The following is a 56,773-nucleotide window of genomic DNA, read 5'->3' as shown; positions in this document are numbered from 1 at the left end:
TGGCGAAGACGTCGCCCGCGCCGTAGTGCGCGGGGAGTTCGGACCAGGGCACGGCGCCCGTGAACCGTACGGAGTCCGCGACCCCCGTCTCCGCCGCGAGCCTGCGGAGGTCCTTCTCGTACGGGCCGCCCCCGACGATCAGGAGCACCGCGTCCGGCTCCGCGGAGAGAATCCTCGGCATGGCGAGGATCAGCGTGTCCTGGCCCTTGCGCGGCACCAGGCGTGAGACGCAGACGACGACGGGGCGGTCGGTCAGGCCGAGCCTGGCCCGTACCGCGTCGCCGCCGGAGCCCGGGTGGAAGGTCTTCTCGTCGACGCCGGGCGGGAGTTGGACCATCCGGGCGGCCGCGTCGGGGGTCAGCGCCGCGGCGATGCGTGAGCGCGTGTACTCGCCGAGATAGGTGATCGTGTCCGTCGACTCGCCGATCCGCCGCAGGAGTTGCCGCGAGGCGGGCAACTGGGCCCAGCCCGCTTCGTGTCCGTGGGTCGTGGCGACCAGCCGCGTGGCACCCGCCCTGCGCAGCGCGGGCGCCATGAGCCCGAGCGGCGCCGCCGCCCCGAACCACACCGACGTACAGCCGTGTTCGCGCAGGAGCGAGGCCGCGCGGCGGGTGACGCGGGGTGTCGGCAGGAGCATCGTCGTGGAGTCGCGTACGACCTGGAAGGGCTGCTCGGCGTCGAAGGCGGCGGTCGCCTCCGCGCCCTCGCGGCCGCGCTTCCAGGTGGAGGCGTAGACGACCAGGCGCTCGGGGTCCAGGCGCAGCGCCATGTTGTGCAGGAACGCCTGGATGCCACCGGGCCTGGGCGGGAAGTCGTTCGTGACGATCAGGGTCTTGTGCATCGCGCACGACAGTACCGAACGGCCCAGCCTCTTCGCCCTCGCCGGGGCCCGCCCGGCATCATGACTCCTCGAATCGCAATGAAAAGCAATGAATCGCAATGAAAAGCAACGAAACGGGGCGAGGCGCTCATGGTGCGCATCCTGACCGTCTGGGGTCTGACCAGGGCCCTCCTGCTGCTCTGCGTACTGCATGTGGTCACGGCCCCGGGCCCCGACGTGACCAGCGACGTCTCCGTCATCTACCAGGGCTGGTACGAGGTCCTGCGCACCGGCACCTTCCCGCTCGACGACGTCACGTGGCAGTACCCGCCCGCCGCCGCCCTCGCGGTCCTCTCCCCCGCCCTGCTGCCCTTCCTCGGCTATGCGACGGCCTTCTTCGTCCTGTGCCTGCTGTGCGACGCGGCGGTGTGCGGGCTGCTCCTGTACGCGGGGCGGCGCCCGGGGAAGTCGCTGCGGGGCGCCTGGGTGTGGGTGGCGGGCGTGGCCCTGCTCGGCCCCACCGCGTATGCGCGGTACGACGTGATGGTGGCCGCCGTCGCGGTCGCCGCGCTGCTCGCCGGGGCGCGGCACCCGCGCACCATGGGGGTGCTCGCGGGGTTCGGGGCGCTGCTGAAGGTGTGGCCGGTGCTGCTGCTGGTCGGCACCCCGCGCGGGCGGGCGACGCGCCGGTCGTGGGCCGCGGCCGCCGGTACGGCCCTGGCCCTCGCGCTGGCGTTCCTGGTGACGATGCCGGGCGCCCTGGCGTTCCTCACCTTCCAGCGCGACCGCGGCACCGAGGTGGAGTCGCTCGGCGCCCTCACCTTCCACATCGCACGGCACTTCGGCTGGCAGGGCGAAGTGCGGCTCAACTACGGCTCGGTGGAATTCCTCGGTCCGTACGTCCCGCTGGTGAGCGCGGTCGCCCAGGCCCTTTCGGTGGCCGCCTTCTGCTGGCTCCTGGTGTGGCGGCTGCGCGCCAGGACCCGCGCGGCGAGCACCCCCGCGGACGCGGCCTTCGTGGCCGTGCTGCTCTTCACCACCACGAGCCGGGTGATCAGCCCGCAGTACATGCTGTGGCTGGTCGGGACCGCCGCCGTGTGTCTGGCGTTCCGTGCGAGCCCCATGGTGGTGCCCGCACGGCTGGTCCTTGCGGCCACGCTCGTGACGTTCCTGGAGTTCCCCGTGTGGTTCTCGCACGTGGTGACCGGCGACCCGCTCGGCCTTGCCCTGCTGCTCGTACGGAACGGCCTGCTGGTCGCGGCGACCGTGCTGGCCTGCCGGAACCTGTGGCGCGGAACGGTGTCCGTGCCGCGCGGGACCGCGCCGCGGCCGGTGCCGGAGCAGCTCAGCCAAGCTCCGCACGCAGATACGTACGCCAGCGCGCCGTGAAGTCCTCGGGCGTCGTGTCCAGGACGTCCCGCAGCGCGCCCTCGACCGCGCCCGCCCGCCCCTTGTGGGCGCCCACCGCCGCGTAGAAGTCCGTGAGCTTCCGCTCGCCCCACTGCTCGGCGATCATCCGGCAGGCGAGCCAGGCGCCTTCGTACGCCCCCGCGAGCTTCGTGGCGTCCCCGCCGAAGCCGAAGTCCTCGTCCTCGGGGAGCGCGGCGGGCAGCTGCGAGCGCTGCACCGCGCGCCTCAGCTCGGGTGCGGCCTGCGCCGCGGTGCGGCCCGTGCCGCGGTAGCCCACCCAGTCGGCGAAGCCTTCGGAGAGCCACAGCGGGGTGGCCGCGGAGGTCTCCTCGCGGGTCGCGACGTGGGTCGCCTCGTGGGTCAGGACGACCTGCTTGCCGAAGTCGCCGAGGACGTCGTATGCCTCGGGGTTGAGGATGATCCGGTCGGCCGGGGCCCGCCCCGAACCGCCCGTCTCGCCGGTGGTGACCGCGGCGATCCCCCGGTAGCCGGAGGCGGGCGCCCCGAGGAGCCCCGCCATGCCGTCCAGGGACCGGGGCACGAGGACGACGATCCGCCCGGGCCACTTCCCGGGCCAGGCGTCCCGCACCGCGGGCACCGCCCGGTCGGCGAGCTCGCGGTGGGCGCGCAGCTCGTCGGCGCTCTGCCCGACGCCGAGGACGAGGCTGCGCTCGCCGCGCTCGGTCGTCACGCGCCCCTGGTCCCAGAGCTGTTCGCCGGACTTCTTCGCGGGCCGCTCCGCGGTGACGTACCACTTCCCGTCGTCGCGCCGCAGCGAGAGCGTGCGCTCGGCGGTGATCGGCGCGCGGTCGTAGCCCTTGATGCGGTAGTGGAGTTCGGCGCGTGCCGTGGCCCGCGCGCCGTCGCGGTCGAGGCCGGTCAGCCGGTAGTCCCAGGAGTCCAGCGGGACGGCGCGGAGGCGTCCGAAGAGGTCGTCGGCGCCCCGCGCGGGCCGCTCGGTCCTGTCGAACGCCTTCCCGTTCCCGTCGAGGACGGCCTGCGCCCGCCGGTCCAGGAGGCCGCGCACCTCGCCCGCGGCCGCGTCCGGGACGGGGCCGCGGCCGCCGCATCCGGCCAGCACGGCGAGACAGAGCGCGCAGCACAGCGCCACCACCCACGACCCACGTCTGTGACCTGCCACCTTCCCGATCGTACGGGGCGCGACCGGCGGACGGCCGGTCAGATCCGCGTCACGGACGACACCGGCATCATGCCGACGGGGTCGTAGCGGACCGGCGCACCGGGGTAGGGGGCGTGCACCACCTGGCCGTTGCCCATGTACATCCCGATGTGGCTGGCGTCGTCGCGGTAGGCGACCAGATCACCGGGCTGCGCCTCGGACAGGGACACCTGGCGCCCCGCGTACCGCTGGGCCTGCGAGGTGCGCGGCAGGCCGACACCGGCCTGGCCGTACGACCACTGCATGAGGCCCGAACAGTCGAATCCGGAGGGTCCGTTGGCGCCCCACACATAGGGCTTGCCGACCGCGGACCTGGCGGCGGCGATCGCGGCGGCGGCCCGCGAGGAGGCCGGGGCGCCCCCGAGCTCCGGCAGGTCGGCGCGCCCGTCGGACCGCGAGGACCTGTCGTACGCCGCGCGCTCCTCGCTGGGCAGCGAGTTGAGCAGCCGCCTGGCCTTGGCGAGCTTGTGCTCGACGGTGCGCTTGTGGCGGGCGACGGCGGTGCGGCTCTTCTCCAGCTCGGCGAGTTTGCGGCCCGCCTCGGTGCGCTGCTGCGCGAGGCCGCGCTGCGCCCGCTGCAGATCGGCCAGTTCGCCCGCCTGGCGGGCGCTGACGCGGTCGAGGACCGAGGCCCGCTCCAGATAGCCGTCCGGGTCGCTGGAGAGCATCAGGGCCAGCGAGGGGTCGATGCCACCGGAGCGGTACTGCGCCCCGGCGAGCGCGCCGAGGGCGCCGCGCATCCGGTTGATGCGCTCCTGGCCGCGCGCGACGCTGTCCTTGGCGCGGTCGACCTGTGCGCGCAGCTTGTCCGCGCGCTCGTCGGCCTTGTTGTACGACTCGGTCGCCTGCTCGGCCTGCTCGTAGAGCCGGTCCACCTTGGCGCGCGTGTCGGACGGCTTGTCCTGCGGCGCGGCACCTGCGGGCGCGGCAGCCAGGGCCGCCGCCGCGGTGGCCGCTGCCGCTGAAAGGACGGTCACGCGCGTGCTCCGGTCGAGGCCGGACTGTGCGGGACGGCGATGGAACCCCACGGGAAGCCGCTCTCCCTTCCGCTGACGAACCCCCGGCTGTCCGGGGGAATGCGCGCCGACAGTAGCCGTGCGGCAACCGACGGCCAAAGACCCGTCCGGGTGCGAAAGGGCGCGGACAGCCCGACGCCCCGCTTCTGACGCAGGTCATCAACGGGGCGCGGGGTCAGCGGGAGTTGCCGGAATTCGCCCGTTTGGGCGGTCCCGGCAATGCGTTGACGGTGGCCGGCAGCCGTCGGCCGCCGGTTCTCTTCGTCAGACGCGGACGCCGAACTGGAAGGTGCCGAGGTACGAGATCGACTCGTAGCGCACCGAGGCGCCGGGGTGCGGGGCGTGCAGCACCTGGCCGTTGCCTGCGTAGAAGCCGACGTGCGCGAGGTTGTTGAAGAACACCAGGTCACCGGGCTTGAGGTCGCCGCGGCCGATCCTCGTGCCGTCGTTCTGCTGGGTGTACGTGGTCCGGGTGATGTGGACACCGGCCTGCGCGAATCCCCACTGGGTGAGGCCGGAGCAGTCGTAGGAGTTGGGGCCGGTGCCGCCGGAGACGTACGGCTTGCCTATCTGGGTGGCGGCGGCGGCCATGGCGGCGGCGCCGCGGCCCGAGGCGGGGGCCTCGTCGCCGAGGTCCACACGCTCGTCGGCGGCGCGGCTCGCGCGCTTCTGCTCCTTGGCGTCCAGCGCCGCCTTCTCCTTGGCGGTCAGCGTGTTGAGGAGCCGCTGCGCCTCGCCGAGCTTGGCCTGGACTTCCTTCTTCTTCTTGCCGAGCTCCGTGCGCGTGTCGGCGAGGTCGTCCAGCTTGCCCGCGGCCTCCTTGCGCTGCTGCGCGAGGTCCCGCTGCTTCTTCTGGACCTTCTTGAGCCCGTCGACCTGCTGGCTGCTCAGCTGGTCCAGGGTGGACGCCTTGTCGAGGTAGTTGTCCGGGTCGGAGGAGAGGAAGAGCTGCAGGGAGGGGTCGATGCCGCCGGAGCGGTACTGGGCGCTGGCCATCGAACCGAGGCCGTCGCGCAGGTCGTTGAGCTCCTCCTGGCCGCGGGCGACCTTGTCCTGGAGATCGCCGATCTGCTTCTCGAGCTTCTCCTGCTTCTCCTTGGCCCCGTTGTACTTGTCGGTGGCCCGCTCCGCGTCTTCGTAGAGCTTGTCGACCTTGGACTTGACCTCGTCCTTGCTCGGCTTCGGAGCGGCCTGGGCGGCACCCTGCGAAGTGAGGGCCACGGCAGCGGCGGCAGTCGCGGTGAGCACGGTCACGCGGGTGCGGCTCGGCTGCTTGGGTCGACGGTGGGACGCCACGAAGGCGGCTCCTTCTTCCTCCAGCCGCCTACCGAGACCCGGTGGGCGGGTACCGCCGCCGTCACCCCGGATGGGTGATCAACCGTGCGGAGGTTCGAGGCGAGACCTTAGTGACCTTCTTGTGATCAGTTCAAATCACACCGGCAAAAAAACGCCCGCGAGCGGCATTCTTTACCGATAACGCACAGTCGGTAATGATCTTTTGACACTACGTCGCGTGAGGGAGGCCCCAATTCGGGCATAGTGCGCAGGAGTTACCGAGTGCCCCTTAGTCGAGCGAAAGCCGCTTCCTCAGCCGCGCGAAAGGCGCTTCAGGAGCACCGCCGAAGCCACCGGCCGCGCCCCCGCCTTCGCGATCCCGTCGGCCACCTCGCGGTCGGTCGAGACGACCACCACGGGCCGCCCCGGCGGCTCCGCGCGCACCAGCTGACGGATCAGCTCGTCGGCGGTGACGCCGGGCTTGGAGAACAGCACCCGCACCCCGCGCGGCGGCGCGAGCAGCACCGGCGCCGCCAGCTCCGCGCCGTCGAAGACGCAGGTGACTTCGGCGCCCGACTGCAGGGCGAGCTGCGAGAGCGAACCGAGCAGCCGCAGCCGCTGCTTCTCCAGCGGCATGGTCGGATAGCCGGTCTTGGTGACGTTGTAGCCGTCCACCACCAGGTGTGCCTGGGGCAGCGCGAGGAGCTGGTCCAGGATCGCCGGGTCGTTCTCGGAGAGCGCGCGGGCGGCGATGTCCTTGGGCGACATCCGCCCCGGCTCGACGGCGTCCACGGTCTCCGCGGGCCGCACGGAGACCGGCGGCAGGGCCAGCTCGCGCCGCAGCCCCTGCGCCGCGTCGAGGACGGTGTCGAGCAGCAGGCGCACCCGCATGTCCTCGACGCTGCGCCCCTCGCGCGCGGCCCTGCGGCTGGCCTCCAGGGCGGCCTCGGTCTCGCCGAGCCGCGCCTTGATGCGCCGCGTCTCGCTCTCGGCGGCGGACACCTGCGCCTGTCCTTCGGCGCGCACGGCCTCGATCTCGGCGGCGGCCTTGCGCAGCGCGGCCTCGCCGCGCTTGACGTCACTGAGTGCGCCGCGCAGTTTGCGGTGCATCGATTCGGCTTCCCTGCGCGCCGCTTCGAGCTCGGTGCGCAGCCGCTCGGTCTCCGCCTTGGTCTGGCCGCGGGCCGCGACGAGCTCCTCGCGCAGCCGGTCGAGCTCCGCCCTGGTCTCGTCGTCGACGCGCTCGGCGTCGGCGCGCTGCGCCTCCTCGCCCGCCGCGGTGACCAGCTTCACCCATCCGGTGGGCCGCAGCACGTAGGCCGCGGCCGCCACGTCCAGGGGGTCGGCCGCGGGGGGCGGCGAGCCCGCGTCCAGGGCGCCCGCGAGCTCGGGCTGGACCTCTCTGAGGCGTTCGCCGATGCGCTGGCGGAAGAGGGTGTCGCTCTCCACCGCGGCCGCCATGGCGTTGGCCGCGAACTTGGCGCGCCTGGTCGGCGTGAACCGTGCGTACTGCCGCAGCTGGGCGGGCAATTCGGCCAGGGTGAGGCCGCCGAAACCGTCCGAGACGAGCTGGACGACCCGCCGCCGCACCCCGTCGGGCAGCGGACGGTCGAGCACCTCAGCGGCGCCGTCGTCCGGCTCCCCGCCTGAGCTCTCCACCATCCGTCACCCCACTAGCTGTGCGGGCCCCGCTCCCTCAGGAGTCGGCGCCCGGCCTGTCCACGAGTTCCACCTGATCCACGGCGTTGCACCAGCGGCAGCGCACCGACTCGATGGTCTCACTGACCACCTCGCGTTCTTCGACGTTCGACTCTCCGGCCAGGTCGAGATGGACATACTCGACCACCTTCGAGCTGCGGGTCACATCGAATCGCGTGAGATTGCCGCACAGCGTGCAGCGCCACCGGGTGGTGGCCGTCGGCAGGGGAACCGTCATCGTGGCTGTTCGCTTTCTTCGGTGACTTGTCGGCGACGTCTTCGGCGACCGGGATGCCTACGCGGGTTTCCGTGGTGCGTATTGCCCGTAACCCTAAGGCCTGTAAGGGGCGCCATGCGGCGGCCTCCGGAGCGGCATGGCGGTCTGTGCGGGTAGCGCCCGTTACGTCATGCTCTGTTCATGATCGCCACATGGGGTACGAAGGCGGGCCGACTGCTCAGGGGGCAGTCCGCCCCGGTGACGTACGGACTGATCGCCGTCTGTTGCGTGATTTTCGTGATCTCTCCGGTGTCCGGGTTCAATCCCGCCTACGGCAAGGGCCATGAACTGCTCGCCGCACAGCAGGCCTACTTCGAGCGGTGGGGCGTCGTCCCCGTCGAGCTCTTCAAGGGCGTCCCGCGTGCCGCTCTCGGACCGTTCACCGCTCTGTTCGTGCACGGAAGCTGGCTTCATCTGCTCGGGAACATGCTGTTTTTGTACGTGTTCGGGGCCATGGTCGAGGAACGCATGGGGCACCTCCTGTACGCGCTCTTCTACATCTGCTGCGGATACTTCGCCCTGCTCGCCTACGCGGCCGCGCACGCGGGCTCCGACCAGACGCTCGTGGGGGCGTCCGGAGCGATCTCCGCCGTCCTCGGTGCTTTCCTCTATCTCTTCCCTGGGGCGCGCGTCACCAGCCTCTTCCCTTTCCTCTTCTTCCTTCCGCTGCGCTTTCCGGCCTGGGTGGTGCTGCCGTTCTGGGTGGCGCTGCAGTGGCTGGCGGCGGGGCAGGGCGGCAAGGGCACGGGAGTGGCCTATCTGGCGCACCTCGTGGGCTTCTCGCTCGGGTTCCTCTTCGCGTGGGGGTGGCGGATGCGGAGGACTAGAGTGCATGTGAAAGGCAGCGCACCGGCCACCGAGGGAGACAGCCAGCCGTGATCACCGCGATCGTGCTCATCAAGACCAGCGTGGACCGGATTCCGGAGATCGCCGAGTCGATCGCCGCGCTCGAATCGGTCAGCGAGGTCTTCTCCGTGACGGGTACGTACGACCTGATCGCGATGGTGCGCGTGCCGCGCCACGACGACCTGGCGGACGTCATCCCCGGCCGGATCAGCAAGATCCCCGGTGTCGAGGGGACCGACACGCACGTCGCGTTCCGCACGTACTCGCAGCACGACCTCGAAGCCGCCTTCGCGATCGGCCTCGACTCCTAGGACTCTGCTCGATCCCGGGAGCCCCGGGGGCCTCGCGCATGAGGGTTTCTTCATCCGCGCCTCATCCTGACGGTGCGGTGCGTCGCGCACCCTCGCAGTCATGGTCTTCTCCCACCGCATGGCCGTCCTGGCCGCCGTCGTCGCGATCCCGCTCGGCATCGCCGCGACCAGTTACGTCCTGACGGACAACCCCGAGCAGCCCAAGGCGCCGCCCAAGGTGGAGCTGGAGAGCGGCTCGCCGTCCGCGGAGCCCGCCTCTCCCCGGCCCGCCCCCAGCGACGAGAGAGTGTCACCGCCGCCGGTGAGCGAGAATCCCTCGAACGATGACAGCGCAAACGACGACGACGCTGCCGACGACGCCGACAACAACGACGGCAGCGGCCGGGGCGACAGCGACGATGACGGCCACGGCGACGACGGCTGAGCCCCCGCGTCGGTGGATATCGGCCCGTGTCCGCATCCTGCTCTGGCTGCTCGTCGTGATGACCGCCGCGCTCACCGCGGTCTCGGCCACCACCCGCTCGGTCCTGCTCCGCGACGTCGACCACCGCATCGACCGGCTCCTCGCCCAGGAGACCGCGGAGTTCGCCACCCTCGCCCGCGAGGGCGTCGACCCGCACACGGGCGAGAAGTTCACCGAACCCGACGCGCTCCTGCGGCTCTTCCTCTCCCGGCAGTACGCCGATCCCGACGAGGAACTCCTCGGCCTGCTCGGCCGCTCCGGCGAGGTGCCCGCCAAGAAGGAGCAGTCCCGGGAGGCCCGGATCGACCATCCGCTGGCCGAGGACCCCGCCGCGCTGCGGGCCGTCTTCGATTCGCCCGAGGCGACCGGCACGCTGCACCGCGACCGGGGCGAGATCCGCTGGGCGAAGGTGGAGGTCAAGGCGGGCGGCGGGCATCCGGCCGCGGCATTCGTCGTGGCCTTCCACCCCGCGGGCGAACAAGCTAGAGCCGCCGACGTGTTCACCATGCTGCTCGCCATCTCCGGCGTCGCGCTCCTGATGACGACGGGCATCGGCTGGGCGGTCGCGGGGCGCATCCTCAGACCGGTGCGGCTGGTGCGCACGACCGCCGCGCAGCTGACCGAGCAGGACCTGACCCGGCGCATCCCGGTCCAGGGCAGGGACGACGTCGCGGCCCTCGCCGAGACGTTCAACGGCATGCTCGACCGCCTGGAGCGGGCCTTCGCCGCACAGCGGGAGTTCGTCGACGACGCGGGCCACGAGCTGCGCACCCCCATCACCATCGTCCGCGGCCATCTGGAGCTGATGGGCGACGGTCCCGGCGAGCGCGAGGAGACCGTCCGCATCGTGACGGAGGAGCTGGACCGGATGAGCCGCATCGTCGAGGACCTGCTGCTGCTCGCCAAGGCCGAGCGCCCCGACTTCGTCACCCCGGAGCCCGTGCAGCTCGCCGAGCTGACCGCGGACGTCTTCGTCAAGGCACGGGCGCTCGGCGGGCGCGACTGGCGGCTCGTCGAGGTCGCCGACGCCGAGGCCGCGCTCGACCCCCAGCGCATCACCCAGGCGATGGTGCAGCTGGCCCAGAACGCCGTCCAGCACACCGCTCCCGGGCAGCGGGTCGGCATCGGCTCCCGGCTGTGCGCGGGGCGCATCGAGCTGTACGTCGCCGACAGCGGGCCCGGCGTGCAGCCGCAGGACGCCGGGGTCATCTTCGAGCGGTTCCGCCGCGGCACCGCACGGCGCGGCTCCCGCGCCACCGGGGCGGGCCTCGGCCTCGCCATCGTCAAGGCCATCGCCGAGAGCCACGGGGGCGGCGTCGAGCTGCGCCCCACGGACGGCGGCGGCGCGACCTTCGTACTCGTACTACCACCGGGACAGCAGGAAGGGACGGCGCAGCAGTGAACCGGATACTGATCGTCGAGGACGAGGAGCGCATCGCGTCCTTCGTCGAGAAGGGCCTGCGCGCCAACGGCTTCACGACCACCGTGGTCGCCGACGGCGAGAGCGCCCACGAGTACGCCCTGACCGGCAACTTCGACCTGATCGTCCTGGACATCGGGCTGCCGGGCAAGGACGGCTTCACGGTCCTGCGCCAGTTGCGCGAGGCCCGCGTGAGCACGCCCGTCATCGTGCTGACCGCGCGGGACTCGGTGCGGGACACGGTGGCGGGTCTGGAGGGCGGCGCCGACGACTGGATGACCAAGCCGTTCCGCTTCGAGGAGCTGCTGGCCCGGGTGCGGCTGCGGCTGCGCACGGCGGCCAGGGCGCCCGAGGTGACGGTGTTGCGCAGCGGCGAGGTCACGCTGGACCTGCGGACCCGCAGGGCGCGTTCGGCGGGGCGCACAGTAGATCTGACGGCACGTGAGTTCGTACTCCTCGAACTGTTCATGCGCCATCCCGGGCAGGTGCTCTCGCGGGAGCAGATCCTTTCGCACGTGTGGGGGTACGACTTCGACCCCGGGTCGAACATCGTGGACGTCTACGTCCGCGCGCTGCGCAAGAAGCTGGGTTCGGAGCAGGTCGAGACGGTGCGCGGGATGGGGTACCGGCTGCCGGAGTGACCACCGGCCGGTGCCGGTGAAGTTTCCTTCATCTGCGCCTCATTGAGGGCTCACGGCCCGGCGGCACGCTGAACCGCGTGACCCTGAACCTGCGGCAAGCCGCGACCCTCTGCGTGGCGCTCAGCAGCTGCGCCCTGCTCGCGGTTCCCGGGAACTTCCCCGGCCTGAGCGGCGACGCCCGGCTGACCCTCGCCGTCTTCGCGCTGGCGACCTGCGCCTGGATCGGCACACCGGTCGACGACACGTACATCGCGCTCGGCGCGGGCCTCGCCCTCACCACGACTGGTGTGATCAGCAGCGACACCCTGTTCGGCACCCTCGGCGACGAGACGGTGTGGCTGCTGATCTGCGCCTTCGTCCTTGCGGCGGCCGTGGCGCGCAGCGGGCTCTCGGGGCGGGCGGCGGCGTTCCTGGTCAGCGGGGCGGGCACCGTACGGCAGTTGACGCATCTGACGACCGCGGCGCTGGTGGTGACCGCCTTCGCGGTCCCCGCGACCTCGGGGCGCGCCGCGCTCGCGCTGCCCGTCTTCCTCGCGCTCGCCAAGGCCCTCGCCGACCGGAAGCGACTGGTCGTGATGCTCGCGCTGCTCTTTCCGACCGTGATCCTTCTGTCCGCGGTCGCGACCCTGATCGGTGCGGGAGCACATCTGATCACGGTGTCGGTCCTGTGGGAGGCGGCCGGCGAGCGGATCGGGTTCACCCAGTGGCTGCTGCTCGGCCTGCCGCTCGCCATAACGTCCTCCCATCTGGCGGCGGAGGCCGTCCTGTTGACGACCACGCGGCGCGCGGACCGCAAGGGCCCGGTCCGCATCACCCTCGCCCAGCTCCAGGAGCACAGCGAACAGCCCGTCACCGGCCCCTGGGAACCGGCCGAGACGCGCTGCGCCCTGCTGCTCGCCACCGTCGTCGCCCTGTGGTGCAGCGAGCCGCTCCACCAGGTGCCGCCCGCCGTCGTCGCACTGATCGGAGCGGTGGTGGCCGCCTCCCCCGCCCTCGGCACCGTCGGCCTCAAGGACGCCCTCAGGACGGTCCCCTGGGCGCTGCTCCTCTTCATGGCGGCGACGATGGCGATGGGCGTCGCGCTCGCCGACTCGGGGGCGGCGAAGTGGCTGGTGTCCGGGCTGCCCCTGGACCTGCCCCCGTGGCTGTTCCTCGCGGTGGTCGTCGCGGTCAGCACGGCCGCGCACCTGGTCCTGCAGTCCCGCTCGGCCCGCTCCTCGGTCCTCGTCCCGCTGGTCGTGGCGGCCGCCGCAGGCTCGGGCGTCAACCCGGTCGCCGCGGCGCTCGCCTCGACGGCCGCGGCCGGGTTCTGCCACACCCTGCCCGCCTCCGCGAAGCCCGTCACCCTCTTCGCCGACATCCCGGACACGCCCACCTACACCCCGCGGGACCTGCTGCGGCTCTCCGCGGTCCTGGCGCCGCTGACCGCCGCGCTCGTCCTGCTCTTCGCCGTCACGCTCTGGCCGCTGCTCGGCGTCCCCGTCCGCTGAACCCCCTTGCGCCCCCTGGAGACCACCGTGCTGACCCGTTTCGCCATCGCCCCCAGCGGCTTCAAGGAGTCGCTGTCCGCGAGCTCCGCGGCCGAGGCCATCGCCGCGGGGGTACGCCGTGTCGTCCCGCGCGCCGAGACCGATCTGATCCCGCTGGTGGACGGCGGCGAGGGCACGGCCCGCGCGCTGGCCGCGGCGGGCGGCGGGCGCCTCGTCGCGCTGCCCGCGACCGGTCCCGTCGGCCAGCCGATCGGCACCCACTTCGCCCTGCTGCCCGACGGCACCGCGGTCGTCGAGATGGCCGCCGTGGCCGGTCTCTCGCTGGTCCCCCGCGATCTGCGCGACCCGGGCGCCACCACCACGTACGGCGTCGGGGAGCTGATCCGCGCGGCGCTCGACACGGGCGCCCGCCGGATCCTGGTCGGCTGCGGCGACTCGGGCACCTCGGACGGCGGCGCGGGCGCCCTGCAGGCCCTCGGGGCCCGGCTCCTTGACCTGGACGGCTGGGAACTGCCGCGCGGCGGACGGGAGCTGACGCGCCTCAGCCGCATCGACCCGAGCGGCATCGACCCGCGCCTGGCGGACACCGAGATCCGCGTCGCCTGCAACCCCTTCAACGTCCTGTGCGGCGAGCGCGGCGTCGCCCGCGTCTTCGGACCCCAGAAGGGCGCGACGCCCACCCAGGTCGAGCAGCTCGCCGCCGCCCTGGAGCACTGGGCGCACCTCCTCACCCGGGACCTCCGGGTGCGCGCCGACCTCTTCGAGGGCCCGGGCACGGGCGCGTCGGGCGGCCTCGGCGCCGGGCTCGCCGCCCTCGGCGCCGCCCTGCTCCCCCGCTTCGACGTCCTGCTCGAACGGCTCGACCTGGACCACCGGCTCGCCCGCGCCGACCTCGTCATCACCGCGGAGGGCGCCCTCGACCACCAGACGCCGCGCGGCAAGGTCCCCGCCGAGGTGGCCCGCCGCGCCAAGCTCTCCGGCCGCCCCGTCCTGGTGCTCGCGGGCACCATCGGGGACGGCGCGCACGCCGTCCGCTCCATCGGGGTCGACGCCTACAGCTCGATCCTGCCCGCCCCGGTCTCGATGACCGAGGCGCTCGGCAGGGGCGGCGAGTTCCTCACCGACGCGACGGAGCGGGCCCTGCGGATGATCCAGCTCGGCTCACGGCTGCCCGCTCAGACGGCGGCGGTGTCGGTGTCCGGCACGCAACGCCCGTCCTCGGTGCGGTAGCTCCAGCGCGCACCGTCGGCCACCAGTTCCTTGACGGCACGCACGAAGCGCTCGACGTGCTCGTCGGGGGTGCCCGCGCCGAAGCTCACGCGGATCGCGTTCAGCGACTTCTCGCCGGGCGCGGCCTCGGGGGCGCCGCACTCGCCGGGCTCGTCGGGCTCGCTGCCGAGCAGAGTGCGCACCAGCGGGTGGGCGCAGAACAGGCCGTCACGTACGCCGATGCCGTACTCGGCGGAGAGCGCGGCGGCGAAGTGCGAGCTGTTCCAGCCGTCCACGACGAAGGAGATGACGCCCACGCGCGGCGCGTCGTCGCCGAAGAGCGAGAGGATCCGCACCTGCGGCACCTCGGCGAGGCCCGCACGGACCGTCCCGATCAGCTGCTGCTCGCGGGCGACGAGGTCGTCGAAGCCCGCCTCGGTGAGCGCCTTGCAGGCGGAGGCGATGGAGTAGACGCCGATGACGTTGGGCGAACCGGCCTCGTGCCGCGCGGCGGTGTCGTGCCACTCCACGTCCACGCCACCGTCGGTGCGCCGCGCCACCTTCCGCGAGGCACCGCCGCCCGCGAGGTAGGGCTCGGCGGCGCGCAGCCAGTCCGAGCGCCCCGCGAGGACGCCGGAGCCGAAGGGCGCGTACAGCTTGTGCCCGGAGAACGCGACCCAGTCGACGTCCAACTCGTCGATGGAGACGGGGTGGTGGGGCGCGAGCTGGGCGGCGTCCAGGACGATCCGGGCGCCGTGCGCGTGCGCGGCCGCGGCCAGCTCGCGGACCGGCCAGAGCTCACCGGTGACGTTCGAGGCGCCGGTCACGCAGACCAGGGCGGGCCCGTAGGGGTCGCGGTCGGCGAGGGCGCGCTCCAGGGTGTGCACGGCCTCGTCGGGGGTGCGCGGCGCGTTCAGGTAGGTCACCCGCGCGTCCCGCCACGGCAGCAGCGAGGCGTGGTGCTCGGTCTCGAAGACGAAGACCTGGCAGTCGGCGGGCAGCGCGGCGGCGAGCAGGTTCAGCGAGTCGGTGGTGGACCGGGTGAAGACGACCTGGTCGCCCTCGCGGCAGCCGAGGAACTCGGCGACGGTCTCGCGGGAGTTCTCGAAGAGGTCGGTCGACAGCTGCGACAGGTACCCGGCGCCGCGGTGCACGCTGCCGTAGTACGGGGCGTACGCGGCCACGTCGTCCCACACCCGCTGCAGGGCCGGGGCACTCGCCGCGTAGTCGAGCGCCGCGTAGGTCACCTCGCCGCCGGTGACGAGCGGGACGGTGACGTCCCTGCCGAGGACGGCGAGCGGGGCACAGACGGACGAGTCGGCGGCAACAGCGGAAACGGACATGGCGAACTCCCGTAAGAGGCAAGTGAGTTCACTGCGACGACGGCCGCGCCCGAGGCATGCGGCGGTGCAGTGATGAAGAGAAAAAAGGTGCGCGGAAAGGGGCCGGAGGCCCTAGCACATTCGCTTGCTCACGAGACTGCTCCCTTGAGGACCAGGACCCCAGGGCTGTGACATTCACCGATGTCCAGGGGTCCGCGCTTGCCATACGCCTCGCTGCGTACGGCCTGGTCTTCACCCGGGGCACCCCGCCACGGACGGAGGGTTGCCGGACAGCGGGCCGGGGCCGTAGTCGCTGTCACTCATGACCTGTGCAGCATCCTGCCACACGATCTTCGGCGCGCAAGGCGCAGTCCAGAATCCGGACTGCGCCGTGCGTCACATCGCCACGCCGGAGAGTGCCCTCTCAGCGGTTGCTTGCGGACACCCAGCGCTCCAGGGCCCGCTTCGCGGCCCCCGAGTCGATCGCCTGCGCCGCCTTCGCCATACCGGCGGCGATCTGGTCCACGAGCGGCTCGTCGGTGGGCGCGAGGGCGGCCAGCGCCGCCGCCGAGTTCAGCACCACCGCGTCCCGCACCGGACCGGTCTCCCCGTCGAGCAGCCGCAGCGCCACCTCCGCGTTGTACGAGGCATCGGCGCCCCGCAGCGCCTCGACGGGCACCAGGTCGATCCCGACGTCCCGCGGGTCGAAGGCCTCCTCGCGCACGGCGCCGTCCCGCACCGCCCAGATCCGCGAGGTGGACGTCGTCGTCAGCTCGTCAAGACCGTCGTCCCCGCGGAAGACCAGGGACGAGTGGCCCCGCTCGGCGAAGACTCCCGCCACGATCGGCGCCATCCGCGGGTCGGCGACCCCGACCGCCTGGGCGCGCACCTTGGCCGGGTTGGTGAGCGGGCCCAGGAGGTTGAAGACGGTGCGGATGCCCAGCTGGCTGCGGGCCGCGCCCGCGTGGCGCAGCGCGGGGTGGAACTTCACGGCGAAGCAGAAGGTGATGCCCGCCTCCTCCGCCACCTCGACCACCCGCTGCGGGGTGAGGTCCAGGTTGACGCCGAGCTTCTCCAGGACGTCGGAGGCGCCGGACGCGCTGGAGGCCGCGCGGTTGCCGTGCTTGACGACCTTCGCGCCCGCTCCCGCGACGACGATCGCGGACATCGTCGAGATGTTGACGGTCTTGGCGCCGTCGCCGCCCGTGCCCACGATGTCGACGCTCGGGCCCGGCACGTCGATGACGTTGGCGTGCGCGTACATGGCGCGCACCAGGCCGGAGATCTCCTCGACCGTCTCGCCCTTGGCCCGCAGGGCGACCACGAAGGCCGCGATCTGCGCGTCGGTGGCCTCGCCGCGCATGATGCGGTCCATGGCCCAGGCCGTGTCGTCGGCGCTCTGGTCGCGCCCGTCGAGCAGGCCGTTCAGTACGTCGGGCCAGGAACGGGCCGCCGCGGTGTCGCCTCCTGCGGGGATCACAGCGTTCATGGCCGCTCCTGGTGTTTTTTCGTCTGCGTATGTAGGAAACACCCCGACACGTCGGGGTGGGACCACCCTATCCAGCCTCCGGGACGGCAAAGAGCCCCGTCCATTGCATGGACGGGGCTCTTGCCGTGGCGACCTTGGGTCAGAGCTTCAAGTGATCAGTGATGGCCGTGGCCGCTGGTGATCTCCTTGTACTCGTCAGCCGTGGGCTTGGGGATCTGTCCTTCTTCCCCGAAGTAGCCCTTGGAGAGCTTCGCCCGGAGCTTCTGCGAACCGGACAGCTTGCGCTCGACACCGTTCTCGTCGACCGAAGGACCGAGCTCGAGCGGCTTGTACTGCTCGTGCGCGGTGAGCGTGTGCAGCTGCTCCTTGCTGAGCGGCTCGTGGACCTCGATGAACTCACCGTGCGGAAGCCGCTTGATGAGACCCGACTCGCGGCCGTGCAGCACCTTGTCCTTGTCGCGCCGCTGCAGACCCAGGCAGATCCGCTTGGTGACGATGAAGGCGACGACCGGTCCGACGAAGAAGCCGATCCTGACGAACCAGGTGATCGCGTTCAGCGACAGGTGGAAGTGGGTGGCCCACAGGTCGTTGCCACCACCGACCAGCATGATCATGTACGCCGTGAGCCACGCGACACCGAAGCCCGTACGGGTCGGGGCGTTGCGCGGGCGGTCCAGGATGTGGTGCTCGCGCTTGTCGCCGGTGACCCAGGACTCGATGAACGGGTAGACCGCGATGGCCACGAGGACCAGCGGGAAGACCACGACCAGCGGGATGAACACGCCCAGGGCGAGCGTGTGGCCCCAGAGGTTGATCTCCCAGCCCGGCATCACACGGATCAGACCCTCGGCGAAGCCCATGTACCAGTCGGGCTGGGCGCCCGTGGACACCTGGTCCGGCCGGTAGGGGCCGATGGCCCAGATCGGGTTGATCGAGGCGATCGCCGCAATGACCGCGATGACACCGAAGACCAGGAAGAAGAAGCCTCCGGCCTTGGCCATGTAGACCGGAAGGAGCGGCATGCCGACGACGTTCTTGTTGCTCTTGCCGGCACCCGCGAACTGCGTGTGCTTGTGGTAGAAGACCAGGATCAGGTGCGCCACCACGAGGCCGAGCATGATGCCCGGCAACAGCAGGATGTGGACCGAGTAGAACCGGGCCACGAAGTCGCCGCCGGGGAACTCCCCGCCGAACAGGAACATCGACAGGTAGGTGCCGACGATCGGCATCGACAGGATGGCGCCCTGCATGAAGCGGACACCGGTACCTGAGAGCAGGTCGTCCGGGAGCGAGTAACCGGTGAAGCCGGTGAACATGCCGAGGACGAACAGCAGGAAGCCGAAGAGCCAGTTGACCTCGCGGGGCTTGCGGAACGCACCCGTGAAGAACACGCGCATCATGTGCACGAACATGCCGGCGAGGAAGATCAGCGCCGCCCAGTGGTGGATCTGCCGGATCAGCAGACCACCGCGCACATCGAAGGAGATGTGCATGGTCGAGTTGAACGCCTCCGACATCAACTGACCCTGCATCGGGATGTAGCTGCCGCTGTACTCCACCTCGTTCATCGAGGGGTGGAAGAACAGCGTCAGGTACACACCCGTGAGGATGATGATGATGAAGCTGTACAGGCAGATCTCGCCGAGCATGAAGGACCAGTGGTCCGGGAAGATCTTGCGCATGTTGGCCTTGGCCAGGGAGTAGATCCCCAGTCGACCGTCGGCCCAGTCCGCGACCCGCTCACCGGCGGGTGCCTGCTTGCGCTTGTCGTTCGAAGTAGTGGTGGTGGTGCTCATCCACGCTCCCAGAAAGCAGGACCGACGGGCTCTTCGAAGTCGCCGTGCGCCTCGAGGTAGCCCTTTTCGTTCACGCCGATCCGCAGCTGCGGCAGGGCATGGCCGGCCGGGCCGAAGATCACGCGGGCACCGTCGGCGAGATCGAAGGTGGACTGGTGGCACGGGCAGAGGACGTGGTGCGTCTGCTGCTCGTACAGGGAGATCGGGCAGCCCACGTGGGTGCAGATCTTGGAGTACGCCACGATGCCCTCGTGCGACCACTCGAGCTCGCGCTTGTCCTTGATGTTCTCCGGCTGGATGCGGACGATCATCAGGGCGGCCTTGGCGATCTGCGTCTGGAAGTCGTGGTCGTGCTCCGACATGCCCTCGGGCATCGCGAAGGTCAGCGAACCGACCTGCACGTCCGCGGGACGCAGCGGCTCGTGGGTGTTCATGTTCACGAGCATCTTGCCCTTGGCCCACTTGGTGTGCCGGAGCTTGTCCTCGGGCAGCGGCCCGAGGTCACGCAGCAGGACGACACCGGAGAGCGGGACCAGGGCCAGCGCGCCGAACATCGTGTTCCGGATCAGCTTGCGCCGACCGAAGCCCGACTCCTCGGCACCCTGCTTGAAGTCCGCCATGACCTTGGCACGGACCTCGGGCTCAGCCGCGATCTCGTGCCGCTCGTCGGTCATCTCCACGTCGGACATCAGGGTGCGGGCCCAGTGGACCGCGCCCGCGCCGATGCAGAACAGCGCCACGCCGAGGGTGGTGCCCAGGGCGAAGTTGAGGCCGCTGATGTGACCGATCGGCCAGATGAAGACGCTCTTGTCGGCCGGGATCGCCACGTACGAGGCGATGAAGCCGACCGTCGCGATCATCGACAGCGTGAACATGAAGGCCACGGCACGCTCGGACCGCCTGGCGGCCCGCTCGTCGATGTCCTGGACGCGGTGCTCGTGGGGCGGCAGCCCCGGGTCGGCGAACGGGTTCTCTTCCGTCACCGCCACCGAGCCGTGCTCGGTCTCCTGCTTGCTGGGCAGGTTCTCTTCTGGAATCTCTTGGCTACTCATGACTTCTTGGCCTTTGCGGTCCGAGCGGCGACCCACACGGCGACACCGATCAGCGAGCCGAGACCGAAGATCCAGCCGAAGAGGCCTTCACTGACCGGACCCAGACCACCCAGCTTGAGACCGCCAGGGCTCTCGGTCTTCTCACCGTTGACCGCGTCGAGGTACGCGATGATGTCCTTCTTGTTCTTCTCCGGCATCGTCGTGTCGGGGAAGGACGGCATGTTCTGCGGGCCGGTCTGCATGGCCTCGTAGATGTGCTTCGGGGAGACACCCTCCAGCGAAGGCGCGAACTTGCCGTGCGTCAACGCGCCACCTTCACCGGTGAAGTTGTGGCACTGGGCACAGTTGGTGCGGAACAGCTCGCCACCCTTGGCGATGTCCGCTCCGTCCGGGCTGTACTGCTTCTCGGTCGGCACCGAGGGACCGGCACCCAGCGACGAGATGTACGCCGCCAGCTGGTCGATCTGGGCCTGGTTGTAGATGACCTTCTTCTTGGGCGCCTGGGCACCCGGCTGCTGGAGCGGCATACGGCCACTGCCGACCTGGAAGTCGACTGCGGCAGCGCCCACGCCCACCAGGCTCGGACCGTCGGAGGAGCCCTGACCGCCGGTTCCGTGGCAGCTGGAGCAGCCCACGGCGTAGAGCTTCTTGCCCTCGTCGATGGCGAGGGACTGGGCGGTGTCGTCGGCCTGCGCCTTGTCCGCCGGCGCGAACGCGGCGTACAGCCCCCCGGTGGCCGCCAGCGCGAGGAGTAGGACGACGACCGCCGCCAGCGGATGGCGTCGTCGTGCGGAGAGCTTTTTCACGGATTACCCCGGTGTCAGGATCTTCTGCGTCGATGCTTCTGGAATGTTTCGGATGTGTCGCGTGAGCGACCTGCCGCTTACTTGATCATGTAGATCGTGGCGAAGAGGCCGATCCAGACCACATCGACGAAGTGCCAGTAGTAGGACACGACGATGGCTGCGGTCGCCTGCTCGTGGGTGAACCTCCTGGCCGCATAGGTACGACCAAGGACCAGCAGGAAGGCGATCAGGCCGCCCGTCACATGCAGTCCGTGGAAGCCGGTGGTCAGGTAGAAGACCGAGCCGTACGGGTCGGACGAGAGCGAGAGGCCCTCGTGCTTGACCAGCTCGGTGTATTCGTACACCTGACCGCCGATGAAGATCGAACCCATGATGAAGGTGACGATGAACCACATCCGGAGCTTCTTCACATCACCGCGTTCAGCTGCGAAAACGCCCAGCTGACACGTGAGTGAGGAGAGCACCAGGATCGTGGTGTTCGTCGCTGAGAACGGGAAGTTAAGGGCCGAGGCCATTTCCTTCCAGTGATCAGGACCCGTCACCGATCGCAGGGTGAAGTACATCGCGAAGAGGGCCGCGAAGAACATCAGCTCGGAACTCAACCAGATGATGGTTCCGACGCTGGTGAGGTTCGGTCGATTGACCGGCGGGTGCGCGTGCCCGGTATCTACTGTCGTTGCTGTCGCCACGACCGACATTATGTCGGTCGCTTATCCCGCCCTCACCCCGGGGGGTGCCGTTCGGAGTGTCTACGGGGTGTGTCCTGCCCGGATGGCCCATCGGAGGCCTGTCCGAACCGGTGTTGACGGGGTGTCGGGAGGAGTAGCATCCGCGCATCGGTTCCCGCATCCCAAGACGGCACAGCTCGACGCAACAGCTCGACGTATCGGAGGAACAATGCAGCCGACCGCCACGGTGCTGGTCTACAGCGACAACGCGAGCACCCGCGAGCAAGTCCGGTTGGCCACGGGCCGCAGGCCGGCCACGGACGTTCCCCAGGTCCAGTTCATCGAGTGCGCCACACCGCACGCGGTCATCAAGGAGCTGGACCGGGGCGGCATCGACGTCTGCGTCCTCGACGGCGAGTCGGCGCCCGGCGGCATGGGCGTCTGCCGGCAGATCAAGGACGAGGTCTTCCAGTCGCCGCCCGTGCTCCTGCTCATGGGGCGCCCGCAGGACGCCTGGCTGGCCACCTGGAGCCGGGCGGAGGCCGCGGTGACCCTGCCGGTCGAGCCGGTGGAGTTCGCGAGCGCCCTGGCCGGTCTGCTGCGCAGCAAGACGGCCGTCGAGGCCTGAGCGGCCCTCCAGTCACACACGAGCAGCACGCCGATCTTCCACGAGAGGGGCCCACGCCATGGCGTGGGCCCCTCTCGTGCGCCTCTGACGGCCTCTCTGCCGGGCCGTCAGACCTGCGGCCGCAGCCTGGCCGCGTCGACCGCCGCGGGGCCCTCCTTGGTGCCGGAGAGCAGCGCGCTGCCCTTGCGCCACTTCTTCCAGCTCATGTTCCAGTCGCCGAGCCCGTTGCCGAACGTCGGCATGTCCTCGCCGTAGCTGTTGACGACCGTCACCAGGTCGCCCTGCCGGACGGTCTCGTAGAACCAGGCGGCGTCCCCGGTGCTCATGCCGGTGCAGCCGTGGCTGGTGTTCGCGGCGCCCTGCGAGCCCACCGACCAGGGCGCGGCGTGCACGTATTCGCCGGAGTCGGTCACCCGCGTCGCGTAATAGACCATCTTGTCGTAGAAGTCCGAAGCGCCGATGCTGGCGCTGGTCATGCGTACGGAGTACTCCTTGCCCAGCACCACCTTGACGCCGTTGCGCGTCGAGTAGCCGGGCTTGCCGGTGGTCACCGGCAAGGAGTTGATCTCCTCGCCGTTGCGGTAGACCGTCATGTAGTGCGACCCGGCGTCCGTGACGGCCTCGACGCGGTCGCCGATGGTCAGCTTCAGCGGCTTGGACTCGCCGCCCCACAGCTTCTTCTTGACCTTGAGGCCTTCGAGGTTGCTGGAGACGTTCACGGTCGCGCCCGCGGGCCAGTACTCCTTCGGGCGGTAGTGCAGCGTCTTGCTGTCCACCCAGTACCAGGCTCCCTCGGTGGCGGGCACCGAGCGGACCTTCAGGGCGCGCTCGACGACCGATCTGGCCTCCTTGCCCTTCACCTTGGCGCTGAGGGAGGCCGTGACGGGCTGTCCGACGCCGTACTTGCCCCCGTCGGGGCCGAAGGTGACCTTCAGCTGCTTCTTCTTGGCGGGCATGTCGGTGTCGAAGGTCATGACCTTGCGGCCCGGCGCCCCTTCTTCGTCCTCCGTGCTCACCCGCACGGTGTAGTGGGCCCCTGCCGCCAGCGGCGTGGTGCTGTGCCACCGGGCGCCGTCGGCCGAGAGTTCGCCCGCCACGTACCGCCCCACCGCGTCGGTGGCCAGCACGTCGGTGATGCGCCCGTCGTCGCCCTGGGCCGTGACTTCGAGCGGCTTGTCAGGATCCGCCTTCTGGCTGCCCACAGGGCCGTTGAAGGCGATCTGGCCCGCCGCGTCGTACGGCTTCGCCGAGAGCGGATGACCGTCGGAGCTGCCGCAGGCAGTGGCCCCCGCACCGAGTGCGGCCACCAGCATCGTGCAGCTCAGTACCGTGCGAATTCTCGGTGAGTGGCTCATAAACACACGGTATGAAGGTCTACCGGGTCCGGCGCGGCGAGTGACCCGTCCGTGGGGGTGTCGCTTACGCCGAAGGGCCCCGGCGCTCCTCTCGGAGTGCCGGGGCCCTTCGCGTGCGGGTCGGGAACTACAGACTCACTGGGTCTGGTTCTCGCCGCGGTAGTACTCGAACACCCAGCCCCACAGGCCGATCAGGAGGATCGGGGCCGAGAAGTACAGCAGCCACCAGCCGAAGACGACGCCCATGAAGGCGAGCGCGCCACCGATGGCCAGGGAGAGCGGCTGCCAGCTGTGCGGGCTGAAGAAGCCCACTTCGCCGGCCTCGTCCGCGACGTCGGCCTCCTTGTTGTCCTGTGCGGAGGCGTCGACCCGCCGGGCCGTGAAGGCCAGGTAGTAGCCGATCATGATGCACAGGCCGAAGGCCAGGAAGAGCGCCGTGGTACCGGCGGGCTCCTTCGACCACACGCCATAGACGATCGCCATGGCGAGGACGAAGACGCTCAGCCAGATGAACATCTTGCCCTGGATCTTCACTTCGCGGCCTCCTTGTTGCCGCCGAGCAGCGCGGTGTCCTTCTGCCCGTCGTTCTCGATGTGACCGAGCGCCGCGATCTCAGGGTGGTGCAGGTCGAACGCCGGCGATTCCGAGCGGATGCGCGGCAGGGTGAGGAAGTTGTGCCGCGGGGGCGGGCAGGACGTCGCCCACTCCAGGGAGCGGCCGTAACCCCACGGGTCGTCGACCTCGACCTTCTTGCCGTACTTGGCGGTCTTCCACACGTTGTAGAAGAACGGCAGGATCGACAGGCCGAGCAGGAACGACGAGATCGTCGAGATCGTGTTCAGCGCCGTGAAGCCGTCGGCGTGCAGGTAGTCCGCGTACCGGCGCGGCATGCCCTCGGCACCCAGCCAGTGCTGGACGAGGAACGTGCCGTGGAAGCCGATGAACAGCGTCCAGAAGGTGATCTTGCCCAGACGCTCGTCGAGCATCTTGCCGGTGAACTTCGGCCACCAGAAGTGGAAGCCGGAGAACATCGCGAACACCACGGTGCCGAACACCACGTAGTGGAAGTGCGCCACCACGAAGTACGAGTCCGAGACGTGGAAGTCCATCGGCGGCGAGGCCAGGATGACGCCCGTCAGACCACCGAAGGTGAAGGTGATCAGGAAGCCGACCGCCCAGAGCATCGGGGTCTCGAAACTCAGTGACCCCTTCCACATCGTGCCGATCCAGTTGAAGAACTTCACGCCTGTTGGCACGGCGATGAGGAACGTCATGAAGGAGAAGAACGGCAGTAGCACGCCGCCGGTGACGTACATGTGGTGCGCCCACACCGTCACGGACAGACCGGCGATGGCGATCGTCGCGCCGATGAGGCCCATGTAGCCGAACATCGGCTTGCGCGAGAACACTGGGATGACTTCGGAAATGATTCCGAAGAATGGTAGGGCGATGATGTACACCTCTGGATGGCCGAAGAACCAGAAGAGGTGTTGCCATAGCAACGCGCCGCCGTTTGAGGCGTCGAAGATATGGGCGCCGAATTTTCGGTCCGCCTCCAGGGCGAACAGTGCGGCGGCCAGAACCGGGAAGGCCAGCAGGACGAGCACCGCGGTCAGCAGCACGTTCCACACGAAGATCGGCATGCGGAACATCGTCATGCCCGGAGCGCGCATGCAGATGATGGTGGTGATGAAGTTGACCGAGCCGAGGATCGTACCGAAGCCGGAGAACGCCAGACCCATGATCCACATGTCCGCGCCGATGCCCGGCGAGCGGACCGCGTCCGACAGCGGGCTGTAGGCGAACCAGCCGAAGTCGGCCGCACCCTGCGGGGTGAGGAAGCCGCCGACCGCGATCAGCGAGCCGAACAGGTACAGCCAGTAGGCGAACATGTTCAGCCGCGGGAACGCCACATCGGGAGCACCGATCTGCAGCGGCATGATCCAGTTCGCGAAACCGGCGAACAGCGGCGTCGCGAACATCAGCAGCATGATCGTGCCGTGCATCGTGAACGCCTGGTTGAACTGCTCGTTCGACATGATCTGCGTGCCGGGACGGGCCAGTTCGGCGCGCATGAGGAGCGCCATGGCGCCACCGATGCAGAAGAACGCGAACGACGTGACCAGATAGAGCGTGCCGATCGTCTTGTGGTCAGTGGTGGTCAGCCACTTGATCACGACGTTTCCCGGCTGCTTGCGCCTGACCGGCAGCTCGTCCTCGTACGAGTCGTCTGCTGCCGCGGCACCCTGAGGTTCGTTGAGGATGCTCACAGGTTGTTCGTCTCCCGGTTCTTCTCATGGCCCGTCTGCTCGATGCCGGCCGGGATGTATCCGGTCTGGTTCTTCTTCGCGAGGTCCTCGAGGTGCTGCTTGTAGCGCTCGGGAGAGACGACCTTGACGTTGAAGAGCATCCGGGAGTGGTCGACGCCGCAGAGCTCGGCGCACTTGCCCATGAAGGTGCCCTCCCTGTTGGGAGTCACCTCGAAGGCGTTGGTGTGGCCCGGGATGACGTCCTGCTTCATGAGGAACGGCACCACCCAGAAGGAGTGGATGACGTCACGCGAAGTCAGAACGAAACGGACCTTCTCGCCCTTGGGGAGCCAGAGGGTCGGTCCGGGGTTGCCGTTCTGGGGGTTCCGCTCGCCGGGCGTGCCGACCTCGTAGACGCCGCCGGCGTTGGCCGGGAAGTCCTTGCGGAAGCGGTCCGGAATGGCGTCCAGGTCCTTGGACGTCTTGGCGTCGCCCTTGTCGGAACCCGGTACGTCCTCGATGTAGTTGAAGCCCCAGCTCCACTGATAGCCGACCACGTTGACCGTGTGGGCCGGCTTTGCGTCGAGCTTGAGGAGCTTCGACTCGTCACGTGCCGTGAAGTAGAAGAGCACCGACACGATGATGAGCGGAACCACCGTGTACAGGGCCTCGATGGGCATGTTGTAACGCGTCTGCGCCGGTACTTCCACCTTGGTGCGGCTGCGCCGGTGGAAGATGACGCTCCACAGGATCAGGCCCCAGACCAGCACGCCCGTGGCGAGCGCTGCCGCCCACGAGCCCTGCCAGAGGGAGAGAATCCGCGGAGCCTCTTCCGTTACCGGGGTGGGCATTCCAAGGCGGGGGAAATCCTTGTATGTGCAACCGGTGGCGGTCGCCAGGATCAGGCCCGCAGTCAGCACCTGCGGCAGCTTCCGCCGCATCGGGCGCCGCGACGAGCGGTCGGAGCCGTTGGGACTCACGTAGCGCCTTCCCGAGAGTCTCGCCCGCGCGGTCGGCTGCGGCCTCCACGCTGGTCGGTCGCCGCCCTGCGGCGGGCAGGGGTTTGGATGTTTATGCGGACCAAACCCTACTGGACGCTATTTGGGGTCGCGCGGGGAGGGTGCCTAACGCGCCGCGGGTCACTCCGAAGGGTGGGACGCCCGCCCCTCGACCGGTTTCTGACGGAGCCTTGGAACGCCCACGAGCTCGGTGGAATCCGCTGGTCCGCGGGTGCTGGTGTGGTGTGGTTGCTCGCGCAGTTCCCCGCGCCCCTGGGGAGCGGCCCCTGCGGGGCGCTCCCCCCTGGCCGGACGTCTTAGCGTTGACGCGTGCCCTACTTCGACGTCGCCTCCTCCGCTCCCCTCCATCCCGTCGCCCGGCAGGCCCTCCAAGCCTCCCTGGACGAAGGGTGGGCCGACCCCGCCCGGCTCTACCGCGAGGGGCGGCGGGCCAGGCTGCTCCTTGACGCCGCGCGCGAGGCGGCCGCCGACGCGGTGGGCTGCCGTCCCGACGAGCTCGTCTTCACCTCGTCCGGCACCCGTGCCGTGCACTCCGGGACCGCCGGAGCGCTCGCCGGGCGGCGGCGCGTCGGACGCCACCTGATCGTGTCGGCCGTCGAACATTCGTCGGTGCTCCATTCGGCGGAGGCCCATGAAGCCGACGGCGGGGCGGTGACCGAGGTGGCGGTGGACCGGGGCGGGGCGGTGGACCCGGCGGCGTACGCCGCCGCGCTGCGGGAGGACACCGCGCTCGCCTGTCTGCAGTCCGCCAACCACGAGGTCGGCACGGAGCAGCCGGTCGCCCGGGTCGCCGAGGTGTGCCGGGCCGCCGGGGTGCCGCTCCTGGTGGACGCCGCGCAGTCGCTGGCCTGGGGGCGCGTCGACGGGGACTGGTCGCTGCTGACAGGCAGTGCCCATAAATGGGGCGGCCCGGCAGGAGTCGGTCTTCTCGTCGTACGCAAAGGGGTGCGGTTCGCCGCGCAAGGGCCCGTCGACGAGCGGGAGTCCGGGCGGGCCGCCGGTTTCGAGAACATTCCGGCGGTCGTGGCGGCGGCCGCCTCGCTGCGGGCGGTGCGGGCCGAGGCCGCCGCGGAGGGTGCGCGGCTGCGGGAGCTGACGGAGCGGATCCGGGCGCGGGTGCCCGGGCTCGTGCCGGATGTGGAGGTGGTGGGCGATCCGGTACGGCGCCTGCCGCACCTCGTCACCTTCTCCTGTCTCTATGTCGACGGGGAGACCGTGCTGCACGAGCTCGACCGGGCCGGGTTCTCCGTGTCGTCCGGATCCTCGTGCACCAGTTCGACGCTGACGCCGAGCCATGTGCTGCGCGCCATGGGGGTGGTCAGCGAGGGGAACGTACGGGTGTCGCTGCCGTTCGGGGCCGAGGAGGCGGACGTCGAGCGGTTCCTCGATGTGCTGCCCGGGGTCGTGCGCGGGGTGCGGGAGACCTTGGGGGCGCCGGTCGCGGGCGGGGACGGGGCGGCGGAGGCCGTGACCGTCGATGCGCTCGGGATGGCCTGCCCGCTGCCGGTCATCGAGCTGGCCAAGGCGATCGGGCGGGTACGGGTGGGCGGCACCGTCACCGTCCTCGCCGACGACGAGGTCGCGGCCGTGGACATTCCCGCCTGGTGCTGGACGCAGGGGCAGGAGTACGTGGGTGAGCGGCCGGCGGACCACGGTGTCGCGTACGTGGTCCGCCGGAGCTCGTGACGACTAGGCCAGGTGCGGCTGGACCTCGGCGGTGGCCTCGTGGCCGTACGCCTTGGTGAAGCGGTCGATGAAGTTGCTGCGGCGCAGCTCGTACTCCTGCGTGCCGACGGTCTCGATGACCAGGGTGGCGAGCATGCAGCCGACCTGCGCCGCGCGCTCGTGGGAGACGCCCCAGGCGAGGCCCGAGAGGAAGCCCGCGCGGAACGCGTCGCCGACGCCGGTCGGCTCGACCTTCGCCTCCTCCTCCGGGACGCCGACCTCGATCGGGTCCTTGCCGACGGACTCGATGCGGACGCCGTTCGCGCCGAGGGTCGTCACGCGGTGGCCGACCCGCGAGAGGATCTCGGCGTCGGTCCAGCCCGTCTTGGACTCGATGAGCCCCTTCTCGTACTCGTTGGAGAAGAGGTACGTCGCCCCGTCGAGGAGCGTGCGGATCTCCTCGCCCTCCATGCGCGCGATCTGCTGCGAGAAGTCCGCGGCGAAGGGGATCTCGCGGGTGCGGCACTCCTCGGTGTGCCGGAGCATCGCCTCGGGGTCGTCGGCACCGATCGAGACGAGGTCGAGGCCGCCCACGCGGTCCGCGACGGCCTTCAGCTCGATGAGGCGGGCCTCGCTCATCGCGCCCGTGTAGAAGGAGCCGATCTGGTTGTGGTCGGCGTCCGTGGTGCAGACGAAGCGGGCGGTGTGCAGGGTCTCGGAGATGCGCACCGAGGCCGTGTCCACGCCGTGCCGGTCGAGCCAGGCGCGGTACTCGCCGAAGTCGGATCCTGCGGACCCGACGAGGATCGGGTTGGTGCCGAGCTGTCCCATGCCGAAGGTGATGTTGGCGGCGACGCCGCCCCTGCGGACATCGAGGGCGTCGACGAGGAAGGAGAGGGAGACCGTGTGCAACTGATCGGCGACCAGCTGGTCGGCGAAGCGGCCGGGGAAGGTCATCAGGTGGTCGGTGGCGATGGAGCCGGTGACTGCAATACGCACGGCTGGATGCTCCTGTGGAGGAGAGGCGGGGATTGACAGTTCACGCTACCGGGTCGAGGCACCCCTCCTGAAGTGCCAAAACTACCCGATAGTAGGTCTTTTTTCATGAGCGTCCGGATGCATACGGTGCCGTTATGACCGTTATCCCGAAGGATGTCGTCCTGCAGCGTCGCACCGCACCCGTCGGGGAGGCCGCGGAGAGCATGGAGTCGCTGCGCGGCGACTGCGCCCGCATGGCGCCGCACTGGGCGGTGCCCGCCCTGGCCGCGACCGCCCCCGTGCCGCCCTCACTGATCCACGGCATCACCGTCCCGCCCTCCTCCGCACGCCTGATCGGCGAAATGTCCGAGTACGGAGACTGAGGGAGACTGATTCCGGGACCCTGGCGCACTCGTCGAGGGAACCGTGCGCTCCCCCGCTGCGTCCCATCGCCGTCCCCCGTAAAGGGGAACTGAGATACGACGAAGCCTGCCGGTGGCAATCACCGGTGGGATCTCCGGGACAGCAGTGCAGTCGAAGGAGCGATGCGGTGAGCACCGAGCGATCCGATCATGAGGCGGCCGAGCCGCAACGGCGGCGGTCCCGCCTGGCCGTCGCCTCGGTCGCGGCCACCGTGCTGCTGGTCGGCGGCGGTGGGGCGTACTTCGCGGCGTCCGCGTCCGGCGGTGGCGGCAACGGCGGCAGTGACGGGGCACCCGCGGGGGACGGCGGCAACCCGCCGCCCCTCGCCCTGGACGGCTATCCGGCCGGCGACGGGCCGGGCGACGCCAGAAGCGGCACCGGCGGTACGGGTGGCACCGGCGACTCCAACGGCATCGCGCCCGGCGAGCCCGACCCGAACGGCGCGAAGTACCGGGCGACCACCCAGCTGCCCGACGGCCCCGAGTCCGCTGCGGTCTACCACGCCCGCGGCGAGGTCACCCGGGCCGAAGTCACCGAGCTGGCGAAGGCCCTGGGCGTGACCGGGACGCCGAAGTCGCAGGACGGCGCCTGGAAGGTGGGAGCTGGTAACGACGGGTCCGGGCCCTCGCTGCAGGTGAACAAGCAGGCGCCCGGCACCTGGACCTACGCCGGACACGGCACGGCCGGCACCGACAACTGCCCCCGGTTCAAGCCCTGTTCCAGCACCTCCACCGCGCCGAACGGCGAGACGGGCGACGCGGTGAGCGAGCAGGCGGCCAAGGACGCCGCCACGCCCGTCCTGAAGGCGCTCGGCCAGGACGACGCGAAGCTGGACGCGAGCCAGCTGATGGGCGCGGTACGGGTGGTGAACGCCGACCCGAAGGTGGACGGCCTGCCGACGTACGGCTGGTCGACCGGCATCCAGGTCGGCGCGGGCGGCGAAGTGGTCGGCGGCAGCGGCCAGTTGAAGGCGCCGGTCAAGGGCGCCACGTATCCGGTGATCGGCGCCCAGGAGACCCTGGACCGGCTGAACAAGTCGGGCGGCGACGGGCACGTCGGCATCGGCGGCTGTGCGACCCCGGTGCCGCACGCCGACGACGAGACGAAGAACGAGGGCGGCAGCGGCCCGAAGCAGGCCCCCTGCAAGCCGTCGTCCGAGGCGCCGAAGCCGCAGCCGGTCGCCGTCAACGGCGCCACGTTCGGCCTCGCGACGCACTTCGTGGACGGCAAGCAGACCCTCGTACCGTCCTGGCTGTTCGACGTGAAGCCGAAGGGCGCGCAGGACACCTTCACGGTGACGCACCCGGCGGTCGCGCCCGAGTACCTGACGTCGCCCAGCACCCCGGGCACGCCGACGCCCACCGAGAAGCCGGGCGACAAGGGCGAAGGGACCGGGAAGAGCGATGCGGACAAGACGCGCCTCACGTCCTACAGCGCCGACGGGAAGTCGCTGACCGTGCACTTCTGGGGCAGCGCCTGCGCCGAGTACTCCGCGTCCGCGCGGGAGGACGGCGACCGTGTGACGGTCGGGATCGAGCAGACCGGCAAGAAGGGCGACGTCTGCATCATGATGGCCAAGGACCTCAAGAAGAAGGTCACCCTGGACAAGCCGCTGGGCGACCGCAAGGTCGTGGACTCCGCGGGCGACACGGTCCGGCAGAAGTAGCAGCACGCAGCAGCACGTACGAAGGCGGCGGCCCCCTGGGATTCCAGGGGGCCGCCGCCTTCGTACGTGGGTGCCCGCAGCCTTAGCTGAAGGAGTCGCCGCAGGCGCAGGAGCCGGTGGCGTTCGGGTTGTCGATCGTGAAGCCCTGCTTCTCGATGGTGTCCACGAAGTCGATGGAGGCGCCGCCCAGGTAGGGAGCGCTCATCCGGTCCGTGACGACCTTCACGCCGTCGAAGTCCTTCACGACGTCGCCGTCGAGCGAGCGCTCGTCGAAGAACAGCTGGTAGCGCAGGCCCGAGCAGCCGCCGGGCTGAACGGCGACGCGCAGCGCCAGGTCGTCCCGGCCCTCCTGCTCCAGCAGGCCCTTCACCTTGGCCGCGGCGGCGTCCGACAGGAGGATGCCGTCGCTCACGGTGGTGGTCTCGTCCGATACGGACATCTGCTTCTCTCCCGGGTTGTACGGAGACTGCTTGCCGACGGTTGCAACCGGCGGGGCCGCGGATTCATTCCGGGCCGAGCGCTTACGTCTTACCCCTTCATGCTCGCACATGGCGCCGGGTGGAACAGCGGGCCGCGGGACGGGGAATGCGTCACATCGACACAATGGCCATCGTCAAACTGACACGAAGCAGTTATGATAGATAACGTCAATTAGACGAAAAGGATCGTCTGCAGATTAGAAAGGGTGCGTGTTGTGACCACCGCCCAGTCCCCCGTGGACAGCGTGAACCTCGATGTTCAGCCCACGCCCCTCGCTCTGCTGCTGCTCGGCCGCGAGGCCGACCCCAGGAGCGAGCGCGGTGTGGAGTGCCCCGGCGATCTGCCGTCCCCGTCCGACCCGGACCTGGTCGAGCGCGCCCGCGCCGCCAAGGAGAAGCTCGGCGACAAGGTCTTCGTGCTGGGCCACCACTACCAGCGCGACGAAGTCATCCAGTTCGCGGACGTCACCGGCGACTCCTTCAAGCTGGCGCGGGACGCGGCCGCGCGGCCGGACGCGGAGTACATCGTCTTCTGCGGTGTGCACTTCATGGCCGAGTCCGCGGACATCCTGACGACGGACGACCAGAAGGTCGTGCTCCCCGACCTGGCCGCGGGCTGCTCGATGGCCGACATGGCCACCGCCGAGCAGGTCGCCGAGTGCTGGGACGTGCTGACGGAGGCGGGGATCGCCGAGCAGGTCGTGCCCGTCTCGTACATGAACTCCTCGGCCGACATCAAGGCGTTCACGGGCAAGCACGGCGGCACCATCTGCACGTCGTCCAACGCCAAGCGCGCGCTGGAGTGGGCCTTCGAGCAGGGGGAGAAGATCCTCTTCCTGCCCGACCAGCACCTGGGCCGCAACACCGCCGTGCGCGACATGGGGCTCTCGCTCGACGACTGCGTGCTCTACAACCCGCACAAGCCGAACGGCGGCCTGACCGCCGAGCAGCTGCGCGACGCGAAGATGATCCTGTGGCGCGGGCACTGCTCGGTGCACGGGCGCTTCTCGCTGGAGAGCGTCGAGGACGTCCGTGCGCGCATCCCGGGCGTGAACGTCCTGGTGCACCCGGAGTGCAAGCACGAGGTCGTCGCCGCGGCCGACCACGTGGGTTCGACCGAGCACATCATCCAGATGCTGGAGGCGGCGCCCGCCGGTTCCAAGTGGGCCATCGGGACCGAGCTGAACCTCGTGCGCCGACTGGCGAACCGTTTCGCCGCCGAGGACAAGGAGATCGTCTTCCTCGACAAGACGGTCTGCTTCTGCTCGACCATGAACCGGATCGACCTGCCGCACCTGGTCTGGACCCTGGAGTCCCTCGCCGAGGGAAAGCTGGTCAACCAGATCGAGGTGGACCGGGAGACCGAGCAGTTCGCGAAGCTGGCGCTGGAGCGGATGCTGGCGCTTCCGTAGGCCCGCTCTTCCCCATGCCGTAAGGGGCACCCGCTATTGCGGGTGCCCCTTACGGCGTTCTACGCTCCTTCAACGCCGCGGCCAGCGCCTCCAGCGCGGGGACGGACGCGGCCAGCGCCGCCCGCTGCTCGTCGCCGAGCTGGGCGAGCGCGTCGGCGAAGAGCTCCGACCAGGCGTTCTCGATCAGGGCCATGCCCTGATCCGCCTTGAGGGTCGGCTTCAGGCGCACCACCCGGCCGTCGTTCGGGTCCTTCTCGCGCTCCAGCAGCCCCTGGTTCACCAGACCGCGCACCGTGGCGCTCGCATTGCTCGCGTGCAGGCCCAGTTCGCGGGCCAGGACGCTCACGGTCGTGCCGGGCTCCGCGTGGACGTAGCGCAGCAACTCCAGCTCCGAGGGCGGCAGTCGCCACAGCCCTGCCTCGTCCATGCCCTGGAAGCGCAGGACGCGCGAGAGGGCGTAGAGCGGCGGGGTCAGCTCCCTGGCCTGTCGGCTGAGCAGCCGGTCGGCCTCTTGCCCGGCGTCGGTTCGCGCGTTCCGTTTCTCGGTCACTCCCCCATGCTAGCGCTCTTTATAGTTATATAACTATCTCCATCTCCTCCTGCCCCGGAAGGGTCGCCCCGCCATGCCCTTGCTCACCGCCGCGCTCGCGCTGCTCTCGTTCATCGGTCCGCTGTCGACCGACATGTATCTGCCCGCCTTTCCGCGCATGGCCGCGGAGTTGGGCACCGATGCCTCTGGGGTGCAGCTCACGCTGACCGCGTTCCTCGTCGGGATGACGCTCGGGCACCTCGTCTTCGGGCCGCTCTCCGACCGGTACGGCAGGCGTGGGCCGCTGCTCGCGGGCGCCGCCGTGTGCACCGTGGGGACCGCACTGTGTGCCGTGGCGCCCTCGCTGGGGTGGCTGGTCGCGCTGCGGTTCGTGGCCGGGTTCAGCGGGGCCGCGGGGGTGGTGATCAGCCGGGCCGTGGTCTCCGACGTGGTCCGGGGGGCCGCCGCGGCGCGGATGCTCGGGGTCCTGATGACGCTCGCCGGGATCGCGCCGATCCTCGCGCCGCTCGCGGGCGGTGCCGTGCTCGGGGGCGCCGGGTGGCGGGGCGTGTTCTGGGTGCTCACCGCGGTGTCCGCGCTGGTGACGCTCGCCGTCGTGGTCGGCGTGCCGGAGAGCCTGCCCGCGGAGCGGCGGCACGCGGGCGGGGTGCGGCGGACCGCCGCCGCGGTGCGGGAGGTCCTCGCCGACCGGGCGTACGTCGGCTACACGCTCGCCTTCACCTTCGGGTTCGGGATGCTCTTCTGCTACATCGCCGGGTCGCCGTTCCTGCTGCAGAACGTCCTCGGGATGGGGGTGGGCGCCTCGTCCGTCGCCTTCTCCGGCGGGGCGGTCGTCGCGACGCTGTCCAGCGCGGTGGGGGCCCGGCTGGTGGGGCGGGTCGGGCCTGAGGCGTTGCTGCGGGGCGGGCTGACGGCGATGCTCGCCGGGTCGTGCGCGCTGCTGGTGCTCGCCGTGGGCGGGCTGCTCCCGGTCGCCGTCTGCCTGCCGCTGCTGGCCGTGGTGTGCGGCGGGTTCGGGCTCGTGGTCGCCAACTCGGCGGCGCTGGCGCTGGCCCGGGTGCCGGGGGCCTCCGGCGTGGGCTCGGCGCTCCTCGGCACCGCCCAGAGCGCGCTGGGGGCGGTGGTGGCGCCGCTGGTGGGCCTCGGTGGCGAGCACACGGCCGTGCCGCTGTTCTGCGGGATGGCGCTGTGCAGTGCGACGGCCCTGGCCGCGGCCGGGGTGGGGATACGGGGACGGGGCGCTCCTCTGGTCGAGGAGCGCCCCGTCGGGTGAGGCACCGGCGATCAGACCTGTGCGGGTGCCGCGTCCTTCTCGGAGGCGGTGCCCGCCTTCTTCGCCCGCTTCGTCTCGCGCTTGGCACGCCTGCGCTCCTTGCGGAGCTCCACCATCGCGTACAGCGTCGGCACGAGGAGGAGGGTGAGGAGCGTCGAGGTGATCAGGCCGCCGATCACCACCACCGCGAGCGGCTGGGCGATGAAGCCGCCCTCGCCCGTGACCCCCAGGGCCATCGGGAGCAGGGCGAAGATCGTCGCCAGGGCCGTCATGAGGATCGGGCGCAGCCGGTGGCGGCCGCCCTCGATGACCGCATCGACCGTGCCGTACCCCTGCTTGCGGTACTGGTTGATGAGGTCGATCAGGACGATCGCGTTGGTGACCACGATGCCGATGAGCATCAGCATGCCGATCATCGCGGGGACGCCCATCGGGGTGTCCGTGAGGACGAGCAGGCCGATCGCGCCCGTCGCCGCGAACGGGATGGAGACCAGCAGGATCAGCGGCTGGACCAGCGAGCGGAAGGTCGCGACCAGGAGCATGAAGACGATCGCGATGGCCGCCAGCATCGCGAGGCCCAGCTTGGCGAACGCCTCGTCCTGGTCCTCGGAGACACCGCCGATCGAGGCCGTGGCCCCGTCGGGGAGCTTCAGCGCGTCGAGCTTCTTGGTCAGGTCCGCGCTGACCGCGCCGGTGTTGTCACCGGTCGGCTTCGCGGTGATCGTCGCGGCCCGCGCGCCGTCGATGCGGGTCATCGAGACCGGGCCGTCGACCAGTTCGACGTCGGCGATGTCACCGAGCTTCACCCCGGGGCGCAGCGCCAGCTTCTTCAGCTCGTCGAGGGTCTTCGCCGGCTTCGCCGACTTGATCACGACGTCGCGCTCGGTGTCGTCGAGGATGGCCTTGCCGCTGGTGGTGCCGCGCACCGACTGGGCGACGGCCTGGCCGAGGGTGGTGTCGTCGAACCCTGCCGCGGCCGCCTTGGCGGTGGCCTTGACCGAGATGCGCGGGACGCTCTGCGCCAGGTCGCTCTGGACGTCGGTGACGTCGTCGAGCTTGGCGACCTCGTCCCGCACGTCGTCGGACGCCTCACGCAGGACCTTCCCGTCGGCGGCCTTCACCACGACGCTGAGGTCCTGGCTGCCGAAGCCGTCACCCGCGGAGACCGTGGTCCGGCCGATCCCGGAGAGCTTGCCGAGCTCCTTCTCGACGAGGTCCTGCGTCTTGTCGTACGACGACTTGTCCTTGAGCGTCAGGGTGTACGAGGCCTGGTTGGTGTCCGTGCCGCCGCCGAAGGCGGCCATGAAGCCGGAGGAGCCGACCGTGACCTGGTAGTCCTTGATCCCGTCGAGGCCCGACAGCATCTTCTCGACCTTCTTCGCCGCGGCGTCGGACGCCGAGAGGCTCGTGCCGGGCTTCAACTCCTGCTTGATGGAGAGGACTTCCTGCTCGCCCTGGTCGAAGAAGTTCGTCTTCAGGAGCGGCGCCATGCCGAACGTGCCGACCAGGATCACGAGCGCGATGCCGAGGCTGGTGAGGCGGCGGCGCGTCGCGAAGCGCAGGACGGGGACGTACATCCGCTGGAGCCTGCTGCGGCTCTCCTTCTCCTCGGCCTTGCGGCGGGCCTCCTCCGGGTCCACGCCCTGGATCGACTTCGGGGCGCGCAGGAACCAGTACGAGAGGACCGGCACGACCGTCAGCGAGACGAGCAGGGAGGCGAGGAGCGCCGCCGTGACCGTCAGCGAGAACGAGCCGAAGAGCTCGCCCACCATGCCGCCGACCAGACCGATGGGGAGGAACACCGCGACCGTGGTGAGGGTGGAGGACGTGACGGCGCCCGCCACCTCGCGGACCGCCTTCAGGATCGCCTGCTCGCGCTCCTCGCCGTAGCCGAGGTGGCGCTTGATGTTCTCCAGGACCACGATCGAGTCGTCGACGACCCGGCCGATGGCGATGGTCAGCGCGCCGAGCGTGAGCATGTTCAGGGAGAGGTCGCGCGTCCACAGGACGATCAGGGCGAGCACGACCGAGAGCGGGATGGAGACCGCGGTGACCAGCGTCGAGCGGATCGACGCCAGGAAGACCAGGATGATGACGACCGCGAAGAGCAGGCCGAGCGCGCCCTCGGTGGTGAGGCCCTTGATGGACTTGGCGACGGCCGGACCCTGGTCGCTCGCGACCGTCAGGGTGGCGCCGGAGCCGAGGTCCTTGCGCAGGTCGGGGAGCTTGTCCTGGACCGCGTCGGAGATGGCGACGGCGCTGCCGTCGTGGTCCATCGTGACCGCGACCGCGAGGCTCGGCTCGCCGTCGGTGCGCGTGATGGACGTGGCGGTGGACGGCTTCTGCTCGACCTTGGCCACGTCGCCGAGGCGCACCGGCTTGCCGGGCTGCTCGCCGGGCGTGGCCTCGGGCGTGACCCGCAGGTTCTCGATCTGCCGCAGCGAGGTGTAGCCGCCGCCGACCTGCACGGTGCGGTTCTTGCCGCCCTCGTCGAAGGAGCCTGCGGGCAGCGTGGCGCCGCCCGCCTGGAGCGCCTTGCCGAGCGCGGCCGGGGTCAGCCCGGCCTTCGCCAGCTTCCGGTCGTCGGGGGTGACGTCGACCTGGAGGTCGCGGACGCCGTCGACGGTGACCTGGCCGACGCCGTCGATGTCCTTGAGGGACGGCACGACGGTGCGGTCCAGCTGGTCGGCGAGGGCCTGCTGGTCCTTGTCGGAGGTGACGGAGAGGACGACGGTCGGGATGTCGTCGGTGGAGCCCGCGACGACCTGCGGGTCGACGTCGTCGGGCAGTTCGGCGCGGGCGCGGTTCACGGCCTGCTGGACATCGGCGACGAGCTGCTTGGAGCCGCTGCCGTAGTCGAACGAGGCCATGATCACGGCGTTGCCCTCGCTCGCCGTGGAGGTGACGCCGGTGATGCCGTCGACCGCGTCGATGGTGTTCTCGAGCGGCTCGACGACCTGCTTCTCGACCACGTCCGGGGACGCGCCCTGGTACGGCGCGAGCACGGACACCATGGGCAGTTCGATGGAGGGCAGCAGCTGCTGCTTGAGCTGCGGTATCGCGATGGCGCCGAAGACGATCGCGATGATCGACATCAGCCCTATGAGTGCCCGTTGGGCAAGGCTGAACCTGGACAGCCAGGACATGGTGGTCTCTCTCTGTGGCGTGCGCGGCAGGGGCGGACGAGGCCGGACAGGCTGCCGGGCAGGGCCGTGGAGACGGCCACGGCCAGGGCCCGGAAAGTGGGTGCCTGCGGCAAGCTTCGGCCGCCCCTCACACTCTCAGCCATGGCCGGTGGCCGACGTCCCGCTCAGAGGACCATTTCGTATGCCACGCATACTGCGGTCGCAGTACGCCGCCTCTCGCGTCACTCCACCCGTGGACGCACCAGGCCCGATTCGTACGCAATGACCACGAGTTGAGCCCTGTCGCGGGCGCCGAGCTTCGCCATCGCGCGGTTCACATGGGTCTTCACGGTGAGCGGGCTGACCTCGAGGCGGTCGGCGATCTCGTCGTTCGAGTGGCCGCCCGCGACCTGGACGAGGACCTCGCGCTCGCGTCCGGTGAGCGCGTCGAGCCGCTCACCGCGCGGGCCGTCGCCGTCCATCCCCTCGCCCTGCGCAAGGAACTTGGCGATCAGGCCCTTGGTGGCCACCGGGGAGAGCAGCGCCTCACCGGCCGCCGCGATGCGGATGGCACCGAGCAGTTCGTCGGGCTCCGCCCCCTTGCCGAGGAACCCGGAGGCGCCCGCGCGCAGCGACTGCACCACGTACTCGTCGACTTCGAAGGTCGTCAGCATCACCACGCGCACATGCGCGAGCAACGGGTCCGCGCTGATCATGCGGGTGGCGGCGAGGCCGTCGGTGCCGGGCATCCGGATGTCCATCAGGACCACGTCGGCCCGTGCCGACCTGGCGAGCGCGACCGCCTCCGCCCCGTCGGACGCCTCACCGACCACCTCCATGTCGGATTCGGAGTCGACGAGCACCTTGAACGCGCTGCGCAGCAGCGCCTGGTCGTCGGCGAGCAGTACGCGGATCGTCACGCGGTCCCTCCCTTTGCCGTGGTCACGGGCAGGATCGCATGGACGCGGAAGCCGCCTCCGTAGCGGGGCCCCGCCGAGCAGCTGCCGCCGAGCGCGGAGACGCGTTCGCGCATGCCGATCAGGCCGTGGCCGCCGCCGGTGTCCTGCTCGGCGTCCCGCTCGGCGCCCTTTCCGGGGCCGGGGCCGTCGTCGATGACGGTGACCTCCACGTTCGGGCCGACGCGGACGACGCTCACCTCGGCCTTGGCGTCCGGTCCCGCGTGCTTCTGCACATTGGTCAGCGCCTCCTGGATGATCCGGAACGCGGCGAGGTCGACGGCGGCCGCCAGGTCCAGGCCCACCTGGCCCAGGGCCACTTCCACCGGCAGGCCCGCGTTGCGGAACGTCTCGACGAGCTCGTCGAGCCGGTGCAGTCCCGGGGCCGGTTCGGTGGGCGCCTCCGGGTCGCCGGTCTGCCGCAACAGGCCCACGGTGGCGCGGAGTTCGTTGAGGGCGGAGCGGCTGGCGTCCCTGACGTGCGAGAGGGCTTCCTTGGCCTGGTCGGGGCGCTTGTCCATGACGTGCGCCGCGACTCCGGCCTGCACGTTGACCAGGGCGATGTGGTGGGCGACCACGTCGTGCAGGTCGCGGGCGATCCGCAGCCGCTCCTCTGCGACGCGGCGCCGCGCCTCTTCCTCCCTCGTGCGTTCCGCCCGCTCGGCGCGCTCCCTTATGGCGTCGACGAAGGCGCGGCGGCTGCGCACCGCGTCGCCCGCGGCGGCGGCCATGCCGGTCCAGGCGAAGATGCCGAGGTTCTCCTGCGCGTACCAGGGCAGGGGGCCGCCCGAGAGCATCGCGACGCCGGTGAGGCCCGTCATCGTGACGAGGCCGATCCGCCAGGTCGTGGAGCGGTCCGTGCGGGCGGCGACGGTGAACAGCGCGATGACCGCGCACATCACGACGGGGGCGCGGGGCTCGCCGGTGAGCAGCTCGACGATGGAGGCGCCGCAGGTCGCGGCAAGGACGGACCAGGGGGCGCGGCGGCGGAAGACGAGGGCGAGCGCGCCGAGCGTCATGAGGATCAGGCTCGGGACGTCGGGGGTGCGGGTGCCCCAGGTGGGGCCGTGCTCTCCGTTCGGCTCCGCGAAGGAGCCGACGACCATGCAGACGAGGACGGCGAGGGCGAGCAGCGCGTCCACCGCCAGCGGGTGTGTTCTGGCCCAGCCGCGGCCTCGTACGAGAGTGGTCACTGGCTCAACGTTACGGGGGCTGGCCGGGGGCCTTGGGCGGAATCCCGGGTTGTACGTCGTCCTCGGGGCGGTGGGGGCTTGTTGCGCAGTTCCCCGCGCCCCTTACGGGGCGGTCTCGGTCGTGCGGATTCCGCGGGGCGGTGGGGGTTGTTCGCGCAGTTCCTCGCGCCCCCTACCGGGCGGTCCCGGTTGTGTGTTTTCCGCGGGGCGGTGGGGGCTTGGCGCGCAGTTCCTCGCGCCCCTGGCTGCGCCTTCGGGTGCGGGGCGGATGTGGCTGAGCGCGCCGTTCCCCGCGCCCCTTACGGGGCGTCCGAGGGTGTCAGCCTGGGATTAGGCCGTCGTCGCTCAGCATGTCTCGGACCTCGTCCAGGGTGGCGTCCTGGGCGGGGAGGATCAGTTCCGAGGGTTCCAGGGCGTCGTCCGGGAGGGGAGTGCCGAGCTCCCGGACCTTGTCCAGGAGCGCGTGGAGCGTGCGGCGGAAGCCAGGCTCGTCGCCGCTCTCCATCTCCTCCAACAGGTCGTCGTCCAGCTTGTTCAGTTCGGCGAAGTGGCTGTCCGCCAGCTCCACCTGCCCCTCCCCCATGATCCGTACGATCATGTCGTCCTCCTCAGGACGTGCGTAGGGCTACTGCTTGTCGAAGCGCGGGGTGTCCTGGGGCTGCTGCGCCTGGGGCTGGCCCTTGCCGCCCTCGATCGCCTGCGTCCCGCTGCTGGAACCTCCGGCCAGCTCGGCCTTCATGCGCTGCAGTTCCAGCTCTACATCAGTACCACCGGAGAGGCGGTCCAGCTCGGTCTGGATGTCGTCCTTGGCGAGTCCGGAGGAGTCGTCGAGGGCTCCGGAGGCGAGCAGTTCGTCGATCGCACCGGCCCGCGCCTGGAGCTGCGCGGTCTTGTCCTCGGCGCGCTGGATCGCCATGCCGACGTCGCCCATCTCCTCGGAGATGCCGGAGAAGGCCTCGCCGATGCGGGTCTGCGCCTGCGCCGCGGTGTACGTGGCCTTGATCGTCTCCTTCTTGGTGCGGAAGGCGTCGACCTTGGCCTGGAGGCGCTGGGCCGCGAGGGTGAGCTTCTCCTCCTCGCCCTGGAGCGTCTGGTGCTGCGTCTCCAGGTCCGTCACCTGCTGCTGGAGCGCCGCGCGGCGGGACAGGGCCTCGCGGGCCAGGTCCTCACGGCCGAGCGCCAGCGCCTTGCGGCCCTGGTCCTCAAGGGTCGAGGACTGCTTCTGGAGCTGCGTCAGCTGCAGCTCGAGGCGCTTGCGGGACGTCGCCACGTCGGCAACGCCGCGGCGCACCTTCTGCAGCAGCTCCAGCTGCTTCTGGTACGAGTAATCGAGGGTCTCGCGCGGGTCCTCGGCCCGGTCAAGGGCCTTGTTCGCCTTCGCGCGGAAGATCATCCCCATACGCTTCATGACACCGCTCATGGGCTTCGCGCGCCCCCTTCTGACGGACTTCCAGCTCCAGGTACTGCTCAGAACCCACAGTACGGGCCCTGCATCCATTACCGCACTGTTCGCGGGCGGATGCGCTCATCCCCAAGGACGACTGCATCGCGCACCGCTCCGGCGTAAGGAGTAGGTGCACCCCTGTGAGCCGACCCCGAGGGGGCGGGACCGCACCGCCGAACCGGGCGCATACGGCCTGCTACGTCCCATTGGGCACGTAATCAAGACGCGCGGTGTTGCCGGATCGTTCCCCTCCGGCGGACATCCATGTCCCCGCACCCCGTACCCTTGGATTTTGTGTTCCGTAGCCGATCCAAGGATGAGAAGGCCCCGGCTGTTCAGGCGCCGGTGACCGACTCCACCCAGCCCCGTGACCCGCAGGCCCCCAAGGGCCGCCCCACCCCCAAGCGCGCCATGGCCCAGTCCCAGCGCCGCAGCGTGACCAACACGCCGACGACGCGCAAGGAGGCCGCCAAGCGGCAGCGCGACGAGCGCCGCACGCAGATGGCGAAGCAGCGCGAGGCGATGGCCAGCGGTGACGAGCGGTTCCTGCCCGCCCGTGACAAGGGTCCTGTGCGCAAGTTCGCGCGCGATTTCGTGGACTCGCGCTTCTGCGTCGCCGAGTTCTTCCTGCCCCTCGCGGTGATCATTCTCGTGCTGAGCATCGTCCAGGTGCCCCAGCTGCAGAACGTCGCGCTGCTTGCCTGGCTCTTCGTGATCGTCCTGATCATCGTCGACTCGGTCGTCACCGCGCTCCGCCTCAAGAAGCGCCTGGCCGAGCGCTTCCCGAGCGAGAGCAAGAAGGGCGCCGTTGCCTACGCCCTGATGCGCACGCTCCAGATGCGCCGACTGCGGCTGCCGAAGCCGCAGGTCAAGCGCGGAGCGCGGCCCTGAGCGGATTCACCGGCGGCGCCGGCGCCTGGCTGGAGAAGCTGGGCGGCCTGCGCAACGCCGTTCGCCAGGAGCTGGTGGCGCGCCAGCTCGACGAGCAGATAGCCGGACGCTTCCCCGTGGGACAGCGGCTCCGGGTGCTCGACGTCGGCATGGGCCAGGGCACGCAGGCACTGCGGCTCGCCCGCGCCGGTCACAAAGTGACGGGCGTCGAGCAGGACACCGCCATGATCGCCGCGGCCCGCGCGTCGCTCGCCGCCGAGCCCGAGGGCATCCAGGGACGGGTGCGGATCGTCGAGGGCGACGGGCACCAGACCGGGGTGCACTTCCTGCCCGGCAGCTTCGACGTCGTGCTCTGCCACGGCGTTCTCATGTACGTGGAGGAGCCCGAGGCGCTCCTCGCCGGTCTCGCCCGGATGCTGGCGCCCGGCGGGCTGCTCTCACTCCTCGTGCGCAACGCGGAGGCGCTGGCCATGCGGCCCGGCCTGGCCGGGGACTGGGCGGGGGCGCTCGCCTCCTTCGACTCCGTCACGTACCGCAACCGGCTCGGCATCGACGCCCGCGCGGACCGGCTCGACCGGCTGACCTCCGCGCTGGCGGGGATCGCGGCGCCGCTGCAGGTCTGGTACGGGGTGCGGGTCTTCACCGACACCGTGGCCGACGGTGCCGTCATGCCTCCCGAGTGGGAGTTCGAGGCGCTGCTCGCCGCTGAGGAGCGGGCGGGCCGTACCGATCCGTACCGGCGGGTCGCCGCCCTTCTGCATCTCTGCGGAGTGCGGGACTAACGGGACTAACGGGACTAAGAAGGCCAGGGGTTTTCACGTCACCGGCACCGCCGTGCGGTCTGCGCACCTGGTGCCGGTGACGCCTGTTCGGCCCCCTAAGACAGGGCCATACCGCCCGACAAATCCGACACTCGGGGCATGACTGCCTCACGTACCCGTACCCGCGTCCATGCCCGTGCCGTCTCCGTTCCGCTGGTCGCCGCCCTGTCCGCCGTCGCGCTCGTCGGCGGCTGCGCCTCCTCGGACTCCGGCGACTCCGGCAGGTCCACCACGCAGGCCGCCCCGGCCGCCGCGAGCGACCTGCAGGACGACTACCAGAAGGTGATCAAGGACGTCCTGCCGTCCGTCGTCCAGATCGACGCCGCCGACAGCCTGGGCTCCGGGGTCGTCTACGACGACAAGGGGCACATCGTCACCAACGCCCACGTCGTGGGCAAGGAGAAGCGGTTCAAGGTGACGACGGCAACCGGCGAGCAGGCCCTGACCGCCGATCTGGTCGCCTCCTACCCGGAGCAGGACCTCGCGGTCATCAAGCTGAGCGACGTGCCGGACGGTCTGAAGGCCGCGGAGTTCGGCGACTCCACCAAGGCCGAGGTCGGGCAGATCGTGCTGGCCATGGGCTCCCCGCTCGGTCTGTCGTCCAGCGTCACCCAGGGCATCGTGTCGGCCACCGGGCGCACCGTCAGCGAGGGCCGCTCGGGCGGTGGGACCGGGGCCACCATCGCCAACATGGTGCAGACCTCGGCGGCGATCAACCCGGGCAACAGCGGCGGCGCGCTCGTCGACCTCGACGGGAAGGTCATCGGCATCCCCACGCTCGCCGCGAGCGATCCGCAGATGGGCGACAGCGCCGCCCCGGGCATCGGCTTCGCGATCCCGTCCTCGATGGTGAAGACCGTCGCCGACCAGATCGTCAAGAGCGGCAAGGTGACCGACTCGGGCCGGGCCGCGCTCGGCATCACGGGCCGCACCGTTCTCGGCGACGACTACAAGCCCGCGGGCGTGGCCGTCGTGGAGACGCAGGACGGCGGCGCGGCGGCGAAGGCGGGGCTGGCGGCCGGGGACATCATCACCGGGCTCGGCGACGACGCCATCACCACCATCAACTCGCTCTCCGAGGCGCTCGCCTCGGACAAGCCGGGCCAGCAGGTGAAGGTCACGTACACGCGTGACGGTGCCGAGAAGACCGCCGAGGTCACCCTCGGGGAGATCTAGCCGTCGCGCACGGGCAAGAGGCGGCGACCGTGGCCCGGCCGCCGCCTCCCGTGTCGCGCGTGCAGGTCAGGCGGAGGCGTCCTCGGAGTCCTCCGCGCCCTCCATGTGCAGGCTCATCGGGCCGTAGATCTCGTTAGCGTCCTCGAAGAGGGTCACCTGGTCGGCGCCGCCGTCGGCGAGCGCCTTCCAGCACTCACCGACCCAGGACTCGGCGTCGCCCTGTGTGGTGAACTCCTCGGGCTGGACCGCGGGCTGGACCTCTGTCCCGTCCGCCTTCTCGAACCGCCACGTCCATGCCGCCATGTCAGCCTCCCGAAGGTCCCGTAGCGGTATGAGAACCGCCTGAATCCGTTGGAAGCCTAGCCGGGCGCGCGGCGCTGGACCCGGCGCGGGAGGATCTTCGTGTGGAACTGACTCTGCTCGGCACCGGCGCCCCCGGTGGGCTGCCCCTCCCCGACTGCCCCTGCGCGGTCTGCGCGACCGCGCTCGGCGATGCGGCGCGCGCCCCCACCGCGCTCCTCGTGGACGGCGTCCTGCTGCTCGACCTCACCCCCGGCGCCGCCTTCGCGGCCGCCCGCGCCGGGCACTCGCTCGGCGGAGTGCGCCAGGTCCTCCTCTCCCACCCGCACGACGGACCCGCCGTCGAGGTCCCCGCGGGGCTGCCGCAGCCGGGGCGGGTGGCCGACGGGCGGGAGCTCGCGCTGCTCACCGGGCACCGGGTGCGCACGGTGGCGCTGGACGCGCCGGGTTCCGGGTACGAGGTGACCGGGCCGGACGGGGAGCGGCTGCTCTACCTGCCGCCGGGCGGGGCGCCCGCGGGGCTCAGCGAGGGGAACGGCGGCGCGCAGGGGCGCGGTGAGCGGGCCCCGTACGAGATGGTCGTCGCCGATGTCCTCGGCCGTCCCGACGGGCTCGCCCGGCTGCGTGCGGCCGGGGCCGTCGGGCCCACCACCGACGTGCTCGCGGTGCACATCGGCCACGAGGCGCCGCCCGGCGCGGAGCTGACGCGCCGTCTCGCCGCCGCGGGGGCGCGGGCCGTGCCCGACGGGTCGACGCTCGTGATCGGCGCGTACGAGGACGTGCCGGACGTGCCGCGCCGGACGCTGGTCCTCGGCGGCGCGCGGTCGGGCAAGTCGGTGGAGGCCGAGCGGCGTCTTGAGGCCTTTCCCGAGGTGCTGTACGTGGCGACCGGCGGGACCAGGGGCGGCGACACCGAGTGGGCGCAGCGGGTGAGCGTGCACCGCGAGCGGCGCCCCGGTTCCTGGCGCACCACGGAGACCTGCGACCTCGTCCCGCTGCTCGCGCAGGACGGCCCCGCGCTGCTCATCGACTGTCTGTCGCTGTGGCTGACCCACGTGATGGACGAGGTGAAGGCGTGGGACGACGACGAGTGGGCGGGCGGTGGGGAGCGTGAGCTGCGGCGGCGGGTCGCCGAACTCGCGGACGCGGTGCGGGCGACCCGGCGCACGGTCGTCGCCGTCTCGAACGAGGTCGGCTCCGGGATCGTCCCCGCGACCGCGTCGGGCCGCCGCTACCGCGACGAACTGGGCCGCCTGAACACGGTGTTCGCCACCGAGTGCGAGCACGTGCTGCTCGTGGTGGCCGGGCAGGCCCTGTCGCTGCGCGGCTGAGCTGCGGCGCGGGCCCGGGGAGGTCTGGGGAGGCCCGGGAGGCCTGGGGATCCGCCGGAAGGCTCTCAGGTGTCCGCGCCCCTGCGGGCGATGACCCGGTAGGTGTTGGCGAAGCCGGTGCGGGTGAGCAGGGGCCGCAGGAGCGTGTCGAGGGCGCGGGCGGACGCCACCAGCGGCACCGACATCCCCTGTGCGGCCCGGCGCAGCCTCAGCTGGAGCGGGGGCGCGGGCTTGGCGCGCCACGGGACGTCGGGCCCGGGGATGCGGCGGTCGAGGAAGAGCTCGACGGCCGTGCTCAGGTCGAGCGGGACGTGCGCGGCACGGCGCTCGACGGCGACGACCGTGAAGCCGAGCTCCGTCAGCTCCGCGCGGAGGTTGGCGAGCGGCACGAGGTGCAGGTGCCGCGGCTGGCCGTACGACGCCCACCACTTGCCGAGCAGCCCGGCGTAGCGGCACTCGGGATCGGGGGCCTCGATCATCAGGTGCCCGCCGGGGCGCAGCACGGTTCGCGCGGCTCTGAGCTCCTCGCGGGGGTCGGGGCCGCACTGCAAGGTGTGGAACATGCTCAGCGCGTCGTAGCGGCCCGCGAGGGAGTCCGCGAGCGCGGTGAGGGAGCCGCGGTGGCCCTCCTCGATGCGGCCGCACCGCAGCCCCTCCAGGACACCGGCGCCCTCGTCGAGGCCGTCGAAGGCGGTGTACGGCAGGACCTGCCTGGCCAGCGCCGGGAAGTGCGCGTCGCCGGTGCCGACGTCCAGCCAGCACTCGGGCTCGTCGAGGACGCGCAGTGCGCGGGCCCTTGCGTGGGCACGGCTGCGGGTGCGGGCGGCGGAGAGGCGGCGCTCCTCGGTGCCCTCGCGCGCGTCCCTGCGGTAGAAGGCCAGTCCGTCGGGGGTGAGCCGGGGGTTCTGGAAGGAGTGGCCACAGTCCCCGCACCGGTCGAGCGTGAAGCTGCCCGGCTTGCGCTGGACCAGGTCGGTGGTGCGGAGCCTGGCCCGCAGGCGCGCGGAGCCGCACCAGGGGCAGTCGGTGCGGCGGGGCTCGTGGAACCGCTCGGTGCCCTGGGCGAGTTCGGCGAGGTAGGCGGGACGCCGGTCGGCGACGCGCTGGGCGGCATCCGTGGTCATGGTCGCACTCCTGGAAGAAGCCGAGACAAACAGGAACGTAAAGGATCATTCCCGCATATGCGGTGACACCATGCATGGCGCGGCTCGCAGGGCCGTTCGAGCGACACCGGCACCGCTCCCGGTACTGTTCGCCGAATGAGCTCGCTGAATCTCGACGACTTCACCGACCTGATCGAGCGGCCCGACGGCGGGGTGCGCCGCGACGCCGAGGACCGCAGGGCGCGGCAGACCGTGCCACCCGGCTCGCTCGGCCGTCTCGACGAACTCGGCGAGTGGCTCGCCGCGGCCCAGTCCTCGGTGCCGGTGCGGCCGGTCGCGCGGCCGCGCGTGGTCCTCTTCGCGGGCGACCACGGCGTCTCCGAGCTCGGTGTCTCGGTGCGGCCCGCGGGGAGCGCCGCCGAACTCGTACGTTCCGTGCTGGCCGGTGAGACCCCCGCGGCCGTTCTCGCGCGCCGCCTCGAAGTGCCCGTCCGCGTCGTCGACATGGCGCTCGACTGCGACCCGGAGGAGCTGCCCGCCGAGGTCGCGGGCCACCGGGTGCGGCGCGGCTCGGGACGCATCGACATCGAGGACGCGCTGACCGTCGAGGAGGCGGAGCAGGCGCTGCGCGCGGGCATGGCCGTCGCCGACGAGGAGGCGGACTCGGGCACCGATCTGGTGGTGCTCGGCGATGTCAGCGTGGGTGGCACGACGCCCGCCGCGACACTGGTGGCGGCGCTGTGCGGGACCGACGCCTCGGTGGTGACCGGGCGGGGCGGCGAGCCCATCGACGACCTGGCGTGGATGCGCAAGTGCGCGGTGGTGCGGGACGCGCTGCGGCGGGCCCGGCCCGTGCTCGGCGACCAGTTGGAGCTGCTCGCCGCGGTGGGCGGCGCCGATGTGGCGGCGATGACGGGCTTCCTGCTGCAGTGCGCGGTGCGGCGCACCCCGGTGATCCTGGACGGCGTCGTCGCGTCGGCGGCCGCGCTGGTGGCCCAGCGGGTCGCCTTCCGGGCGCCGGACTGGTGGCTCGCGGGGCACGACAGCGGGGAGCCCGCCCAGGCGAAGGCGCTCGACCGGATGGCGCTCGAACCGCTGCTCTCGCACGGCGTGAAGGTCGGCGAGGGCGCGGGGGCACTCCTTGCGCTGCCGCTGGTGCAGGCCGCGGCCGCGCTGGCGGCGGAGCTGCCGGAGCGGAAGCCCTCGGAGGCGGCGCAGGCACCCACCGAGAGCTAGGGTCTGTCCGGCAAGTCCGAATTCGAATCGGGCAGAACCCCTAGATCACCTGCAATGGGCCACGGCCCATATGATCCCTTTTCATGGGAGATGAGCAGGTCGTCGCCGGGCGACAGAAATCACGCACCGTCATACAGCGCCGCGCCGCGGGGTTTGCCGTCTGGTACCTCCGGGCCGTTACGTTCATCAACTTCCTGAGCGCGGTCTGGGTCTCCCTCGGGCAGGACCTGCGGCAGCACAACACGGCGAACTACTTCACGCCGTACATGCTGACCGCGGGCTTCGCCTCGGGGGCGTTCACGCTGTTCCTGGCGATCACCATGCGGCGCCGCAAACGCGCCGCCTGGATCCTCAACCTCGTACTCAGCGGGCTCTTCCTGCTGCTCTTCGCCTTCGCGATGATCTTCCCGGAGATCCGTGCGTACGCGCAGAACTGGATCTCCCTCGCCCTGACCGCCGCCTTCGTCGCGGCGCTCCTCGTGGGCCGCCGCGAGTTCTACGCGAAGGGCGACCGCGCCAACCCGAAGCTGGCCTCGGTCGTCGCGGTCGGCGGGCTCCTGGTGACCTCGCTGATCGCCACGCTGCTCGTCACCGTCACCAACAGCGCCCACGACGACTACCGCTCGACCTTCCTCGACCGCTGGCGCTACGGCGTCATGCGCCTGGTCTCGCTGGCCGCCGACGACAAGCGCTTCGAGGGCATCGCCACGCCCGGCTGGGTCAACGTCGCCATCAACGTCCTGAGCGCGCTGCTGCTCTGCGCCGTGCTGTACGCCGCGTTCCGCTCCCGCCGGGCCGTCGACCCGCTCACCGAGGACGACGAGGAGAAGCTGCGCGCGCTGCTCGACCGGCACGGCGACCGCGACTCGCTCGGCTACTTCTCGCTGCGCCGCGAGAAGAGCGTCGTGTGGTCCCCGACCGGCAAGGCGGCCGTCGCGTACCGCGTCGTCGGCGGGGTCTCGCTGGCCTCGGGCGACCCCATCGGCGACCCGGAGGCCTGGCCCGGCGCGATCGAGCCCTGGCTGGCCGAGGCCCGTGAGCACGGCTGGATCCCCGCCGTGATGGGCGCCAGCGAGGAGGCGGGCACCATCTACGCCCGGCACGGCCTGGACGCCCTGGAGCTGGGCGACGAGGCCATCGTGGAGATCGCCGCCAAGGGCGAGGCCTCCAAAGAACACTTCACGCTGGAGGGGCGAGCCATGCGCACCGTCCGGCAGGCCTACAACCGCGTGAAGCGCGCCGGATACACGGTCCGCATCCGCCGCCACGAGGACATCCCCGCCGACGAGATGGCGACCCTCCTGGAGCGCGCCGACGACTGGCGCGACGGAGCCACCGAACGCGGCTTCTCCATGGCCCTCGGGCGACTCGGCGACCCGGCGGACGGCCGGTGCGTGATGCTCGAATGCACGGACAAGAACGGCGAGTTGAGGGCCGTGCTGTCCTTCGTCCCGTGGGGGCCGCACGGGCTCTCCCTCGATCTGATGCGGCGTGACCGCGACTCCGAGAACGGCCTGATGGAGTTCATGGTCATCGAACTCCTGCAGTACGCCCCCGAGATCAAGATCACTCAGGTGTCGCTCAACTTCGCGATGTTCAGGTCGGTCTTCGAACGTGGCTCGCGGCTCGGCGCGGGCCCGGTCCTTCGTCTGTGGCGGTCGCTGCTCAGCTTCTTCTCCCGGTGGTGGCAGATCGAGTCCCTCTACCGCGCCAACGCCAAGTACCGGCCGATCTGGGAACCCCGCTTCCTTCTCTTCGAGAAGAGCATCGACCTGCTGCGCATCGGTGTCGCCTCCGGCCGCGCGGAGGGCTTCCTGGAAGCGCCGGGCCTGCCGAAGTGGCTGCACCGCAAACATCTGGAGTCGAGACGATGAGCACCCTGGCCCGCCACGCCCGCGCCGAGTGGGGGCCACTCTTCTCCACCGTGCGCGGCGCGCTCGCCACCCGAAGATGGCGGGCCGTGCCCATGACACTGGCGGCGGTCTGCCTCACCGCGCTCTGCCAGTACGTGCAGAACCAGCCGTGGGGCTACCAGTTCATCCAGAACGTCGGCTGTGTGCGGGCGGAGGACCCGCTCTGGCTCTCCCTGCTCCGCACCCCGCTCTCCCTCTTCGTGCCCGCCCTCGACCTGCCGGTGTGGGGCGCGCTGGTGCAGATCCTGCTCGTCTTCGGTATCGCGGAGATCTGCCTGGGCCGGTGGCGCACGCTCGTCATCGGATACGCGGTCACCCTCGCAGGCACGCTCTACGCGCGCGTGGCCATCTCGCTGGGCCCCGAGAACCCCCTCGGGCTGCCCGCGTCCGACGCCCAGGTCGTCGACACAGGACCGTCGGCCGCCGTCGTCGGCCTCGCCGTCTTCGTGTGCTGGCGCTACCGCGCGTACTTCACCGCGGCCCTGGTCAGCGCCCTGATGGTCGTCGAGGTACTGGTCAAGAACAACCTCGCGGGCAAGGAGCACATCGCCGCGATCGCCGCCGTGCTGGTGCTGTGCGTGCTCTCGGCGGCGGCACGTCACCGGGACGGCGGCACACGGTCCGACGAATCCGATGACGATGATGACGACGCCGATGATGACGACGACGTCGAAGACACAGACGAGGGTCCCGGCGTGAAGCCGCCGATCCAGTCCTGAAGCCTGCGGCGCTTGCCCGCCCAGCGGCGGTCGTGCCGGAAGGCCCGCAGCCCCGCACGCGCGCGTGCCCGGTGCCGGTTGCGGTAGAAGCGCCGGGCCCACGCCGATCCCGGCCGGGCCAGGCGGATCGCGCCGACCAGCGCGACGAACGGGATCACCATGCCGATCAGGGCGGTGCGCAGCTTGCCCTTGAGGAGCGCGATCAGGGCGAAGGCGCAGTTGATGCCGATGTTCAGCGCGAACAGCCCCCGGTTGTGCCGCTCCATCGGCGTCAGGTCGTTCACCCCGAACGGTGTGAAGCCGGTGAGCACGAGCACCACAAGGGCGGCCGTGAGCATCACGACCTCCACGCTCTTGCGGCCCTGCTCGCTCCAGTACACGTCGTCGAGGTGGAGGATCAGCGCGAACTCGTCGAGCACGAGACCGGCGCCGACGCCGAAGATGACGGCGGCGTACAGCGGCCCGCCGCCGTGCCGCCCCGCGGCCACCCCCCAGAACCCGCCGACCAGCATCAGGAAGATCCCCGGCACGACGTGGTGGATGTGCACGTCCCCCGTGCTGATGTTCCGGAACGGCCCCTTGCCCGCCCTGATCAGCCGCGTGATGGTCCGGGTGACCAGGAACGACCCCACGAACGAGAGCAGCGCGAGCAGCAGCGGCAGCTTCCCCGGCTCGACTATGTTCCGGTACCACCAGTCGCTCATGCGGCCCACCAGTCGTTCATGCGCCCATCCTCCGTCCGGGAAGAGCGATCCGCAGGCCGGAACGTTCCCGCGGGGTAGCCTTCCGCGGTGTCCAGAACCTCCCCCGCCGACGGCATACGTTTCGCCTTCGGCACCCTCACCGCACTCCCCGTCAGGGTCACCCGCTGGGACCGCGAGGCCGCGCGCGACGGCATGCAGTGCGCCCCGCTCGCCGGTCTGGTCGTCGGCCTCTGCGCGGCGGGCGTCGGCGGTGTGCTGACGGTCCTCGGCGCGGGCCCCCTGCTCGCCGCCACGGCGACCGCGGCGACCCCCGCCGCCCTCACCCGCGGCCTGCACCTCGACGGCCTCGCCGACACCGCCGACGGCCTCGGCAGCGCCAAGCCCGCCGACGACGCGCTGCGCATCATGAAGCAGTCCGACATCGGCCCCTTCGGCGTCATCACCCTGCTGTTCGTGCTGTTCGCCCAGGTGGCCGTGTTCTGCCAGCTGTACGAGACCTCGTGGGCCCGCGGCGCCTTCGCCGCCGTCGTCTCGGCGACCGCCGCGCGCCTCGCCCTCACCCTGGCCGCCCGCGACGGGGTGCCCCCGGCCCGCCCCGAGGGGCTCGGCGCCGCCGTCGCCGGAGTGGTCCCGCGGGCCCGCGCGGCAGGCGTCGCCGTCCTCGTCGTGTGCGCCGCCGCGGCCGCGGGCCTGCCGTTCGGGGTGGGCGGCGTCGTGCGGGGCGCGGCGGCCGTCGTCCTCGCGCTCGGCGCCGCCGAGTTGCTGCTCCGGCACTGCGTCCGACGCTTCGGCGGGGTCACCGGGGACGTCTTCGGCGGGCTCGCCGAGACGGCGGCGACCTGCGCCCTGGTCGTGCTCGCCCTGGGCTGACACCGCGCCCAACACACACAGTGAGGCGCACCGCAGCGCTCACGGGCGTAGGCTCGCGACGGGCTCACCACCCCACAGCCCGACGAAACTCACTGAAAGAGGACCTCACCACCGTGACTGCTCTGACTCTCAGCACCGCCGCCGCGACCGGCCTGCGTGCCGACGCGATCGTCGTCGGTGTCGCTAAGGGCGCTGGATCCAAGGGGGGCCTGGTCGTCGCTCCCGGCGCCGAGGCCGTGGACAAGGCGTACGACGGCAAGCTCGCGTCCGTCCTGGAGACCCTCGGCGCCTCGGGCGGCGAGGGTGAGGTGACGAAGCTTCCGGCGCCGTCCGGTTTCAAGGCCCCCGTCGTCGTCGCGGTCGGTCTCGGCGAGGTCCCGGAGAAGGACGAGACGTACGGCACGGATGCCCTGCGCCGCGCCGCCGGTGCCGCCGCCCGCGCCCTGACCGGCTCGAAGAAGGCCGCGTTCGCGCTGCCCGTCGAGGACGCCGAGGACGCCGGTGCCCTGGCCGAGGGCGCCCTGCTCGGCGCCTACTCCTTCGACGCGTACAAGGGCATGGCCGACGCCAAGTCCGCGAAGAAGAACGGCAAGGGTGCCAAGGCGCCGCTGGCCGAGGTCGCCCTGCTCGGCGGCAAGCCCCGCGACAAGGCGTACAAGGCCGCCGTCGACCGTGCCGTCGCCGTCGCCGAGGAGCTCAACCGCGCCCGCGACCTGGTGAACACCCCGCCGAACGACCTCAACCCCGAGGCCTTCGCCGCCGTCGCCCAGGCCGCGGCCAAGGAGCACGGGATCAAGGTCCAGGTGCTCGACGAGAAGGCCCTCACCAAGGGCGGCTTCGGGGGCATCCTCGGCGTCGGCGTCGGCTCCGAGGCCCCGCCGCGCCTGGTGAAGCTCTCGTACACGAGCTCCAAGGCCAAGAAGCACCTCGCCTTCGTCGGCAAGGGCATCACGTACGACTCGGGCGGCATCTCGCTGAAGCCCGCCGGTCACAACGAGACCATGAAGTGCGACATGGCCGGTGCCGCCGCGGTCTTCGCCGCCGTCGTCGCCGCCGCGCGCCTCGGCCTCGAGGTGAACGTCACCGGCTGGCTGGCGCTCGCCGAGAACATGCCGTCCGGCTCCGCGACCCGCCCCGGCGACGTCCTGCGGATGTACAGCGGCAAGACCGTCGAGGTCCTCAACACCGACGCCGAGGGCCGCCTGGTCCTGGCCGACGCCATCGCCAAGGCCTCCGAGGACCAGCCCGACGCGATCGTCGACGTGGCGACGCTGACCGGCGCCATGATGATGGCCCTCGGCAACCGCACCTTCGGCATCATGGCCAACGACGACGCCTTCCGGGCCTCGATCCACGAGATCGCCGAGGAGGTCGGCGAGCCCTCCTGGCCGATGCCGCTCCCCACCGACCTGCGCAAGGGCATGGACTCCCCCACCGCCGACATCGCCAACATGGGCGAGCGCATGGGCGGCGGCCTGGTGGCCGGTCTCTTCCTGAAGGAGTTCGTCGGCGAGGGCATCACCTGGGCCCACCTCGACATCGCGGGCCCGGCCTTCCACGAGGGCGCCCCGTACGGCTACACCCCCAAGGGCGGCACCGGCTCCGCGGTCCGCACCCTGGTCCGGCTCGCCGAGCACACCGCCTCGGGCGACCTGGGCTGATCGCGTACGTGCCGAGGGCCCCGGACCCGACTGGTGTCCGGGGCCCTCGGCGGTCTCCGGGTTTCGCCCTCGACGAAATCCGTACGTTCGTACGCAAGAGATAGCCCTGGAGACGGTCGATACGACGTCTCACAGCCTGGCCCGGCGTCCCGTCTCCGGCCGACAAGTGCGAAGATGGGTTCTCGGCAGGACAGGGCCCCCACCAAAGGGCCGAAACAAGAGCGGCCGAATACCAGCCGACCGACCGGTCGTCCCCCGCGAAAAGGGGTCCGGCGTACGGCGCACATGCATGGAGGACGTGACGTGGCGAACGACGCCAGCACCGTTTTCGACCTAGTGATCCTCGGCGGCGGTAGCGGCGGCTACGCCGCGGCCCTGCGCGGAGCGCAGCTGGGCCTGGACGTCGCACTGATCGAGAAGAACAAGCTCGGCGGCACCTGCCTGCACAACGGCTGCATCCCCACGAAGGCGCTGCTGCACGCCGGCGAGATCGCCGACCAGGCGCGCGAGGCCGACCAGTTCGGCGTGAAGGCCACCTTCGAGGGCATCGACATGGCGGCCGTCCACAAGTACAAGGACGACGTGATCTCGGGCCTCTACAAGGGTCTGCAGGGTCTCGTCGCCTCCCGCAAGGTGACGTACATCGAGGGCGAGGGCAAGCTCTCGTCGCCGACCTCCGTGGACGTGAACGGCCAGCGTGTCCAGGGCCGCCACGTCCTCCTCGCGACCGGCTCCGTGCCGAAGTCGCTGCCGGGCCTGGAGATCGACGGCAACCGCATCATCTCCTCGGACCACGGCCTGACCCTGGACCGCGTGCCGAAGTCCGCGATCATCCTGGGCGGCGGCGTCATCGGCGTCGAGTTCGCCTCGGCGTGGAAGTCCTTCGGGGCCGACGTCACGGTCGTCGAGGGCCTCAAGCACCTCGTGCCGGTCGAGGACGAGAACAGCTCCAAGCTTCTTGAGCGCGCGTTCCGCAAGCGCGGCATCAAGTTCAACCTGGGCACCTTCTTCGAGAAGGCCGAGTACACGCAGGACGGCGTGCGGGTGACCCTCGCCGACGGCAAGACCTTCGAGGCCGAGGTCCTCCTGGTCGCCATCGGCCGCGGCCCCGTCTCGCAGGGCCTCGGCTACGAGGAGCAGGGCGTCGCCATGGACCGCGGCTACGTCCTGGTCGACGAGTACATGCAGACCAATGTGCCGACCGTTTCGGCCGTGGGCGACCTGGTGCCGACCCTCCAGCTCGCGCACGTCGGCTTCGCCGAGGGCATGCTGGTTGCGGAGCGCCTGGCCGGTCTCAAGACCGTTCCGGTCGACTACGACGGCGTGCCGAAGGTGACGTACTGCCACCCCGAGGTCGCCTCCGTGGGCATCACCGAGGCCAAGGCCAAGGAGATCTACGGCGCGGACAAGGTCGTCGCCCTCAAGTACAACCTCGCGGGCAACGGCAAGAGCAAGATCCTCAAGACCGCGGGCGAGATCAAGCTCGTCCAGGTCAAGGACGGTGCCGTCGTCGGCGTCCACATGGTCGGCGACCGCATGGGCGAGCAGGTCGGCGAAGCCCAGCTGATCTACAACTGGGAAGCGCTGCCGGCCGAGGTCGCCCAGCTCATCCACGCCCACCCGACGCAGAACGAGGCGCTGGGCGAGGCGCACCTCGCCCTGGCGGGCAAGCCGCTGCACTCCCACGACTGACCCTCAGTCATCGGGCGCGACGACCAGACTTCCGCAATTTCGTAAGGAGCAACCGAAACCATGGCGGTTTCCGTATCCCTTCCGGCGCTCGGCGAGAGCGTCACCGAGGGCACTGTCACCCGTTGGCTGAAGGCCGAAGGCGAGCGCGTCGAGGCCGACGAGCCGCTGCTCGAGGTGTCGACCGACAAGGTCGACACCGAGATCCCCTCCCCGGCCGCAGGCATCCTGGCCTCCATCAAGGTCGCCGAGGACGAGACCGTCGAGGTCGGCGCCGAGCTGGCCGTCATCGACGACGGCTCCGGCGACGCGGGCGGCTCGGCCGCCCCGGCGCAGGCCGAGGCCCCCGCCGCCCCCGCCCAGGAGGAGGCCCCGCAGCAGGCGGCCCCCGCCCAGGCCGAGGCGCCCGCCGCCCCGGCTCCCTCCGGCGGTTCCGCCGAGGGCACCGAGGTCACCCTGCCCGCGCTCGGCGAGTCCGTCACCGAGGGCACCGTCACCCGCTGGCTGAAGGAGGTCGGCGAGGAGGTCGCGGCCGACGAGCCCCTCCTCGAGGTCTCGACGGACAAGGTCGACACCGAGATCCCCTCGCCGGTCGCGGGCGTGCTGCTCGAGATCGTCGTCGGTGAGGACGAGACCGCCGAGGTCGGCGCCAAGCTCGCCGTCATCGGTGCGGCCGGTGCCGCTCCGGCGCAGGCCCAGGCCCCGGCGGCCCCGGCCGCCCCGGCCAAGGAGGAGGCCCCGGCTCCGGCCCCGGC

The 56,773-nt window shown here is 70.9% G+C and carries 51 protein-coding genes, 1 pseudogene and 1 riboswitch (1 of these 53 cut by a window edge); of the genes and pseudogenes, 25 read left to right on the top strand and 27 right to left on the bottom strand.

Annotated elements, in window-relative coordinates; genetic code table 11:
• A protein-coding gene (locus ABZV77_RS40140; protein WP_356267905.1) for a glycosyltransferase family 4 protein crosses the window boundary here: on the bottom strand, positions 1-841 show its 5' portion. It extends 302 nt beyond the left edge of the window; 841 of the gene's 1,143 nt are visible here — the first part of the coding sequence; its start codon is at positions 839-841; its stop codon lies off the left edge, out of view.
• A gap of 129 nt (positions 842-970) precedes the next feature.
• Between ABZV77_RS40140 and ABZV77_RS40135 the strand changes: the two genes are divergently transcribed.
• Positions 971-2,209, top strand: coding sequence for a glycosyltransferase 87 family protein (locus ABZV77_RS40135; protein ID WP_356267903.1), 1,239 nt, complete (start codon positions 971-973; stop codon positions 2,207-2,209).
• On the opposite strand, the gene ABZV77_RS40130 is transcribed toward ABZV77_RS40135, so the two are convergent.
• From ABZV77_RS40130 to ABZV77_RS40110, 5 genes are all read right to left on the bottom strand, one after another.
• Complete coding sequence (locus ABZV77_RS40130; protein WP_356267901.1) at positions 2,166-3,371, bottom strand: hypothetical protein; 1,206 nt, start codon at positions 3,369-3,371, stop codon at positions 2,166-2,168. The two genes, ABZV77_RS40135 and ABZV77_RS40130, sit on opposite strands and share 44 nt — an antisense overlap.
• Before the next feature lie 38 nt (positions 3,372-3,409).
• A complete protein-coding gene (locus tag ABZV77_RS40125; protein WP_356267899.1) occupies positions 3,410-4,438 on the bottom strand; it encodes an NlpC/P60 family protein in 1,029 nt (342 codons plus the stop codon).
• Positions 4,439-4,690: 252 nt separating this feature from the next.
• Positions 4,691-5,722, bottom strand: a complete 1,032-nt coding sequence (locus ABZV77_RS40120; RefSeq protein WP_356267897.1) for an NlpC/P60 family protein — start codon at positions 5,720-5,722, stop codon at positions 4,691-4,693.
• A gap of 291 nt (positions 5,723-6,013) precedes the next feature.
• Entirely contained in the window at positions 6,014-7,363 is a 1,350-nt protein-coding gene (locus tag ABZV77_RS40115) for an NYN domain-containing protein (RefSeq protein ID WP_356267895.1), read from the bottom strand.
• Between the two features lie 34 nt (positions 7,364-7,397).
• Positions 7,398-7,637: a hypothetical protein gene (locus ABZV77_RS40110; RefSeq protein ID WP_055566221.1), complete on the bottom strand. Its 240-nt coding sequence runs from the start codon at positions 7,635-7,637 to the stop codon at positions 7,398-7,400.
• Between the two features lie 180 nt (positions 7,638-7,817).
• On the opposite strand from ABZV77_RS40110, the gene ABZV77_RS40105 reads away from it, so the two are divergent.
• From ABZV77_RS40105 to ABZV77_RS40075, 7 genes are all read left to right on the top strand, one after another.
• Positions 7,818-8,555: a rhomboid family intramembrane serine protease gene (locus ABZV77_RS40105; protein WP_356267893.1), complete on the top strand. Its 738-nt coding sequence runs from the start codon at positions 7,818-7,820 to the stop codon at positions 8,553-8,555.
• Positions 8,552-8,833, top strand: a complete 282-nt coding sequence (locus tag ABZV77_RS40100; protein WP_356267891.1) for an Lrp/AsnC ligand binding domain-containing protein — start codon at positions 8,552-8,554, stop codon at positions 8,831-8,833. The genes ABZV77_RS40105 and ABZV77_RS40100 overlap by 4 nt, the downstream gene beginning before the upstream one ends.
• A 100-nt stretch (positions 8,834-8,933) precedes the next feature.
• The gene (locus tag ABZV77_RS40095) at positions 8,934-9,257 is read left to right on the top strand and encodes a small secreted hydrophilic protein (protein ID WP_356267889.1); all 324 of its coding nucleotides are present in this window, start codon (positions 8,934-8,936) and stop codon (positions 9,255-9,257) included.
• Positions 9,232-10,698 (top strand): HAMP domain-containing sensor histidine kinase, encoded by a 1,467-nt coding sequence (locus ABZV77_RS40090; protein ID WP_356267887.1) that lies wholly within the window; start codon positions 9,232-9,234, stop codon positions 10,696-10,698. Before ABZV77_RS40095 ends, ABZV77_RS40090 begins: the two co-directional genes overlap by 26 nt.
• The gene (locus ABZV77_RS40085) at positions 10,695-11,357 is read left to right on the top strand and encodes a response regulator transcription factor (protein WP_356267885.1); all 663 of its coding nucleotides are present in this window, start codon (positions 10,695-10,697) and stop codon (positions 11,355-11,357) included. Before ABZV77_RS40090 ends, ABZV77_RS40085 begins: the two co-directional genes overlap by 4 nt.
• Positions 11,358-11,434: 77 nt before the next feature.
• Positions 11,435-12,847, top strand: a complete 1,413-nt coding sequence (locus tag ABZV77_RS40080) for an SLC13 family permease (RefSeq protein ID WP_356267883.1) — start codon at positions 11,435-11,437, stop codon at positions 12,845-12,847.
• Between the two features lie 27 nt (positions 12,848-12,874).
• A complete protein-coding gene (locus ABZV77_RS40075; RefSeq protein WP_356267881.1) occupies positions 12,875-14,077 on the top strand; it encodes a glycerate kinase in 1,203 nt (400 codons plus the stop codon).
• Here ABZV77_RS40075 and ABZV77_RS40070 read toward each other — a convergent pair.
• The 6 genes from ABZV77_RS40070 to ABZV77_RS40045 form a co-directional block, all read right to left on the bottom strand.
• On the bottom strand, positions 14,023-15,399 hold the full coding sequence (locus tag ABZV77_RS40070) for an aminotransferase class V-fold PLP-dependent enzyme (protein ID WP_356267879.1): 1,377 nt from the start codon (positions 15,397-15,399) through the stop codon (positions 14,023-14,025). The two genes, ABZV77_RS40075 and ABZV77_RS40070, sit on opposite strands and share 55 nt — an antisense overlap.
• A gap of 189 nt (positions 15,400-15,588) precedes the next feature.
• A riboswitch (SAM riboswitch) is annotated at positions 15,589-15,706 on the bottom strand.
• Between the two features lie 96 nt (positions 15,707-15,802).
• The gene (gene trpD / locus ABZV77_RS40065; protein WP_356267878.1) at positions 15,803-16,867 is read right to left on the bottom strand and encodes an anthranilate phosphoribosyltransferase; all 1,065 of its coding nucleotides are present in this window, start codon (positions 16,865-16,867) and stop codon (positions 15,803-15,805) included.
• A gap of 155 nt (positions 16,868-17,022) precedes the next feature.
• Complete coding sequence (locus tag ABZV77_RS40060) at positions 17,023-18,663, bottom strand: cytochrome bc complex cytochrome b subunit (protein WP_356267877.1); 1,641 nt, start codon at positions 18,661-18,663, stop codon at positions 17,023-17,025.
• A complete protein-coding gene (locus tag ABZV77_RS40055; protein ID WP_356267875.1) occupies positions 18,660-19,715 on the bottom strand; it encodes a Rieske 2Fe-2S domain-containing protein in 1,056 nt (351 codons plus the stop codon). The genes ABZV77_RS40060 and ABZV77_RS40055 overlap by 4 nt, the downstream gene beginning before the upstream one ends.
• Complete coding sequence (locus ABZV77_RS40050) at positions 19,712-20,521, bottom strand: cytochrome c (protein ID WP_356267874.1); 810 nt, start codon at positions 20,519-20,521, stop codon at positions 19,712-19,714. Before ABZV77_RS40050 ends, ABZV77_RS40055 begins: the two co-directional genes overlap by 4 nt.
• Positions 20,522-20,598: 77 nt before the next feature.
• Positions 20,599-21,219 carry a heme-copper oxidase subunit III gene (locus tag ABZV77_RS40045; RefSeq protein WP_356267872.1) on the bottom strand — a complete coding sequence of 207 codons (621 nt, stop codon included), beginning with the start codon at positions 21,217-21,219 and terminating at the stop codon, positions 20,599-20,601.
• Between the two features lie 199 nt (positions 21,220-21,418).
• On the opposite strand from ABZV77_RS40045, the gene ABZV77_RS40040 reads away from it, so the two are divergent.
• Positions 21,419-21,817 (top strand): response regulator transcription factor, encoded by a 399-nt coding sequence (locus tag ABZV77_RS40040; RefSeq protein WP_055566235.1) that lies wholly within the window; start codon positions 21,419-21,421, stop codon positions 21,815-21,817.
• A gap of 107 nt (positions 21,818-21,924) precedes the next feature.
• Here ABZV77_RS40040 and ABZV77_RS40035 read toward each other — a convergent pair whose 3' ends face one another.
• The 4 genes from ABZV77_RS40035 to coxB all read right to left on the bottom strand — a co-directional run bounded on the left by ABZV77_RS40035 (position 21,925) and on the right by coxB (position 26,401).
• Complete coding sequence (locus ABZV77_RS40035; protein WP_356267870.1) at positions 21,925-23,172, bottom strand: Ig-like domain-containing protein; 1,248 nt, start codon at positions 23,170-23,172, stop codon at positions 21,925-21,927.
• A 135-nt stretch (positions 23,173-23,307) separates the two neighbouring features.
• On the bottom strand, positions 23,308-23,706 hold the full coding sequence (locus ABZV77_RS40030; RefSeq protein WP_356267868.1) for a cytochrome c oxidase subunit 4: 399 nt from the start codon (positions 23,704-23,706) through the stop codon (positions 23,308-23,310).
• Complete coding sequence (gene ctaD / locus ABZV77_RS40025; RefSeq protein WP_356267866.1) at positions 23,703-25,442, bottom strand: cytochrome c oxidase subunit I; 1,740 nt, start codon at positions 25,440-25,442, stop codon at positions 23,703-23,705. The genes ABZV77_RS40030 and ctaD overlap by 4 nt, the downstream gene beginning before the upstream one ends.
• Entirely contained in the window at positions 25,439-26,401 is a 963-nt protein-coding gene (gene coxB / locus ABZV77_RS40020; protein WP_356267864.1) for a cytochrome c oxidase subunit II, read from the bottom strand. Before coxB ends, ctaD begins: the two co-directional genes overlap by 4 nt.
• A gap of 348 nt (positions 26,402-26,749) precedes the next feature.
• Between coxB and ABZV77_RS40015 the strand changes: the two genes are divergently transcribed.
• A complete protein-coding gene (locus ABZV77_RS40015) occupies positions 26,750-28,126 on the top strand; it encodes an aminotransferase class V-fold PLP-dependent enzyme (RefSeq protein ID WP_356267862.1) in 1,377 nt (458 codons plus the stop codon).
• A gap of 3 nt (positions 28,127-28,129) precedes the next feature.
• Here ABZV77_RS40015 and ABZV77_RS40010 read toward each other — a convergent pair whose 3' ends face one another.
• Positions 28,130-29,104: a carbohydrate kinase family protein gene (locus ABZV77_RS40010; RefSeq protein ID WP_356267860.1), complete on the bottom strand. Its 975-nt coding sequence runs from the start codon at positions 29,102-29,104 to the stop codon at positions 28,130-28,132.
• 134 nt (positions 29,105-29,238) lie between these two features.
• Between ABZV77_RS40010 and ABZV77_RS40005 the strand changes: the two genes are divergently transcribed.
• Both ABZV77_RS40005 and ABZV77_RS40000 read left to right on the top strand, forming a co-directional pair.
• A complete protein-coding gene (locus tag ABZV77_RS40005) occupies positions 29,239-29,466 on the top strand; it encodes a hypothetical protein (protein WP_356267978.1) in 228 nt (75 codons plus the stop codon).
• Between the two features lie 167 nt (positions 29,467-29,633).
• Positions 29,634-31,172: a hypothetical protein gene (locus tag ABZV77_RS40000; RefSeq protein WP_356267858.1), complete on the top strand. Its 1,539-nt coding sequence runs from the start codon at positions 29,634-29,636 to the stop codon at positions 31,170-31,172.
• An 82-nt stretch (positions 31,173-31,254) separates the two neighbouring features.
• Here ABZV77_RS40000 and ABZV77_RS39995 read toward each other — a convergent pair whose 3' ends face one another.
• Positions 31,255-31,611, bottom strand: a complete 357-nt coding sequence (locus ABZV77_RS39995; protein WP_030933606.1) for an iron-sulfur cluster assembly accessory protein — start codon at positions 31,609-31,611, stop codon at positions 31,255-31,257.
• A 255-nt stretch (positions 31,612-31,866) separates the two neighbouring features.
• Here ABZV77_RS39995 and nadA point away from each other — a divergent pair, with 255 nt between their 5' ends.
• Entirely contained in the window at positions 31,867-33,063 is a 1,197-nt protein-coding gene (nadA, locus tag ABZV77_RS39990; protein ID WP_356267856.1) for a quinolinate synthase NadA, read from the top strand.
• Positions 33,064-33,112: 49 nt separating this feature from the next.
• On the opposite strand, the gene ABZV77_RS39985 is transcribed toward nadA, so the two are convergent.
• On the bottom strand, positions 33,113-33,613 hold the full coding sequence (locus tag ABZV77_RS39985) for a MarR family transcriptional regulator (RefSeq protein ID WP_356267854.1): 501 nt from the start codon (positions 33,611-33,613) through the stop codon (positions 33,113-33,115).
• 73 nt (positions 33,614-33,686) lie between these two features.
• Between ABZV77_RS39985 and ABZV77_RS39980 the strand changes: the two genes are divergently transcribed.
• Positions 33,687-34,886 carry a multidrug effflux MFS transporter gene (locus ABZV77_RS39980; protein WP_356267852.1) on the top strand — a complete coding sequence of 400 codons (1,200 nt, stop codon included), beginning with the start codon at positions 33,687-33,689 and terminating at the stop codon, positions 34,884-34,886.
• An 11-nt stretch (positions 34,887-34,897) separates the two neighbouring features.
• Here ABZV77_RS39980 and ABZV77_RS39975 read toward each other — a convergent pair whose 3' ends face one another.
• The 5 genes from ABZV77_RS39975 to ABZV77_RS39955 all read right to left on the bottom strand — a co-directional run bounded on the left by ABZV77_RS39975 (position 34,898) and on the right by ABZV77_RS39955 (position 41,580).
• Positions 34,898-38,032, bottom strand: a complete 3,135-nt coding sequence (locus tag ABZV77_RS39975; RefSeq protein WP_356267850.1) for an efflux RND transporter permease subunit — start codon at positions 38,030-38,032, stop codon at positions 34,898-34,900.
• Positions 38,033-38,253: 221 nt separating this feature from the next.
• Entirely contained in the window at positions 38,254-38,931 is a 678-nt protein-coding gene (locus ABZV77_RS39970; RefSeq protein WP_356267848.1) for a response regulator transcription factor, read from the bottom strand.
• Positions 38,928-40,160, bottom strand: a complete 1,233-nt coding sequence (locus ABZV77_RS39965; RefSeq protein WP_356267846.1) for a histidine kinase — start codon at positions 40,158-40,160, stop codon at positions 38,928-38,930. The genes ABZV77_RS39970 and ABZV77_RS39965 overlap by 4 nt, the downstream gene beginning before the upstream one ends.
• Before the next feature lie 319 nt (positions 40,161-40,479).
• Positions 40,480-40,758 (bottom strand): hypothetical protein, encoded by a 279-nt coding sequence (locus ABZV77_RS39960; protein ID WP_356267844.1) that lies wholly within the window; start codon positions 40,756-40,758, stop codon positions 40,480-40,482.
• Between the two features lie 27 nt (positions 40,759-40,785).
• On the bottom strand, positions 40,786-41,580 hold the full coding sequence (locus ABZV77_RS39955; RefSeq protein WP_356267842.1) for a PspA/IM30 family protein: 795 nt from the start codon (positions 41,578-41,580) through the stop codon (positions 40,786-40,788).
• A gap of 288 nt (positions 41,581-41,868) precedes the next feature.
• Between ABZV77_RS39955 and ABZV77_RS39950 the strand changes: the two genes are divergently transcribed.
• The 3 genes from ABZV77_RS39950 to ABZV77_RS39940 all read left to right on the top strand — a co-directional run bounded on the left by ABZV77_RS39950 (position 41,869) and on the right by ABZV77_RS39940 (position 44,492).
• Positions 41,869-42,495 (top strand): DUF3043 domain-containing protein, encoded by a 627-nt coding sequence (locus ABZV77_RS39950; protein WP_356267840.1) that lies wholly within the window; start codon positions 41,869-41,871, stop codon positions 42,493-42,495.
• 74 nt (positions 42,496-42,569) lie between these two features.
• On the top strand, positions 42,570-43,277 hold the full coding sequence (locus tag ABZV77_RS39945) for a methyltransferase domain-containing protein (protein ID WP_356267838.1): 708 nt from the start codon (positions 42,570-42,572) through the stop codon (positions 43,275-43,277).
• Between the two features lie 138 nt (positions 43,278-43,415).
• Positions 43,416-44,492 (top strand): trypsin-like peptidase domain-containing protein, encoded by a 1,077-nt coding sequence (locus tag ABZV77_RS39940; RefSeq protein ID WP_356267836.1) that lies wholly within the window; start codon positions 43,416-43,418, stop codon positions 44,490-44,492.
• Between the two features lie 66 nt (positions 44,493-44,558).
• Here the strand turns inward: ABZV77_RS39940 and ABZV77_RS39935 are convergent, their stop codons facing one another.
• Positions 44,559-44,795 carry a hypothetical protein gene (locus ABZV77_RS39935; RefSeq protein WP_356267834.1) on the bottom strand — a complete coding sequence of 79 codons (237 nt, stop codon included), beginning with the start codon at positions 44,793-44,795 and terminating at the stop codon, positions 44,559-44,561.
• Positions 44,796-44,896: 101 nt separating this feature from the next.
• On the opposite strand from ABZV77_RS39935, the gene ABZV77_RS39930 reads away from it, so the two are divergent.
• Positions 44,897-46,123, top strand: coding sequence for a bifunctional adenosylcobinamide kinase/adenosylcobinamide-phosphate guanylyltransferase (locus ABZV77_RS39930; RefSeq protein WP_356267832.1), 1,227 nt, complete (start codon positions 44,897-44,899; stop codon positions 46,121-46,123).
• 65 nt (positions 46,124-46,188) lie between these two features.
• On the opposite strand, the gene ABZV77_RS39925 is transcribed toward ABZV77_RS39930, so the two are convergent.
• The gene (locus ABZV77_RS39925) at positions 46,189-47,247 is read right to left on the bottom strand and encodes a class I SAM-dependent methyltransferase (RefSeq protein ID WP_356267830.1); all 1,059 of its coding nucleotides are present in this window, start codon (positions 47,245-47,247) and stop codon (positions 46,189-46,191) included.
• A 135-nt stretch (positions 47,248-47,382) separates the two neighbouring features.
• Here ABZV77_RS39925 and cobT point away from each other — a divergent pair, with 135 nt between their 5' ends.
• The 3 genes from cobT to ABZV77_RS39910 all read left to right on the top strand — a co-directional run bounded on the left by cobT (position 47,383) and on the right by ABZV77_RS39910 (position 51,094).
• Entirely contained in the window at positions 47,383-48,462 is a 1,080-nt protein-coding gene (cobT, locus tag ABZV77_RS39920) for a nicotinate-nucleotide--dimethylbenzimidazole phosphoribosyltransferase (protein ID WP_356267829.1), read from the top strand.
• 83 nt (positions 48,463-48,545) lie between these two features.
• Complete coding sequence (locus ABZV77_RS39915; protein ID WP_356267827.1) at positions 48,546-50,336, top strand: phosphatidylglycerol lysyltransferase domain-containing protein; 1,791 nt, start codon at positions 48,546-48,548, stop codon at positions 50,334-50,336.
• The gene (locus ABZV77_RS39910; RefSeq protein ID WP_356267825.1) at positions 50,333-51,094 is read left to right on the top strand and encodes a hypothetical protein; all 762 of its coding nucleotides are present in this window, start codon (positions 50,333-50,335) and stop codon (positions 51,092-51,094) included. The genes ABZV77_RS39915 and ABZV77_RS39910 overlap by 4 nt, the downstream gene beginning before the upstream one ends.
• Here ABZV77_RS39910 and ABZV77_RS39905 read toward each other — a convergent pair.
• Positions 51,073-51,798: pseudogene (locus tag ABZV77_RS39905) on the bottom strand (hypothetical protein); the annotation flags it as partial. The gene ABZV77_RS39910 and the pseudogene ABZV77_RS39905 sit on opposite strands and share 22 nt — an antisense overlap.
• An 87-nt stretch (positions 51,799-51,885) precedes the next feature.
• Here ABZV77_RS39905 and ABZV77_RS39900 point away from each other — a divergent pair.
• From ABZV77_RS39900 to ABZV77_RS39885, 4 genes are all read left to right on the top strand, one after another.
• Positions 51,886-52,668: an adenosylcobinamide-GDP ribazoletransferase gene (locus ABZV77_RS39900; protein ID WP_356267823.1), complete on the top strand. Its 783-nt coding sequence runs from the start codon at positions 51,886-51,888 to the stop codon at positions 52,666-52,668.
• 113 nt (positions 52,669-52,781) lie between these two features.
• Positions 52,782-54,329: a leucyl aminopeptidase gene (locus ABZV77_RS39895; protein WP_356267821.1), complete on the top strand. Its 1,548-nt coding sequence runs from the start codon at positions 52,782-52,784 to the stop codon at positions 54,327-54,329.
• Positions 54,330-54,632: 303 nt separating this feature from the next.
• On the top strand, positions 54,633-56,021 hold the full coding sequence (gene lpdA, locus ABZV77_RS39890) for a dihydrolipoyl dehydrogenase (RefSeq protein WP_356267820.1): 1,389 nt from the start codon (positions 54,633-54,635) through the stop codon (positions 56,019-56,021).
• 60 nt (positions 56,022-56,081) lie between these two features.
• Positions 56,082-56,773, top strand: a 692-nt coding sequence (locus tag ABZV77_RS39885) for a biotin/lipoyl-containing protein (protein ID WP_356267818.1), incomplete at its 3' end; no start/stop codon positions are given.

The sequence above is a fragment of the Streptomyces sp. NPDC004732 genome, assembly GCF_040609235.1.
In the GTDB taxonomy this organism is placed as follows: domain Bacteria; phylum Actinomycetota; class Actinomycetes; order Streptomycetales; family Streptomycetaceae; genus Streptomyces.
This window is presented reverse-complemented; position numbering and strand designations above follow the sequence as displayed.

Coding starts and splice junctions, on each gene's coding strand:
- ABZV77_RS40135 (WP_356267903.1), top strand. CDS start 971: ATGGTGCGCATCCTGACCGTCTGGGGTCTGACCAGGGCCCTCCTGCTG.
- ABZV77_RS40115 (WP_356267895.1), bottom strand. CDS start 7,363: ATGGTGGAGAGCTCAGGCGGGGAGCCGGACGACGGCGCCGCTGAGGTG.
- ABZV77_RS40110 (WP_055566221.1), bottom strand. CDS start 7,637: ATGACGGTTCCCCTGCCGACGGCCACCACCCGGTGGCGCTGCACGCTG.
- ABZV77_RS40105 (WP_356267893.1), top strand. CDS start 7,818: ATGATCGCCACATGGGGTACGAAGGCGGGCCGACTGCTCAGGGGGCAG.
- ABZV77_RS40095 (WP_356267889.1), top strand. CDS start 8,934: ATGGTCTTCTCCCACCGCATGGCCGTCCTGGCCGCCGTCGTCGCGATC.
- ABZV77_RS40090 (WP_356267887.1), top strand. CDS start 9,232: ATGACGGCCACGGCGACGACGGCTGAGCCCCCGCGTCGGTGGATATCG.
- ABZV77_RS40070 (WP_356267879.1), bottom strand. CDS start 15,399: ATGTCCGTTTCCGCTGTTGCCGCCGACTCGTCCGTCTGTGCCCCGCTC.
- trpD (WP_356267878.1), bottom strand. CDS start 16,867: ATGAACGCTGTGATCCCCGCAGGAGGCGACACCGCGGCGGCCCGTTCC.
- ABZV77_RS40060 (WP_356267877.1), bottom strand. CDS start 18,663: ATGAGCACCACCACCACTACTTCGAACGACAAGCGCAAGCAGGCACCC.
- ABZV77_RS40055 (WP_356267875.1), bottom strand. CDS start 19,715: ATGAGTAGCCAAGAGATTCCAGAAGAGAACCTGCCCAGCAAGCAGGAG.
- ABZV77_RS40045 (WP_356267872.1), bottom strand. CDS start 21,219: ATGTCGGTCGTGGCGACAGCAACGACAGTAGATACCGGGCACGCGCAC.
- ABZV77_RS40040 (WP_055566235.1), top strand. CDS start 21,419: ATGCAGCCGACCGCCACGGTGCTGGTCTACAGCGACAACGCGAGCACC.
- ABZV77_RS40035 (WP_356267870.1), bottom strand. CDS start 23,172: ATGAGCCACTCACCGAGAATTCGCACGGTACTGAGCTGCACGATGCTG.
- ABZV77_RS40005 (WP_356267978.1), top strand. CDS start 29,239: ATGACCGTTATCCCGAAGGATGTCGTCCTGCAGCGTCGCACCGCACCC.
- ABZV77_RS39995 (WP_030933606.1), bottom strand. CDS start 31,611: ATGTCCGTATCGGACGAGACCACCACCGTGAGCGACGGCATCCTCCTG.
- ABZV77_RS39980 (WP_356267852.1), top strand. CDS start 33,687: ATGCCCTTGCTCACCGCCGCGCTCGCGCTGCTCTCGTTCATCGGTCCG.
- ABZV77_RS39975 (WP_356267850.1), bottom strand. CDS start 38,032: ATGTCCTGGCTGTCCAGGTTCAGCCTTGCCCAACGGGCACTCATAGGG.
- ABZV77_RS39960 (WP_356267844.1), bottom strand. CDS start 40,758: ATGATCGTACGGATCATGGGGGAGGGGCAGGTGGAGCTGGCGGACAGC.
- ABZV77_RS39955 (WP_356267842.1), bottom strand. CDS start 41,580: ATGAGCGGTGTCATGAAGCGTATGGGGATGATCTTCCGCGCGAAGGCG.
- ABZV77_RS39950 (WP_356267840.1), top strand. CDS start 41,869: ATGTCCCCGCACCCCGTACCCTTGGATTTTGTGTTCCGTAGCCGATCC.
- ABZV77_RS39940 (WP_356267836.1), top strand. CDS start 43,416: ATGACTGCCTCACGTACCCGTACCCGCGTCCATGCCCGTGCCGTCTCC.
- ABZV77_RS39935 (WP_356267834.1), bottom strand. CDS start 44,795: ATGGCGGCATGGACGTGGCGGTTCGAGAAGGCGGACGGGACAGAGGTC.
- ABZV77_RS39925 (WP_356267830.1), bottom strand. CDS start 47,247: ATGACCACGGATGCCGCCCAGCGCGTCGCCGACCGGCGTCCCGCCTAC.
- cobT (WP_356267829.1), top strand. CDS start 47,383: ATGAGCTCGCTGAATCTCGACGACTTCACCGACCTGATCGAGCGGCCC.
- ABZV77_RS39915 (WP_356267827.1), top strand. CDS start 48,546: ATGGGAGATGAGCAGGTCGTCGCCGGGCGACAGAAATCACGCACCGTC.
- ABZV77_RS39910 (WP_356267825.1), top strand. CDS start 50,333: ATGAGCACCCTGGCCCGCCACGCCCGCGCCGAGTGGGGGCCACTCTTC.